50 protein-coding genes (2 of these 50 cut by a window edge) are annotated in these 57671 nt (G+C 72.5%); 16 read left to right on the top strand and 34 right to left on the bottom strand.

The features are described from left to right. The 5 genes in view from hisH to hisD are tightly spaced (each overlapping or abutting the next) and all read right to left on the bottom strand, a layout consistent with a single transcriptional unit that may run on beyond the window. A protein-coding gene (gene hisH, locus AB0J42_RS09395; protein WP_364290711.1) for an imidazole glycerol phosphate synthase subunit HisH crosses the window boundary here: on the bottom strand, positions 1-101 show its start. Its footprint begins 535 nt before the window's first position; only the first 101 of its 636 coding nucleotides appear in the window; its start codon is at positions 99-101; its stop codon lies beyond the left edge, outside the window. Beyond that, complete coding sequence (locus AB0J42_RS09390; RefSeq protein WP_364290709.1) at positions 98-253, bottom strand: hypothetical protein; 156 nt, start codon at positions 251-253, stop codon at positions 98-100. The genes hisH and AB0J42_RS09390 overlap by 4 nt, the downstream gene beginning before the upstream one ends. After that, complete coding sequence (hisB, locus tag AB0J42_RS09385) at positions 250-843, bottom strand: imidazoleglycerol-phosphate dehydratase HisB (protein ID WP_364290707.1); 594 nt, start codon at positions 841-843, stop codon at positions 250-252. The genes AB0J42_RS09390 and hisB overlap by 4 nt, the downstream gene beginning before the upstream one ends. Next, positions 840-1910, bottom strand: a complete 1071-nt coding sequence (locus AB0J42_RS09380; protein ID WP_364290705.1) for a histidinol-phosphate transaminase — start codon at positions 1908-1910, stop codon at positions 840-842. The genes hisB and AB0J42_RS09380 overlap by 4 nt, the downstream gene beginning before the upstream one ends. Continuing rightward, complete coding sequence (gene hisD, locus AB0J42_RS09375; RefSeq protein WP_364290703.1) at positions 1907-3214, bottom strand: histidinol dehydrogenase; 1308 nt, start codon at positions 3212-3214, stop codon at positions 1907-1909. Before hisD ends, AB0J42_RS09380 begins: the two co-directional genes overlap by 4 nt. Before the next feature lie 325 nt (positions 3215-3539). Between hisD and AB0J42_RS09370 the strand changes: the two genes are divergently transcribed. Continuing rightward, positions 3540-3731 carry a hypothetical protein gene (locus AB0J42_RS09370; RefSeq protein WP_364290701.1) on the top strand — a complete coding sequence of 64 codons (192 nt, stop codon included), beginning with the start codon at positions 3540-3542 and terminating at the stop codon, positions 3729-3731. 30 nt (positions 3732-3761) lie between these two features. Then, a complete protein-coding gene (ligD, locus tag AB0J42_RS09365; protein WP_364290699.1) occupies positions 3762-4766 on the top strand; it encodes a non-homologous end-joining DNA ligase in 1005 nt (334 codons plus the stop codon). Between the two features lie 2 nt (positions 4767-4768). Here ligD and AB0J42_RS09360 read toward each other — a convergent pair whose 3' ends face one another. After that, positions 4769-5908: an MFS transporter gene (locus AB0J42_RS09360; RefSeq protein WP_364290697.1), complete on the bottom strand. Its 1140-nt coding sequence runs from the start codon at positions 5906-5908 to the stop codon at positions 4769-4771. A 45-nt stretch (positions 5909-5953) separates the two neighbouring features. On the opposite strand from AB0J42_RS09360, the gene AB0J42_RS09355 reads away from it, so the two are divergent. Both AB0J42_RS09355 and ybaK read left to right on the top strand, forming a co-directional pair. Beyond that, positions 5954-6703, top strand: coding sequence for a helix-turn-helix transcriptional regulator (locus tag AB0J42_RS09355; RefSeq protein ID WP_364290695.1), 750 nt, complete (start codon positions 5954-5956; stop codon positions 6701-6703). A 19-nt stretch (positions 6704-6722) separates the two neighbouring features. Continuing rightward, entirely contained in the window at positions 6723-7217 is a 495-nt protein-coding gene (gene ybaK, locus AB0J42_RS09350; RefSeq protein WP_364290693.1) for a Cys-tRNA(Pro) deacylase, read from the top strand. Between the two features lie 4 nt (positions 7218-7221). Here ybaK and AB0J42_RS09345 read toward each other — a convergent pair whose 3' ends face one another. Further along, positions 7222-9429 carry a transglycosylase domain-containing protein gene (locus AB0J42_RS09345; RefSeq protein ID WP_364290691.1) on the bottom strand — a complete coding sequence of 736 codons (2208 nt, stop codon included), beginning with the start codon at positions 9427-9429 and terminating at the stop codon, positions 7222-7224. 52 nt (positions 9430-9481) lie between these two features. Beyond that, positions 9482-10792 carry a UDP-N-acetylglucosamine 1-carboxyvinyltransferase gene (murA, locus tag AB0J42_RS09340; RefSeq protein WP_364290689.1) on the bottom strand — a complete coding sequence of 437 codons (1311 nt, stop codon included), beginning with the start codon at positions 10790-10792 and terminating at the stop codon, positions 9482-9484. Between the two features lie 61 nt (positions 10793-10853). On the opposite strand from murA, the gene AB0J42_RS09335 reads away from it, so the two are divergent. Beyond that, a complete protein-coding gene (locus AB0J42_RS09335; protein WP_364290687.1) occupies positions 10854-11363 on the top strand; it encodes a hypothetical protein in 510 nt (169 codons plus the stop codon). 13 nt (positions 11364-11376) lie between these two features. Here AB0J42_RS09335 and AB0J42_RS09330 read toward each other — a convergent pair whose 3' ends face one another. The 3 genes from AB0J42_RS09330 to AB0J42_RS09320 form a co-directional block, all read right to left on the bottom strand. Continuing rightward, positions 11377-12747: an amidase gene (locus tag AB0J42_RS09330; RefSeq protein ID WP_364290685.1), complete on the bottom strand. Its 1371-nt coding sequence runs from the start codon at positions 12745-12747 to the stop codon at positions 11377-11379. Positions 12748-12818: 71 nt separating this feature from the next. Further along, complete coding sequence (gene dnaE / locus AB0J42_RS09325; protein WP_364290683.1) at positions 12819-16346, bottom strand: DNA polymerase III subunit alpha; 3528 nt, start codon at positions 16344-16346, stop codon at positions 12819-12821. Continuing rightward, positions 16271-17122 carry an aldo/keto reductase gene (locus tag AB0J42_RS09320; protein ID WP_364290681.1) on the bottom strand — a complete coding sequence of 284 codons (852 nt, stop codon included), beginning with the start codon at positions 17120-17122 and terminating at the stop codon, positions 16271-16273. The genes dnaE and AB0J42_RS09320 overlap by 76 nt, the downstream gene beginning before the upstream one ends. A 215-nt stretch (positions 17123-17337) precedes the next feature. Between AB0J42_RS09320 and AB0J42_RS09315 the strand changes: the two genes are divergently transcribed. After that, the gene (locus AB0J42_RS09315; RefSeq protein ID WP_364290679.1) at positions 17338-18372 is read left to right on the top strand and encodes an SGNH/GDSL hydrolase family protein; all 1035 of its coding nucleotides are present in this window, start codon (positions 17338-17340) and stop codon (positions 18370-18372) included. A 42-nt stretch (positions 18373-18414) separates the two neighbouring features. Here the strand turns inward: AB0J42_RS09315 and AB0J42_RS09310 are convergent, their stop codons facing one another. Beyond that, entirely contained in the window at positions 18415-18702 is a 288-nt protein-coding gene (locus AB0J42_RS09310; protein WP_364291112.1) for a chorismate mutase, read from the bottom strand. 820 nt (positions 18703-19522) lie between these two features. Here AB0J42_RS09310 and AB0J42_RS09305 point away from each other — a divergent pair. Genes AB0J42_RS09305 through AB0J42_RS09280 form a run of 6 tightly spaced genes read left to right on the top strand, consistent with a single transcriptional unit; the run spans position 19523 to position 26275 of the window. Next, positions 19523-21307 (top strand): protein kinase, encoded by a 1785-nt coding sequence (locus tag AB0J42_RS09305; protein ID WP_364290677.1) that lies wholly within the window; start codon positions 19523-19525, stop codon positions 21305-21307. A 10-nt stretch (positions 21308-21317) separates the two neighbouring features. After that, a complete protein-coding gene (locus tag AB0J42_RS09300) occupies positions 21318-23069 on the top strand; it encodes a serine/threonine-protein kinase (RefSeq protein ID WP_364290675.1) in 1752 nt (583 codons plus the stop codon). Next, positions 23066-23908 (top strand): AraC family transcriptional regulator, encoded by an 843-nt coding sequence (locus tag AB0J42_RS09295; protein WP_364290673.1) that lies wholly within the window; start codon positions 23066-23068, stop codon positions 23906-23908. The genes AB0J42_RS09300 and AB0J42_RS09295 overlap by 4 nt, the downstream gene beginning before the upstream one ends. 22 nt (positions 23909-23930) lie before the next feature. After that, positions 23931-24593: an AzlC family ABC transporter permease gene (locus tag AB0J42_RS09290; protein WP_364290671.1), complete on the top strand. Its 663-nt coding sequence runs from the start codon at positions 23931-23933 to the stop codon at positions 24591-24593. Then, positions 24590-24904, top strand: coding sequence for an AzlD domain-containing protein (locus AB0J42_RS09285; protein WP_364290669.1), 315 nt, complete (start codon positions 24590-24592; stop codon positions 24902-24904). Before AB0J42_RS09290 ends, AB0J42_RS09285 begins: the two co-directional genes overlap by 4 nt. Positions 24905-24913: 9 nt before the next feature. Then, positions 24914-26275: a protein kinase gene (locus AB0J42_RS09280; protein WP_364290667.1), complete on the top strand. Its 1362-nt coding sequence runs from the start codon at positions 24914-24916 to the stop codon at positions 26273-26275. A 3-nt stretch (positions 26276-26278) separates the two neighbouring features. Here the strand turns inward: AB0J42_RS09280 and AB0J42_RS09275 are convergent, their stop codons facing one another. From AB0J42_RS09275 to AB0J42_RS09265, 3 genes are read right to left on the bottom strand one after another with little or no spacing between them, the layout of a single operon-like run. Next, positions 26279-27208, bottom strand: coding sequence for an RluA family pseudouridine synthase (locus AB0J42_RS09275; RefSeq protein ID WP_364290665.1), 930 nt, complete (start codon positions 27206-27208; stop codon positions 26279-26281). Then, positions 27192-27776: a signal peptidase II gene (locus AB0J42_RS09270; RefSeq protein WP_364290663.1), complete on the bottom strand. Its 585-nt coding sequence runs from the start codon at positions 27774-27776 to the stop codon at positions 27192-27194. Before AB0J42_RS09270 ends, AB0J42_RS09275 begins: the two co-directional genes overlap by 17 nt. Beyond that, positions 27749-28138, bottom strand: coding sequence for a TraR/DksA C4-type zinc finger protein (locus AB0J42_RS09265; protein ID WP_364290661.1), 390 nt, complete (start codon positions 28136-28138; stop codon positions 27749-27751). Before AB0J42_RS09265 ends, AB0J42_RS09270 begins: the two co-directional genes overlap by 28 nt. Before the next feature lie 495 nt (positions 28139-28633). On the opposite strand from AB0J42_RS09265, the gene ileS reads away from it, so the two are divergent. Continuing rightward, positions 28634-31783 (top strand): isoleucine--tRNA ligase, encoded by a 3150-nt coding sequence (gene ileS / locus AB0J42_RS09260; RefSeq protein WP_364290659.1) that lies wholly within the window; start codon positions 28634-28636, stop codon positions 31781-31783. A gap of 117 nt (positions 31784-31900) precedes the next feature. Here ileS and AB0J42_RS09255 read toward each other — a convergent pair whose 3' ends face one another. The 19 genes from AB0J42_RS09255 to mraZ form a co-directional block, all read right to left on the bottom strand. After that, entirely contained in the window at positions 31901-32371 is a 471-nt protein-coding gene (locus AB0J42_RS09255) for an MBL fold metallo-hydrolase (RefSeq protein WP_364290657.1), read from the bottom strand. A gap of 169 nt (positions 32372-32540) precedes the next feature. Continuing rightward, positions 32541-34511, bottom strand: coding sequence for a hypothetical protein (locus tag AB0J42_RS09250; RefSeq protein WP_364290655.1), 1971 nt, complete (start codon positions 34509-34511; stop codon positions 32541-32543). Between the two features lie 76 nt (positions 34512-34587). Then, entirely contained in the window at positions 34588-35472 is an 885-nt protein-coding gene (locus tag AB0J42_RS09245; protein ID WP_364290653.1) for a DivIVA domain-containing protein, read from the bottom strand. Positions 35473-35577: 105 nt separating this feature from the next. Continuing rightward, positions 35578-35868: a YggT family protein gene (locus tag AB0J42_RS09240; RefSeq protein WP_364290651.1), complete on the bottom strand. Its 291-nt coding sequence runs from the start codon at positions 35866-35868 to the stop codon at positions 35578-35580. Positions 35869-35948: 80 nt separating this feature from the next. After that, positions 35949-36449: a cell division protein SepF gene (sepF, locus tag AB0J42_RS09235; RefSeq protein ID WP_364290649.1), complete on the bottom strand. Its 501-nt coding sequence runs from the start codon at positions 36447-36449 to the stop codon at positions 35949-35951. A gap of 138 nt (positions 36450-36587) precedes the next feature. Then, positions 36588-37280 (bottom strand): YggS family pyridoxal phosphate-dependent enzyme, encoded by a 693-nt coding sequence (locus AB0J42_RS09230; protein WP_364290647.1) that lies wholly within the window; start codon positions 37278-37280, stop codon positions 36588-36590. Between the two features lie 215 nt (positions 37281-37495). Further along, complete coding sequence (ftsZ, locus tag AB0J42_RS09225) at positions 37496-39028, bottom strand: cell division protein FtsZ (RefSeq protein WP_364290645.1); 1533 nt, start codon at positions 39026-39028, stop codon at positions 37496-37498. Positions 39029-39397: 369 nt separating this feature from the next. Further along, positions 39398-40060 (bottom strand): FtsQ-type POTRA domain-containing protein, encoded by a 663-nt coding sequence (locus tag AB0J42_RS09220; protein WP_364290644.1) that lies wholly within the window; start codon positions 40058-40060, stop codon positions 39398-39400. Positions 40061-40072: 12 nt separating this feature from the next. Continuing rightward, entirely contained in the window at positions 40073-41482 is a 1410-nt protein-coding gene (gene murC / locus AB0J42_RS09215) for a UDP-N-acetylmuramate--L-alanine ligase (protein ID WP_364290642.1), read from the bottom strand. Continuing rightward, positions 41479-42558 carry an undecaprenyldiphospho-muramoylpentapeptide beta-N-acetylglucosaminyltransferase gene (gene murG / locus AB0J42_RS09210; protein WP_364290640.1) on the bottom strand — a complete coding sequence of 360 codons (1080 nt, stop codon included), beginning with the start codon at positions 42556-42558 and terminating at the stop codon, positions 41479-41481. The genes murC and murG overlap by 4 nt, the downstream gene beginning before the upstream one ends. A gap of 12 nt (positions 42559-42570) precedes the next feature. Then, entirely contained in the window at positions 42571-43863 is a 1293-nt protein-coding gene (ftsW, locus tag AB0J42_RS09205; RefSeq protein ID WP_364290638.1) for a putative lipid II flippase FtsW, read from the bottom strand. Further along, complete coding sequence (murD, locus tag AB0J42_RS09200) at positions 43860-45224, bottom strand: UDP-N-acetylmuramoyl-L-alanine--D-glutamate ligase (protein ID WP_364290636.1); 1365 nt, start codon at positions 45222-45224, stop codon at positions 43860-43862. The genes ftsW and murD overlap by 4 nt, the downstream gene beginning before the upstream one ends. Then, entirely contained in the window at positions 45224-46279 is a 1056-nt protein-coding gene (gene mraY, locus AB0J42_RS09195) for a phospho-N-acetylmuramoyl-pentapeptide-transferase (protein ID WP_364290634.1), read from the bottom strand. The genes murD and mraY overlap by 1 nt, the downstream gene beginning before the upstream one ends. After that, positions 46276-47694: a UDP-N-acetylmuramoyl-tripeptide--D-alanyl-D-alanine ligase gene (gene murF, locus AB0J42_RS09190; protein ID WP_364290632.1), complete on the bottom strand. Its 1419-nt coding sequence runs from the start codon at positions 47692-47694 to the stop codon at positions 46276-46278. Before murF ends, mraY begins: the two co-directional genes overlap by 4 nt. Continuing rightward, positions 47691-49223 (bottom strand): UDP-N-acetylmuramoyl-L-alanyl-D-glutamate--2,6-diaminopimelate ligase, encoded by a 1533-nt coding sequence (locus tag AB0J42_RS09185; protein WP_364291110.1) that lies wholly within the window; start codon positions 49221-49223, stop codon positions 47691-47693. The genes murF and AB0J42_RS09185 overlap by 4 nt, the downstream gene beginning before the upstream one ends. 37 nt (positions 49224-49260) lie before the next feature. Then, the gene (locus AB0J42_RS09180; protein ID WP_364290630.1) at positions 49261-51003 is read right to left on the bottom strand and encodes a penicillin-binding protein 2; all 1743 of its coding nucleotides are present in this window, start codon (positions 51001-51003) and stop codon (positions 49261-49263) included. 953 nt (positions 51004-51956) lie between these two features. After that, positions 51957-53000, bottom strand: coding sequence for a hypothetical protein (locus tag AB0J42_RS09175; protein ID WP_364290628.1), 1044 nt, complete (start codon positions 52998-53000; stop codon positions 51957-51959). Further along, positions 52984-53967, bottom strand: a complete 984-nt coding sequence (gene rsmH, locus AB0J42_RS09170; RefSeq protein WP_364290626.1) for a 16S rRNA (cytosine(1402)-N(4))-methyltransferase RsmH — start codon at positions 53965-53967, stop codon at positions 52984-52986. The genes AB0J42_RS09175 and rsmH overlap by 17 nt, the downstream gene beginning before the upstream one ends. Positions 53968-54187: 220 nt before the next feature. Beyond that, positions 54188-54619, bottom strand: coding sequence for a division/cell wall cluster transcriptional repressor MraZ (gene mraZ / locus AB0J42_RS09165; protein ID WP_364291109.1), 432 nt, complete (start codon positions 54617-54619; stop codon positions 54188-54190). A gap of 459 nt (positions 54620-55078) precedes the next feature. On the opposite strand from mraZ, the gene AB0J42_RS09160 reads away from it, so the two are divergent. The 3 genes in view from AB0J42_RS09160 to AB0J42_RS09150 are tightly spaced (each overlapping or abutting the next) and all read left to right on the top strand, a layout consistent with a single transcriptional unit that may run on beyond the window. Then, positions 55079-56056, top strand: a complete 978-nt coding sequence (locus AB0J42_RS09160) for a MoxR family ATPase (protein WP_364290624.1) — start codon at positions 55079-55081, stop codon at positions 56054-56056. Beyond that, positions 56053-57309 (top strand): DUF58 domain-containing protein, encoded by a 1257-nt coding sequence (locus AB0J42_RS09155; RefSeq protein WP_364290622.1) that lies wholly within the window; start codon positions 56053-56055, stop codon positions 57307-57309. Before AB0J42_RS09160 ends, AB0J42_RS09155 begins: the two co-directional genes overlap by 4 nt. Further along, on the top strand, positions 57309-57671 hold the start of the coding sequence (locus AB0J42_RS09150; protein WP_364290620.1) for a DUF3488 and transglutaminase-like domain-containing protein. The gene runs 2055 nt beyond the window's last position; only the first 363 of its 2418 coding nucleotides appear in the window; its start codon is at positions 57309-57311; its stop codon lies off the right edge, out of view. The genes AB0J42_RS09155 and AB0J42_RS09150 overlap by 1 nt, the downstream gene beginning before the upstream one ends.

Here is a 57671-nt window from a genome sequence, read left to right as displayed (position 1 = left end):
TCGGACGTGACGGTCACGCGGGCGCCCGCCCTGGCGAGCGCCCGCTCCGCCGAGCGCAAGTTGCCGGAGCCGTAGTCGAGCACGACGACGTTCTTGCTCACCACCACATCACCCCGGCGAACAGCGCCATCGCCGCGCCCAGGCCGCACACCGCGGCCCCGGTCTTCATCCCCTGCCTGATCAGCGAGATCACGCCCCCGGCCAGGAACAGGGAGAGGAAGACCATGACGACGGCGATCACGTTATCGGTCATAGCACGCCCTTGGTGCTGGGCACCCCTGTCGTCCGCGGGTCGGGCTCGGCCGCCGCGCGCAGCGCCCGGGCCAGGGCCTTGAACTGCGCCTCCACGATGTGGTGGGCGTTGCGGCCGTACGGGACGCGCACGTGCAGGCAGATGGCCGCCTGGGCGACGAGCGACTCCAGGATGTGGCGCGTCATCGTCGTGTCGTAATCGGGGCCGATCATCGGGGCCATGCCCTCCGGCTCCGAGTGGACCAGGTAGGGGCGGCCGGACAGGTCGACGGTGACCTCGGCGAGCGCCTCGTCCAGCGGGCATGACGCGCTGCCGAACCGCCGGATGCCCGCCTTGTCGCCCAGCGCCTCGCGGAGCGCGGCGCCCAGCGCGAGCGAGGTGTCCTCGATCGTGTGGTGGGAGTCGATGTGCAGGTCGCCCTCGGTCTTGACGGTCAGGTCGATCAGCCCGTGCTTGCCGATCTGCGCCAGCATGTGGTCGAAGAAGCCGACCCCGGTGGACACGTCCACGGCGCCCGTGCCGTCGAGGTTGATCTCGACCAGGACGGACGTCTCCTTCGTCGAACGCTCGACGCGGCCTACGCGGCTCACAGAACCCCCTCCAAAGCGGCGCGGAACGCCGCCATCTCCTCGCTGGTGCCGATCGACACCCGCAACCATTCCGGCGGGCCCACCTCGCGGATGAGCACGCCCCTCGCCAGCAGCCCCTCCCACACCGCGCGCCGGTCGGGGAACCGCCCGAACAGCACGAAGTTGGCGTCGGAGTCGGCGACCCGCAGCCCCTTGGACCGCAGCCACTCGACCGTGGCGTCGCGCTCGCGCCGGAGCGCGTCGACGGTGCCCAGCAGCTCCTCGCGGTGCCGCAGCGCCACCAGCGCCGCCGTCTGGGTGAGCGTCGACAAATGGTACGGCAACCGCACCAGCAGCAGCGCCTCGACCACGGCCGGGTGGGCGGCCAGGTAGCCCAGGCGGGTGCCGGCCATCGCGAACGCCTTGGACATCGTGCGGCTGACGATCAGCCGCGGGTAGCGGGGCAGCAGCGTGAGCGCCGACGGCGTGCCCTCGCGGGCGAACTCGAAGTAGGCCTCGTCGACGACGACCATGCCGGGCGCCGCGTCCAGGATCGCCTCGATCGTCTCCAGCGGCAGGGCCGTGCCGGTCGGGTTGTTGGGCGAGGTCACGAACACCACGTCGGGCCGGTGCTCGCCGATGGCCGCCGTGACCTTGCCCGGGTCGAGCGAGAAGTCGTCCTCGCGGGAGGCGTGGATCCACTCGGTGCCGGTGCCGGTCGTGATGATCGGGTGCATCGAGTACGACGGCTCGAAGCCGAGCGCGCTGCGGCCGGGGCCGCCGAAGGCCTGGAGGATCTGCTGGATGACCTCGTTGGAGCCGTTGGCCGCCCACACCTGCTCGGTGGTCAGGCCGTGGCCCAGGTAGGCGGCCAGCTCGGTGCGGAGCTCGACGGCGTCCCTGTCGGGGTAGCGGTTGAGCTCGCCGGCGACCCCGCCGACAGCCTTCGCCAGGTCGGCGACCAGGGCGGGGGACGGCGGGTGCGGGTTCTCGTTGGTGTTGAGCCGGACCGGGACGTCGATCTGCGGCGCGCCGTAGGGGCTCTTGCCGCGCAGGTCGTCGCGGATGGGCAGGTCGGCGAGGTTCATGACGGCACCTGCCAGTCGAATCGGGCGCGGATCGCCGCGCCGTGGGCGGGCAGGTCTTCGGCGTCGGCCAGCACCGACACGTGCGCGGCGGCCTCGGCCAGCGCCTCGCGGGTGTAGTCGACGACGTGGATGCCGCGCAGGAAGGTCTGCACCGACAGGCCGCCGGAGTGGCAGGCGCAGCCCCCGGTCGGCAGCACGTGGTTGGAGCCGGCGAGGTAGTCGCCCAGTGAGACCGGAGCGTACGGGCCGATGAAGATCGCCCCGGCGTTCCGCACCCGGGCGGCGACCGCGGCGGCGTCGGCGGTCTGGATCTCCAGGTGCTCGGCGGCGTAGGCGTCGACCACCTTCAGCCCGGCCTCCAGGTCGTCGACCAGCACGATCGCGGACTGGCGGCCGCCGAGCGCCTCGGTGATGCGCTCGCTGTGCTTGGTCGCGGCCACCTGGGCGGGCAGCTCCTTCTCCACGCCCTCGGCCAGCTCCTCGCTGTCGGTGACCAGGACGGCGGCGGCGATGACGTCGTGCTCGGCCTGGCTGATCAGGTCGGCGGCGACGTGGACCGGGTCGGCGGTGGCGTCGGCCAGGATCGCGATCTCGGTCGGGCCGGCCTCGCTGTCGATGCCGATGCGGCCCTTGAGCAGCCGCTTGGCCGCGGCCACCCAGATGTTGCCGGGGCCGGTGACCATGGTGGCGGGCGGGCACTCCTCGGTGCCGTAGGCGAACATGGCCACGGCCTGGGCGCCGCCGACGGCGTAGACCTCGTCGACGCCGAGCAGCGCGCACGCGGCCAGGATCGAGGGGTGCGGCAGGCCGCCGAACTCCCGCTGGGCGGGGCTGGTAACGGCCAGCGAGGGCACCCCGGCCTCCTGGGCCGGGACGACGTTCATCACCACCGACGACGGGTAGACGGCGCGGCCGCCGGGCACGTAGAGGCCCACGCGGTCGACGGGCACCCACCGCTCGGTGACGGTGCCGCCGGGCACCACCTGGGTGGTGACGTCGGCGCGGCGCTGGTCGCGGTGGACCAGCCGGGCGCGGCGGATGGACTCCTCCAGCGCGGCCCGTACCTTCGGGTCCAGCTCGGCGAGGGCCGTGGCGATCGCCTCGGCGGGCACCCGCGCGGAGGAGATCTCGACACCGTCGAACTTCGCGGTCAGCTCCCGTACGGCCGCCGCCCCGCGATGGCGCACGTCCTCACAGATGGGCCGCACCTTCTCCAGGGCGGCCTCGACGTCGAGCTCGGCGCGGGGCAGCACGTCGCGCAGGTCGGGCGGCAGGGACCCGCGCATGTCGATCCGGGAAATCACGCTTCCAGTCTACGGAGTCCCACCCCTGGATCCGCTTCTGTCCACCATGCGGACATCCCGGGCGAGCCGCGGGTGTGAGCCGGGGGCCGTGAGGCTGAGGCGGGGAGCACAGCCTCACGGCCGCTCGCCCTGGCCCGGGCCGGGTGCCAGGGCGATGGTGCCGTGGCGGTGGGACCACGGCTCAGGAGAGCTCGGCGGCGATGCTTCCCCCGTCCGCGGGGAACTAACACACCTGTCCTTTGACGAGGCTTTTCACCGGCCCGATGGGCTTTATGCGTACTTTGTTATTACTTGTACTTTACGCGTTTCTTTGTACGATTCCGGCATGGCGATCTGGCGGGGCCCCGAAGGCATCGTCGTCGAGGTCATCGTGCTCGACGACCAGCCTGTCCTGCGCATCTCCCAGGACGTCGGCGGCCGACTCTACCTCCAGGGATACTGCGCCAGCGTCACCGAGCTGGCCCAGCACGGCATCGACCTCGCCCAGCTCGTCGAGGACGGCCGCGCACCCGCTTGACCGGACCGCCGCAGGGGTATGCCACAGATCATGGCGCCGCTGCCCACCTACGCGCCGATGCTGGCCCAGCCCGGCTCGCTGCCCTCCGCCGACCAGGACGAATGGGCCGTCGAGATGAAATGGGACGGCGTCCGCGCCCTCGCCTACCTCGCCGACGGCACCGTGCGGCTGATGTCGCGCAACGCCAAGGACATCACCGCCGCCTATCCCGAGCTCCAGCTCATGGCCGACGCCACCGGGCGCCGCCAGGCCGTCGTCGACGGCGAGATCGTCGCCTTCGACGAGGCCGGCCGCCCCAGCTTCGGGGCGCTCCAGCCGCGCATGCACCAGCGCGACCCGATCGGCGTCGCCGAGCTCGCCCGCGCCGTCCCGGTCACGTTCATGGCCTTCGACCTGCTCCACCTCGGCGACGACCCGCTCATCAAGCTCCCCTACACCGAGCGGCGCGACCTGCTGGAGGACGTCTTCACCCCCGGCTACCGCTGGCAGGTGCCCGTCCGCTTCCACGACCACGCCGAGGAGGCGTTCGCCTCCTCCCGCCGCCTCGGCCTCGAAGGCGTCGTCTGCAAGCGGCTCACCTCCCCCTACCGCCCCGGCCGGCGCACCGCCGAGTGGACCAAGGTCAAGAACGTCAGCGCCGCCGAGGTCGTCATCGGCGGGTGGAAGCCCGGCGCCGGGCGCCGCTCCGGCACCATCGGCTCGCTGCTGCTCGGCTCGTACGACGACGCCGGCCGCCTGCTGTTCATCGGGCACGTCGGCACCGGCTTCACCGAGGCCATGCTCCGCGACCTGCACCGGCGCCTGGCCCCGCTGGAGCGGCCCGACCCGCCCTTCGACGAGCCGGTGCCGCGCGAGCACGCCCGCGGCGCCCACTGGGTGGAGCCCGTCGTGGTCGGCGAGGTCCAGTACGCCGAGATCACCGGCGACCACCGGCTGCGCCACCCGTCCTGGCGGGGCCTGCGCCCCGACCGGCATCCCGGCGAGGTCCGTCACAGCGGCCCCGGCTCCCCCGGCGGCGCCTCCGCGGCCGGCTGAGCTCAGCCCTCGTGCGCCACGGCGGGCCTGGACGGCTCCGTCAGCGTGCGCGACAGCAGCCAGGCCGGCAGCGCGACCAGCGCCAGGCAGCCCAGCGCCACCCGGAGCGAGGCCGTCTGGGCCACCCAGCCGACCAGCGGGCTGGCCAGCCCGCCCGCGCTCACCGCCAGCCCCAGCGTCACCCCGCCCGCCGTGCCCACCCGCCGCGGCAGGTAGTCCTGGCCCAGCGTCACATGCAGCGAGAACGGGGCGTACAGGGTGATCGCCGCCGCCGCGACACACACGTACATCAGCGGCCCCGGCGCCAGCACCACCCCGGCCACCGCCGGGACGCTCGCCGCGTACGCCGCCCGCATCGCCCGCACCCGTCCAGACCGCGCCGCCAGCCTGCCGCCCAGCACGGTCCCTGCCGCCCCGCCCGCGAACAGCACGAACAGCGCCACCGCCCCCGCCGCCCCGCCCCCCGCGTACAGGGCCACGAAGGCGCTCAGCCCGACGTACACCACCGACCGCAGCACGATCACCAGCGTCAGCCGGGTGAACGACGGCCAGTCGTCCCGCCCCTCCCCCGCCACCGCCGTCCCGCGCGCCGCCCCGCCGCCCGACAGCGCCCTGATCACCGGCAGCGTCAGCAGGGCCCCCGCCACCCCCGGCACCACCAGCCACGGCGAAGCGCCCAGCCCGCCCGCGGCCAGCAGCGGCGTCACCAGCACCGGCGCCGACGCGAATCCCAGCGTCCCGCCCAGCGAGAACCAGCTCATCCGCACGTGGCTGCCCGCGGCGGCGATCCTCGCCAGCCGCGCCGACTCCGGGTGGTACGCCGCCACGCCCAGCCCCGACAGCGCCACCGCCAGCAAGGTCAGCGTGTACGAGTCCGTCACACCGCTCAGCGCCACCCCGAGCCCCGCCGTCACCATGCTGACCGGGATCAGCCACGGCATCCGCCACCGGTCCGCCAGCGCCCCGAACACCGGCTGCACCACCGACGACAGCAGCGTGGCGGCCAGCACCACCCCCGACACCGCCACGTACCCGTAACCGCGCTCGGCCACCAGGAACGGCACCATCGCGGGCACCGCCCCCTGGTAGACGTCCACCCCGGCATGACCGGCCGCCAGCATCCCCACCCTGTTCGCCCGCACGTCCCCGATCCTCACCGGCGGGCCCGGTGGCGCGCTTCCGATAGAGTGCCAATCGAGCCGGAAATCCGCCACCTGCCGCAGGCGCCCACCGGGCTGCGCCCCCTGGCGCCCGGCGGCGGCATCGACGCCCACCGCCACGACACCCACCAGATCGTCTACGCCCGCCACGGCGTGCTCTCCGTCACCACCGGCGCCGGCACCTGGGTCGCCCCCGCCAGCCGGGCCCTGTGGATCCCGGCCGGCACCGTCCACGAGCACCGCGCCCACGGCGCCACCGAGGTGCGGCTGATCGGCCTCACCGCCAACCCCCTCGGCCTCGGCCGGCCCGCCGTCCTCGCCGTCGCCCCGCTGCTCCGCGAGCTGATCATCGCGTACACGGACGAGCCGGAACCCGGCGACGACGCCGAGCGGGAGCGGCTGCTGACCGTACTCCTGGACCGGCTGCGGCGCGCGCCGGAGCAGGCGCTGCACCTGCCGACGCCGCGCGACCCGCGCCTGGCGGCCGTGTGCGCGGCGCTGCACGCCGACCCGGCCGACCCGCGGACGCTGGCCCGGCACGCCGCCGCCGCGGGCACCAGCGACCGGACGCTGGCCAGGCTCTGCCGGGCCGAGCTGGGCATGACGTTCCCGCAGTGGCGCACGCAGCTCCGGCTCCACCGCGCGCTGCTGCTCCTGGCCGAGGGCGGCAGCGTCACGCGGGTGGCGCACCGGTGCGGCTGGTCGTCGGCGAGCGCGTTCATCGACGCGTTCCGGCGGGTGTTCGGGTACACCCCCGGCCGCGCCTTTACAGTGTAGATTTCGCTAGAATCGGCTCGTGGGCAAGTCGAAGAGCAAGGGCGGCACCCCCGCCACCGTCGCCCTGGAGAAGGCCGGGGCGGCGTTCACGCTCCACCCGTACGAGCACGACCCGGCCGCGCAGGCCTACGGCGAGGAGGCCGCCGACGCGCTCGGCGTCCCCCACGAGCGGATCTTCAAGACGCTGGTGGCCGAGACCGAGGGCGGCCTGGCCGTCGCGGTGGTGCCGGTGGCCGGCAAACTCGACCTCAAGGCGCTGGCCGCGGCGCTCGGCGGCAAGCGCGCGGCGATGGCCGACACCGCCAAGGCGGAGCGGGTGACGGGCTACGTGGCAGGCGGCATCAGCCCGCTCGGGCAGCGCAAGCGGCTGCCGACCGTGGTCGACTCCTCGGCGCTGGACCACGAGACGGTCTTCTTCTCGGCCGGCAAGCGCGGGCTGCAGATCGAGGCCGCCCCGGCCGCCCTCATCGAGCTGACCGGGGCCGTGACGGCGCCCATCGGCAAGCCGGCCTGACGCCTCACCAGTCGCGCGGCGGGTGCCGCCGCTGGCCGAGCAGCCATTCGATCATCTGCCGCTGGCGCTTGGCGATCGGGCGGTGCCTGCCGTCACGGCCGTTCCGGCCGCGGGCCCGGCGCTCCCCCGACTCCTCCTCTTCCTCCTCCAGGCCCGGCGTGTGACCGCCGCCGAAGCGCGACATGTCGGGGCGGTGGAAGCCCTTGGCCTCCTCGTCCCGCAGCGCCCGCCGGATCGAGTCCACCCAGATCGGGCCGGGCAGCGAGGCGCCCTGCACCGAGCCGTAGTACCGCCCGCCGATCTGCACGTTCGTCAGCGGATGCCGGTAGGAGCCGCGGATGTCGCCGACGCTGACCGCGGCGGCGAGCTGCGGCGTGTACCCGGCGAACCAGGCCGAGGTGTAGCCGTCGGTGGTGCCGGTCTTGCCCGCGGCGGGCCTGCCCGGATGCTGGCCGCGCATCGTGCCCTTGTCGAAGACGCCGGTCAGCACGTGGCTGACCGCGTCGGCGACGGGCTGCTCGAGCGCCCGGCGGCAGTCCGGCTTCACGCGGGTGCGCTGGTCGTGCCGGTCGACGATCTCCACGATGGCGAGCGGCCGGCAGTACTTGCCGCGGGCCGCGAACGCGGCGAACGAGGCGGCCACCGTGAGCGGGTCCATCTCGTTGACGCCGAGGGTGAACGTCGGCACCTGGCGCAGCGGCTTGCCGTCGGCCCTGCGGACGCCGAGCTTCCTGGCGGTCTTGACCACGTCGCAGAGGCCGACCTTGCGCTCCAGCATCATGTAGAAGATGTTGACCGACTTCCAGGTGCCGGTCTCCAGGCTGTGCGGGCCGCCCTCGCCCTCGCCGCTGGCGTTGAGCACCCGCGCCGACGGGTCGTTGACCGGGTTGCCCGCGCAGTCGCGGTAACCCTGGGAGGGCACCAGCGACCCCGGGGTGTCGAACCCGTCGCCGAACCGCCAGCCCTCCTTGAGCGCCGTGGCCAGCGTGAACACCTTGAACGTGGAGCCCGCCTGGAGCCCCTGCCCGCCGCCGTGCCGGGCGTCGGCGACCAGGTTGTAGGTGGTGCTCGGGCCGCCCTTCTTGCCCGGGCCGACCTTCTTGCTGGCGGCCATCGCCCGGATCCAGCCGGTGCCCGGCTCCACCATCGCCTCGGCGGCCACCTCGGTGTCCTCGGGGTTCACCCGCTCCCGGATGGCCCGCTCGGCGGCCCGCTGCGCCCTGCGGTCCAGGCTGGTCCTGATCACCAGCCCGCCGCGCTGCATGCGTGCCCGCCGCACCGCCGCCGTGCTGCCGAAGGCCTCGTTCGTCAGCAGCTCGCGGTGGACGTACATGCAGAAGTACGGGTGCTCGCTCTGCGAGCAGCCGCCCGGCTCGGGCCGGAGCCGCAGCCCGAGCGGGCTCGCCTTGGCGGCCGACGCCCGCGCCTTGGTGATCAGCTTCAGCCCCGCCATCCGGTCGAGTACCAGGTCGCGGCGTTGTTTCAGCCGCTCGCGCTGGGCGTCGCCGATCGACGGGTCGGTCGCGTACGGGGTACGCACCGCCCCGGCCAGGGTGGCCGCCTGGGTCAGGGTCAGGTCGGCGGCCGTGGTGGAGAAGAACCGCCTGGCCGCCGCCTCGACGCCGTGCGCGCCGGCGCCGAAGTAGGCGATGTTCAGGTACTTCTCCAGGATCTGGTCCTTGCGGTACTTGCGTTCCAGGGCCAGCGCCAGCCGCAGCTCGTGGATCTTGCGGGACAGGTTGGGGGCGCGGGCCCGGTTCCGTTCCGCGTCGGTCTTGGCGTTCTCCACCAGGATGTTCTTCACCAGCTGCTGGGTGAGCGAGGAGCCGCCCTGGCGGATGGATCCCGCCCGGGTGTTGGCGATGAGCGCGCGCAGCGTGCCGATGACGTCCATGCCGCCGTGCTCGTAGAACCGGGCGTCCTCGATCGCCACGATCGCCTGCCGCATCACGGGGGCGACCTGCGCCAGCCGCACCGTGGTCCGGTTGGCCTGGTAGAACTGGGCGAACGTGCGCCCGCTGGTGTCCACCAGCCGCGTCACCTCGTTGAGCGGCTCCTCGCGGGGGGCCGGCGGCAGGTCGACGAACAGGTCGGCGGCGTCCTTCGCGGCCAGCCCCCCGCCGGCGACCACGGGCGCGGCCATCGCCGCGACCAGCACTCCGCTGAGGGCGCCCACCAGGCCGAGCGTGGCGATGGATGTGCGGACAGTCACGACGTTGATGTACGACCGTCCGATCCCCGGCAAACGCCCGGTTCCTGACTCTTTACTCTCCTCTGCTGATGTTCAGACCAAGCGACTGGAACTGCTCCAGCGGGTGGTGGTAGCCGCGTTCGATGTGGTGCACGCCGCGCAGTGTCGAGCGCCCGTCGGCCACCGCGGCGGCCAGCACCGCGGAGAACCCGGCCCGGATGTCGGGCAGCGTCACGTCGGCCCCCCTGAGCTTGGACACCCCGCGCACCACGGCCGAGTGGCGGGCGTTGGTGTCGTGGTAGCGGCAGGCGGGGCCGCCCAGGCACTGGTCGAACACCTCGATCTCGCAGCCCATGCTCTGCAGCGCGGGCACGTACACCAGGCGGTTCTCGAAGACCGTCTCGTGCAGCACCGACATGCCGTGGCTCTGCGTGAACAGCACCATCAGCGGCGTCTGCCAGTCCGTCATGAACCCGGGGTGGGTGTCGGTCTGCACGGCCGCCGCCCGCAGCCCCTCGGGCGGCGCGGTCGCGCACAGGTACTCGTCGTTGATGTCGAACCGGGCGCCCATCCGGGCCAGCGTGGTGATCGCGGTGACCAGCCGGTCCTGCGCGCAGCCGTGCACGCGCACCTCGCCGCCGGTGACCAGGCCCGCCGCGAGGTACGAGAACGCCTCGATGCGGTCGCCGGCCAGCCAGGTGGTGGCGCCGCGCAGCCGCTCCACGCCCTCGATGACGATGCGGCGGTCCGGCGACAGCTCGATCCTGGCGCCCATCCGCTGCAGGAACAGCGCCAGCTCCACCACCTCGGGCTCGGTGGCCGCGTTCTTCAGCACGGTCTTGCCCTCGGCCAGCACGGCGGACATCAGGATGGTCTCGGTGGCGCCCACGCTCGGGTACGGCAGTTCCAGGCGGGCCCCGTTGAGCCGTTCCGCCTTGGCCAGCACGCCGTCCTCGCGGACCTCCACCTCGGCGCCCATCGCGCGCAGCGCGTCCACGTGGAAGTCGATCGGCCGCCGCCCGATCGGGTCGCCGCCGACCAGCGGCACGAACGCCTCCCCCGCCAGGTGGAGCAGCGGGCCGAGCATGAGGATCGGAATGCGGTTCAGCCCGGTGAACGCGTCGGGCACCCGGGGCCTGATCTCCGCCCCGCGCTCGATCCGGATCTCCGTCTTGCTGATCTCGACGTGGATGCCGAGCGCCTCCAGCATGGCCGCGGTTATGCCGACCTCGCCCACATCAGGGGCGTTCTGGATGCTGCTCTCCCCGTCGCCCAGCATGGCGGCGACCATGTGCTTGGAAACCGCGTTCTTCGACCCCCGGACCACGACGTCGCCGCGAAGCGGGCCAGAGGGTTCTATCACCCAGACCTTCTCTTCAATCACGAAGTGAGCCTAACCGGGAGATACCATCGGTCTGGTCCAGCGACGATCGAAGGGGCGTGGCGTGACGAGGGAAGTACGCGCATTCGCGATCACTGTCCTCTCGCTCGCCGCCCTCGGAATCCCCGCCGGACTCCTGTGGTCCGCCCTGTCGCCGCGGCCCCCGTACCGGCTGGTCGAGGAGACGCCGGCGCTCGCGGACCCGTCCACGCAGGCGCTGATCGCGGCGGACGGCTGGTTCGCCACGATCACCGGCGCGCTCGGCCTGGTGTGCGGCACGCTGGCGTGGTTCCTCAGCCGCCGCGTGCAGCTCCCGGTCCTGGCGGGGCTGTTCCTGGGCGGGGTCGCGGGCGCCTTCGTCACCCTCTGGGCCGGGACCTCCTTCACCGTGGGGGTGGTGGCCGTCGAGGCCTCCGGCGTCCCGGGGATCACCTTCGTGGCCGGGCCGCTGGCCCTGACCGCCAAGGGCGTCCTGGTGTCGTGGCCGCTGCTGGCGGTCGGGGTGTTCGGCTTCCTGGAGGGCATGCACGGCTACCGGGAGTCGCCCCTGCGCAGGCCGCACCCGCCCGCCTAGGTGCTGATCAGGGTCACAGGGGCGGGCGCCGGGAGGCGTGTCCGGTGGCCTGCTCGAACGCCTTCGCCACCCGCAGGACGCGGGCGTCGGCGAAGGGCCGGCCGATGATCTGGACGCCGACCGGCAGCCCCGACGGGGTGAACCCGGCGGGCACCGACGCGGCCGGGGCGTGCAGCACGCTGACCCAGTACGCCGAGCGCATCCACGCCAGGTAGTCCGGCAGCTCCTCCCCGTTGATCGCGCGCACGTACGGCTCCTCCGCCGGGAACGGCGGCACCTGGCTGACCGGCGCGATGAGCACGTCGTAGGTGTCGAAGAAGTCCGCCATCCGGTGGTAGAGCCGGCTGCGGGCGCGCTCGGCGCGGGCCAGGTCGGCGCCGGTGACCTGCCGCCCCTGCTCGACGTTCCAGGCGGTGTTGGCGCCGAGCCCGTCGAGCTCGCCGAAGGACAGCGCGTAGTACCACGCCCGGTAGGTGCGGAAGGCCAGCTCGGCGTCCGTCAGGTCCAGCTCGACCTCCTCCACCCGGGCGCCGAGCCGCTCGAACACCGCGGGCGCCGTCGCGGTCACCGCCGCCGTCTCGGTGTCGACCGGCAGCCCGCCGAGGTCGGGGCTCCACGCCACGCGCAGCCCGGCCACCCCCTCCTCCGGCTCGGGCGCGTACTCCTGCGCGATCGCGTACGGGGAGCGCGGGTCGAACCCGGAGATGACCGAGAGCATCAGGCTCAGGTCGTCGACGTTCCGCGCCATCGGCCCCTGGACGGCCAGCGTGTACCAGGCCGCGGTCTCGGAGAGCGCGGGCACCCGCCCCGGCGTGGGCCGCAGCCCGACCACGTTGCAGAACGACGCCGGGTTGCGCAGCGACCCGCCCATGTCGGAGCCGTCGGCCAGCGGCACCATGCCGGTGGCCAGCGCCGCCGCCGCGCCGCCGCTGCTGCCTCCCGCCGACCTGCTCAGGTCGTACGGGTTGCGGGTGACGCCGAACACCTCGTTGACGGTGTGGGAGCCGGTGCCGAACTCGGGCGTGTTCGTCTTGCCCACGGTGATCGCGCCGGCGGCCTTGAGCCGCCGCACGACCAGGTCGTCGCGCTCCGGCACGTGGTCGGCGAAGAGCGGCGAACCGTACGTGGTCCGGATCCCCGCGGTGTCGGCCAGGTCCTTGTGCGCCACCGGCAGCCCGTGCAGCGGGCCTGCGGGCTCGGCCGCGTCGGCGGCCTTGGCGGCCTCCATGGCCTGCTCGGCGACGAGCGTGACGACGGCGTTCACCCGCGGGTTGACCTGCTCGATGCGGTCGAGGTGTGCCTGCAGCACCTCGACCGCGCTCACCTGGCGGGTACGGATCAGACGGCTGAGCTCTGTGGCGCTCAGGTAGTGCAGTTCGCTCACCCTGCGAGCATGCCCGAGTGGCCCGGGGCGGGACGACGGCGAGGTTTGCTCATTTCGGCCCGCCGAAATCGTCAGGCCCCCAGGCAGGCCGGGCCGAGCAGCTCCTTCAGGTCGCCCATGAGCGCCGGGGACGGCGTCACCCGCAGCCGGTCGTCCACCCGCATCACGGTCGTCCTGGGGCCGTTGTGGACCTGGAGGTGCACCTCGGACGTGCCGGGGTGGGTGGTCAGGATCTCCTTGAGCCGGCTCACCACGGGGGCGGTGCAGCGGTTGAGCGGCAGGCTCACCAGCAGTGGCCCGCCCGCCTCCTGGGTGAGGTCGGGCGCGGTCACCTCCATCGCGATGATCTTGGCGACGTCCTCGCGCTTGTCGATGCGGCCCTTGACGAACACGATCGCGTCCTCGGCCAGGATCGTCGAGCAGAGCTGGTAGGCCGACGGGAAGATCATCACCTCGATGGCGCCCTCCAGGTCCTCCAGCTGGGTGAGCACCCAGGTGTCGCCCTTCTTGGTGACCTTGCGCTGCACGCCCGACAGGATGCCGCCGACGGTGACCACCTGGCCGTCGGGGCGGCTCTCGTCCTGCAGCGCCGCGATCGAGCAGTCGGCGCCCGCGGCGAGGATGTGCTCGACGCCGAAGAGCGGGTGGTCGGACACGTACAGGCCGAGCATCTCCCGCTCGAACTGCAGCAGCGTGTTCTTGTCCCACTCGCCCGGCGGGACCTGCACGTCGAACGTCTGGTCCTCGCCGCCCTCGATCGCGCCGAACAGCGAGTCCTGGCCGATGGCCTCGTTCTTCTTGATGTCGATGATCGCGTCGACGGCCTGCTCGTGGACCATGACCAGGCCCTTGCGCTCGTGGCCGAGCGAGTCGAAGGCGCCCGCCTTGATCAGCGACTCGATGACGCGCTTGTTGCAGACCAGCGCGGGCACCTTGCGCAGGAAGTCCTTGAAGTCGGCGAAGCGGCCCTTCTCCTTGCGGGCGTTGATGATGCCGTCGACGACGTTGGCGCCCACGTTGCGGATGGCCGACAGGCCGAAGCGGATGTCGGTGCCGAGCGGGGTGAAGTCGAAGTCGGAGTCGTTGACGTCCGGCGGGTAGACCTTGATGCCCATCCGGCGGCACTCGTTGAGGTAGAGGGCCGACTTGTCCTTGTCGTCCTTGACCGACGACAGCAGCGCGGCCATGTAGGCGGCCGGGTAGTTGGCCTTGAGGTAGGCCGTCCAGTAGGACACCAGGCCGTAGCCGGCGGTGTGGGCCTTGTTGAAGGCGTAGTCGGAGAAGGGCAGCAGGATGTCCCACAGCGCCTTGACGGCCCCGTCGGAGAAGCCGTTGTCCTTCATGCCCTTCTCGAAGGTCACGAACTGCTTGTCCAGCTCGGACTTCTTCTTCTTGCCCATCGCCCGCCGCAGCAGGTCGGCGCCGCCCAGCGAGTAGTTGGCGACCTTCTGGGCGATGGCCATGACCTGCTCCTGATAGACGATCAGGCCGTAGGTCGTGGACAGGATCTCCTGGAGCGGCTCCTCCAGCTCCGGGTGGATCGGGGTGATCTCCTGCTGGCCGTTCTTGCGCAGGGCGTAGTTGGTGTGGGAGTTGGCGCCCATCGGGCCGGGGCGGTAGAGCGCGAGCGCGGCGGAAATGTCCTCGAAGTTGTCGGGGCGCATCAGCCGCAGCAGCGAGCGCATGCCGCCGCCGTCGAGCTGGAAGATGCCGAGCGTGTCGCCGCGGGCCAGCAGCTCGTAGGCCTTGCGGTTGTCGAGCGGCAGCTCGAGCAGGTCGATCTTCTCGCCGGTGGTGGCCTCGATCATCTTCAGGCAGTCGTCGATGATCGTGAGGTTGCGCAGGCCCAGGAAGTCCATCTTCAGCAGGCCGAGCGTCTCGCAGGTCGGATAGTCGAACTGCGTGATGATCGCGCCGTCGGAGTCGCGGCGCATGATCGGGATGTGGTCGGTCAGCACCTCGGAGGACATGATCACACCGGCGGCGTGCACGCCGGTCTGCCGGATCAGGCCCTCCAGGCCCTTGCCGAGGTCGATCGTCGCCTTGACGTCGACGTCCTCCTCGTAGAGCTTGCGCAGCTCGCCCGCCTCGGCGTAGCGGGGATGGTCGGGGTCGAAGATGCCCGACAGCGGGATGTCCTTGCCCATCACGGCGGGCGGGAAGGCCTTGGAGACCTTGTCGCCCAGCGCGTACGGGTAGCCCAGGACGCGGCCGGCGTCCTTGATCGCGGCCTTGGCCTTAATCGTCCCGAAGGTGGCGATCATGGCGACCTTGTCGGCGCCCCACTTCTCGGTGACGTAGCGGATCACGTCGCCGCGCCTGCGCTCGTCGAAGTCGATGTCGACGTCGGGCATGGAGACGCGCTCGGGGTTGAGGAACCGCTCGAAGATCAGGCCGTGCGGGATCGGGTCGAGGTCGGTGATGCCGAGCGCGTACGCCACCAGCGAGCCGGCCGCCGAGCCACGGCCGGGGCCGACGCGGATGCCGTTGTTCTTCGCCCACATGATGAAGTCGGCGACCACGAGGAAGTAGCTCGGGAAGCCCATCTGGATGATGACCCGCAGCTCGTTCTCCACCCAGGCGCGGTGCTCCTCGTCGACGCCCTCGGGGAAGCGGCGCTCCAGGCCCTTCCAGACCTCCTGGCGGAAGTATTCCTCCTCGGTCATCCCGTCGGGGATCGGGAAGGTCGGCATCAGGTTCTTGTATTCGAAGAACCCGGTCGTATCGACCCTCTCGGCCACCAGCAGGGTGTTACGGCAGCCCTCGGCCCACAGGTCGGAGGAGTCGACGGCGCGCATCTCGTCGGCGGACTTGATGTAGTAGCCGCTGCCGTCGAACCGGAACCGGTCGGGGTCGGACAGCTGCTTGCCGGTCTGGATGCAGAGCAGGGCGTCGTGGGAGGCGGCGTCGGACTCGTAGGTGTAGTGGGAGTCGTTGGTGACCAGGGGCGGGATGCCCAGCTCCTTGCTGATGCGGGTCAGCCCGTCGCGGACGCGGCGCTCGATGTCGAGGCCGTGGTCCATGATCTCCAGGAAGAAGTTCTCCTTGCCGAAGATGTCCTGGTATTTGGCGGCGGCCTTGAGCGCCTCGTCGTACTGGCCGAGCCGGAGCCGGGTCTGCACCTCGCCGGAAGGGCAGCCGGTGGTGGCGATGAGGCCGTCGGCGTGCTCGGCGAGGATCTCGGCGTCCATCCGCGCCCACTTGCGGACGAACCCCTCGGTGTAGGCGCGCGAGGACAGCCGCATCAGGTTGTGCAGGCCGGTCTTGTTGCGCGCCCAGATCGTCATGTGGGTGTAGTAGCCGCCGGCGGAGACGTCGTCCTTCCGCTGGTGCGGCTCGCCCCACAGCACCGGCTTCTTGTTGAAGCGCGACGCGGGCGCGACGTACGCCTCGATGCCGATGATCGGCTTGACGCCCGCGTTCGTCGCCTGCTTGTAGAAGTCGTAGGCGCCGTGCATGTTGCCGTGGTCGGTGATCGCGATCGCCGGCATGCCCAGCTCTCCGACCTGCTTGAACACCTGCTTCAGCCGCGCGGCACCGTCGAGCATCGAGTACTCGGTGTGGACGTGCAGATGGACGAACGAGTCGCTGGACGACATGGAGCGGCGCCTCCCGGTCTGAGACGTGTGATGTTCGCTCCGACTCTAGTGGTCCCCGCCGACACTCCGGGCGCGGCACGGAACGGCGTGCCGGTCAGTCCGGCGGGGTGAGGCGGGCCATGTCCGCGGCGGAGAGCCGCAGCGCGCCCGCCGCCATGTTCTCGGCCAGGTGGTCCGGGTTCCCGGTGCCGGGGATGGCCGGCACGTGCGGCCCATGCCCTGCTCGCCGCAGGCCCGCAGAACTCCCGCTGGGCGGCCGGCGCCCCGGCGCCGAAGGCGTTCTGCACGCGGACCACCGGCGCCTCGGCGAGCTGCGCGGGAGTGACGTTGGACAGGCCGAGGTGGCGGACGAGACCGGCGTCGCGCAGGGCGGCCAGGGCGGCGAAGTGCCCGGCGATCGAGCCGGTCCGGTGGCTGGGCGGGACGCGGAGGTTGACCACGTCCAGGTGGTCGCGGCCCAGCCGGCGCAGGTTCTCCTCGACCTGGCCGCGGAGCTGCCCGGGGGCGGCCCAGGTCCACTCGCCGGACGGGGTGCGGCCCGGCCAGACCTTGGTGGCGATGACCAGATCGTCCGGGTAGGGGGCGAGCGCCCGGCTGATCAGCTCGTCGGCGGAGGAGTGCCGCGAGAAGCAGAAGGCGGCGGTGCCGATGTGATTCACGCCGAGCTCGACCGCGCGGCGCAGCACGGCGATCGAGCGGCCGCGGTCGCGCGGCGTTCCCAGGTCGAAGGCGGCGCTGCCGGTCAGGCGCATCGCGCCGAAGCCGATCCGGCCCACGGTCAGGTCGCCGTGGGTGCGTGGTCATGGGCGCCTCACGTCCTCATGGGGTCCGGGCATGAGAAAGGCCTCCCCGGCGGACGTGCGTCCGCGCCGGAGAGGCTCAGGCGATCACCGGCATTCTCCCGGGGTCCGGTCAAATCGCTGTGACCGTACGAAGACCTCTGATCTACCCTCGGAGACGGAATCCGCGAGTCTCGGGGGAGGTCACGCTGGTGGTGGCGAGGAAGGCCGCCGGTGTCGTCACGGCGGTGCTGCTGGGTGTGGCGGTGGCGGTGGCGGGGCTGCCGGCGGGCGTCTACACCTGGCTCGCCTGCGCGCTGCTGGACGCCGGCTGCCCGGCGACCGGCGAGCCCGCGGGGCGGCTCCCCCAGGTGACCCGGCTGAGCGCCGCCGAGGTCGCGCTCGGCGGCGCGTACGTGGCGCTGGGCGACTCCTTCTCGTCCGGCGAGGGCGTCTACCGGCACGGGGACGCGCCGATCAACGACGGCGCCGACCGGTGCCACCGCGCCGAGGGCTCGTACGTGCCGCTCGTGGCGGGCGCTCACCCGTTCGGCGGCGGCACGGGCTTCTGGGCGTGCAGCGGCGCGACCACCCGGCAGCTGCTGCGCGGCCAGCACGGCCACCGGCCGCAGATCGAGCGGATCGGCGCCGACACGAGCCTGGTGACGCTGAGCATCGGCGGCAACGACGCCGGGTTCGCCCCGGTGCTCACCGAGTGCATCGTCAAGCTCCCGTGGTCGTCTGCCTGCGTCGACCAGGACGCCGAGGTGCGGCGGCGGATCGGGGAGCTGCGCGGCAGCATCCGGACCGTGCTGTCGGAGATCAGGACGCGCGCCCCGGAGGCCAGGGTGCTGCTGCTCGGCTACCCGCGCCCGTTCCCCGCCTCGCCGTCGGAGCGGGTGAACAACCTCGGCGCCGACGACCAGCGCTGGCTGAACAGGATGACCGAACGGATCAACGAGGTGGTGCGCGAGGTGGCGGGCGAGTACGACCGGGCCATCGCCGCCTTCGGCGGGCCGGGAAGCGTCGAGTACGTGGACGCGTACGACGCCTTCGACGGCCACGAGGTCGGCCGGCCGCGCCCGTACCTCAACGGGCTGATCCTGAACGTGAAGGAGCTGACGGCGGACCCGCGCAGCTTCCACCCGACCGCCGAGGGCTACCGCCGCCTGGCGGAGCTGATCAACGAGCAGATCAAGGCGGGCCCCGGCCGCCCGATGAACAACTTCCTCGTCAACATGCCCTGACCGCTCGTGTCCCCGCCGGGCCCGCCTCGACGACCTCGGGCCTCACCCGGTCATGTCCTCCTCCGCCAGGTGCAGGCCCGCCTCGATGACCGCGTTCATGACGGGAGCCAGCCGGGCCTCGCCCAGCGCGGGCGCCCGCTCGGCCATCCGGGCCACCAGGGCGCGCTCGCGGGCCAGGTCGCGGCCCGCGAAGCCGCCGACGGGCTTGAGGCGCTGCACGCGGCCCGCGAGGGCGGCGCGGCGCTCCAGGAGGGTGGCCAGGGCGGCGTCCACCCGGTCGATCGCCTGGCGGCACTCGGCCAGCGTGGCCGGGGCCTCCGGGCGCAGCAGCGCGCCGACGAGGGTGACCGCCTCCTCCGCCTCGGGCCGGCCATCGGGGGACACGATCAGCCCGTCGGCGCCCGCGGCGACGGCCGCCGCCGACAGGCCCGGGTGGGCGGTGACGTCCGCCAGCACGGGCCGTCCCGACACGGTGCGGGCCCGGCTCAGCAGCCCCAGGTCGGCGTGCTCGCAGAGGATCACCTGGGCGCCGGCCTCGGCGGCGCAGTAGTCGGCCACGCCCAGCCACTCCTCCAGGGTGGCCGCGGGGTGGCGCTCCACCACCACCGGCAGTCCCAGCCCCGCCGCCGCGCGTACCAGCGGGATGTCCCTGGTCCACGCGCCGCCGACGATCACCCCCTGGGCCCGGGCGGCGATGGCGGGCAGGTCGGCGGCGCTCGCGGGCTCGGCGAGCGTGACGGCGGCGGGCAGGGCCGCGCCGGGGTCGCGCAGGCTCACCCGGTCGCTGATCACCACGGCGGGCCCGTCGCCCACGGGATGACCGCCCAGCGTGACCACGTGGCGTTCCAAGGTCGATGACATCTCGGCTCCCCAGTCGGCCGGCTCACCGGGAGCCGGCAAGAAACGAGAAAAGGCAGAGACCAGGTGTCTCTGCCTTCAGTGCCGGCTCCGGGTGGTCGCTAGCGGACGACCGGCTCTTCCGGAGCCGGCTCGGTAAACACGTAGCGACACGTCATGTTCGTACTTTACACCCCTCACTCCACCTAGTGGGACGGGCTTCTCGTATGTCGGACTGTCTCTGCGGCGAGTCGCCGTTGATCCCTCGCTATGGGAGTATTTCTTGGCCTAGAGGGAGGGTTTGAGGCCGTTGATGTCGGATCACAAGCGGGGCGGGCGCCGCATCGCCGGTCGGTACCAGCTACAGGAACCCATCGGCAAGGGCGGCATGGGCATCGTCTGGCGAGCCCACGACGAGCTTCTCGACCGCGCCGTCGCCGTCAAGGAAGTCAGGTACGCGGCCGCTCTGGGCGACGAGGTCCAACTCCTCAACCGCAGGACGATGCGCGAGGCCAGGGCCGCCGCACGGTTCGAGCACCCCAACGTGATCGTCGTGCACGACGTGATCGAGGAGGACGGCCGCCCCTGGATCGTCATGCAGCTCGTCCAGTCACGCTCCCTGGGCGCCGTGATCAAGCAGGACGGGCCGCTGCCGCCCAGACGGGTGGCCGAGATCGGCCTGGCCGTGCTCGACGCGCTGCACCGCGCCCACGAGGCGGGGGTGCTCCACCGCGACGTCAAACCCGAGAACGTGCTGCTGGCCGACGACGGCCGGGTGGTGCTGACCGACTTCGGCATCGCCACGCTGGAGACCGAGACGCAGCTGACGGTGACCGGCCTGGCCGGCACGCCCGCGTTCATCGCGCCCGAGCGGCTCAAAGGACTGCCCGCGCGGCGCGAGTCCGACCTGTGGTCGCTGGGCGCCACGCTCTACACCGCGGTGGAGGGCCGCTCGCCGCACGAACGCGGCAACGCGCTGGCCACCATGCACGCCGTCCTCACCGACGAGCCCGACCCCGCCACCAAAGCCGGTCCGCTGGCACCCGTGATCGCCGGGCTGCTGGCCAAGGAGCCGGTGCAGCGGCTCACGTACGAGGAGACGGAGCGGCTGCTGCGGCAGACGATCGCGGCCCCCGCCGAGCCGCCCGCGCCGCGCACGGCGAAGATGCCCCGGGTCCAGCCGGTCGAGGACGACATGCCGACCGACCCCAACCTGATGCCGGTGCCGCCGCCGCGTCCCGCCCCCGCACCCGTGCGGCAGCCCCTGCAGTCGCCCGCGCCGCTCCCCGAGACCGGCGCGCGCATCAAACCCGCCGCCGAGCCGACCACGCCGTCCCCCGCCGACGAGTCCACGATGGACGCCGACTCGGCCGGCAGGCGCCAGGCGCTGCCGGTGATCTCCGCCCTGACCGCGGTGATCCTGGTCGCCGTCGTCGGCGGATATCTCGGCCTGCGCTCGATCCCGGAGGAGACCTCCGCGAGCGGGCCCCGCACGGCGGCCGCGAGCACCAACGAGCCGACCGGTCAGCCGACGGCCGAGCCGACCGCCGAGGCGACCACGGGGGGCAAGACCGAGGCGCCGCCGAGCACCACCCCTGCGGAGTCCCCGTCCCCCAGCCCCACTCCCACGCCCAGCAAGACCACCGTCACCCTGCCCCCGGGCTGGAAGTGGTACAAGGACAAGCAGCTCGACTTCACCATGGCGCTCCCGAAGGGCTGGGACGTCTACAAGCGCGAGGGCTCCCAGGTCTTCTTCCGCGGCCCCGGCGCCGGCTCGAACGCGTTCGTCTCGGTCGACCGGGCCAAGAAGCCCGGCAAGGACCCGGTGAAGGACTGGCGGCGGCAGGAGAAGACCGCCAAGTACGGGTTCGGCGGCTACCAGCTCATCGACATCAAGGCGGTCGACTACCAGAAGGCCGCCGCCGACTGGGACTTCACCTGGAACACCAACACCGGCAAGACGAGGGTCCGCAACCGGGGGTTCATCACGGAGAACGGCCGCGGCTACGCGATCTACTGGCACAACCTGGCGAGCCGCTGGAAGAAGGACTACCACTACTTCGAGACGTTCTGCGCGACCTTCAGACCCGAACGTTAGGCTTCCTGAAGTGGACAGGCAGGTCGGCAGCCGTTACCGCCTCGTCGAGCCGCTCGGTGAGGGCGGCATGGGCGTGGTCTGGCGTGCCTACGACGAGCTGCTCGACCGTACGGTGGCGATCAAGGAGGTCCGCTACAGCGGCGTCGGCGACGAGCAGCGGGCCGAGCTCAACCGCCGGACGATCCGGGAGGCCAGGGCCGCCGGCCGGCTGGACCACCCGTCGGTGGTGGTCATCCACGACGTCGTCGAGGAGGACGGGCGGCCGTGGATCGTCATGCAGCTCGTCCGGTCCCGCTCGCTGGCCGAGGCGATCCGCGCGGACGGGCCGCTGCCGGTGCCTTGGGCGGCGGAGATCGGCGCGCGGGTGCTCGACGCGCTCCGCGCCGCGCACGCCACCGGGGTGCTGCACCGCGACGTCAAACCCGAGAACGTGCTGCTGGCCGACGACGGCCGGGTGGTGCTGACCGACTTCGGCATCGCCACGCTGGAGTCGGAGGCGGGGCTGACGGCGACGGGCAGCCTCGTGGGCACGCCCTCGTACATGCCTCCCGAGCGGCTGAACGGCGAGCAGGCCCGGCCGGAGTCCGACCTGTGGTCGCTGGGGGCGACGCTGTACGCGGCGGTGGAGGGCAGGCCGCCGTTCCGGCGCGACTCCTGGGCGATGACGGTGGCGGCGGTGCTGCGCGACCCGCTCGAACCGCCCCGCCGGGCCGGGGCGCTCACGCCGGTCATCATGGGCTGGCTGCAACGTGACCCGGCCGCCCGCATGCCCGCCGGCCAGGCCGCCCACCTCCTCCAGACCGCCGCCCGCGACGGCTCGGGGCCTCATGCCTCGCCGCCGCACGGTGCCATGCCCCACGGGACCTCCTCCCCGTACGGACGATCCGGCCCTTCTTACCCGCCGCCGCCCAACCCCGGCACCATGCCCCAGGCACCGCACGGGGCGGGCGGCTGGGGGCCCGGACCGTACGGGACGGCGCCGCAGGGGCCGGGCCGGAAGCTGTGGGCTCCGCTGGCGGCGGCGGTGGCCGCGGTCGTCCTGCTGGGAGCCGGTGGCGTGTGGCTCCTGACCCGGGCGGCGGACGAGGCGGGCGTGGCGGCCCGGGGGCGGACGCCCGCGTCCTCGGACGGCCCCGGGTCACGCGGGGACTCCACCCCGGACGCGAGGGGAGACCAGACCCGCGGCCCGGACGGGGACGACAGAGCGACCACTCCGGCGGACGGCGGGAAAGCGAGCACCCCGGCCGGGAACGACAGGACGACGCCTGCCGACGACGGCAAGAAGACGGCCGGCGCCCGCCAGGTTCCGGACGGATGGCGGACGCACCGGGTCAAGGCCGGCGGGTTCTCGGTCGCCAGGCCGACCGGCTGGCGCGTGGTCAAGAACCCGCGGCGCGACAGCGTCACCATCTCAGGCCCCGGCACCCCCGGCAGCATGATCATCGAGTGGACGGTCCCGGAACGCGACCACGCGACCCCGGCCGACCACTGGAAGGCGCTGGAGCGGGAGATCCTGAGCAAGGGCGAGTTCCCCGGCTACCGGCGGATCGCCATCCGCGCGCTCGAGTACCAGGGCCGCCCGGCCGCCGACTGGGAGTTCACCCGCACCCGCGACGGCACCAGGATCCGCGTGATCAACCGCGGGTTCACCACCGCCGGCGGCCGCCCGTACGCGCTCTACTGGGAGACCACCGCCGACCGCTGGGCGCGTGACAAGCGCTACTTCGAGACGTTCGCGGCCACGTTCCGGCCAGAGCCGTGAGCGGGCAGCCTCAGGAACGGGCCCGCTTCTGGCGGCATCCGGCGGTGCCGGAGGTGGACCTGCTCAAGGCGCACTACGTCACCCACCGGTTCTCGCGCCACGTGCACGAGGGGTACGCGATCGGGGTCATCCTCGACGGGGTGGAGGAGTTCGAGTACCAGGGCAGCCTGTGGCGGGCGGCGGCGGGCGAGGTGGTGCTGGTCAACCCGGAGTCGGTGCACACGGGCCAGGCCGGTGTCGAGGACGGGTGGGCGTACCGGATGCTGTACCCGTCGGTGGCGGCGGTCGGCGAGGTGGCGGCCGAGCTGGGCCTGTCGTACGGCACCCCGTACTTCTCCGAGCAGGTGGTGCGCGACCCGGAGGTGGCGGCGCTGCTGGAGCGGGCGCACCAGGCGACCGAGCGCGGCGACGACCTGGCGGCGTCGACGCTGACGCGCACGCTGTTCGGGCGGCTGCTGACCCGGCACGCGGCGCGGCGCCCGTCGGTGCGGCTGTCCCCGGAGGGGCGGCGGGCGGTGCGGCAGGCGGTGGAGGTGCTGCACGAGCGGCTGATCGCTCCGCCGACGCTGGACGAGCTGGCGCGGACGGTGGACGCCCGGCCGTTCCCGCTGCTGCGGGCGTTCAAGGCGGCGACGGGGCTGCCGCCGCACGCGTACCTGAACTCGCTGCGGGTCCGGCAGGCGCGGCGGCTGCTGCGCTCGGGTGTGCCGCCCGCGGAGGTGGCCGCCGAGGTGGGCTTCACCGACCAGGCCCATCTGAGCCGCCACTTCAAGCGCGCCGTCGGGGTTCCCCCGGCCGCCTATCAGCGGGCCGCAGGATCGTACAAGAAACGTCCATAACCTGCGCATATCCTCGTATCCCATGGAACAGACGACACTCCGTTCCGCCGCCATCCGGGACGGTCTGGGTGTGGGTCTGGCCGTCGGGCTGTCCGGCGTCGCCTTCGGCGCCGCGGCGGTCACGGCCGGGCTCACCGTGCCTCAGGCGTGCGTGCTGAGCCTGCTGGCGTTCACGGGGGCCTCGCAGTTCGCGTTCGCGGGCGCGGTGGGGGCGGGCGGGGACCTGCTCTCGGCCGCGTCCGGAGCGCTGCTGCTCGGCGCCAGGAACACGCTGTACGGGCTGCGCATGGCAGACGTGCTGCGGGTGCGCGGAGCGCGGAAGCTGGCCACGGCGCAGGGGGTCATCGACGAGACGACCGCGGTCGCCCTCGCCCAGCCGACCCACGCGGCGGCCAGGGCGGGCTTCTTCACCACGTTCGCCGCCATCTACGTGGGCTGGAACGTGACGACGCTGCTGGGCGCGATCGGCACCAGCTCGCTCGGCGACCCGGGGATGCTGGGGCTGGACGTGGTGGGTCCCGCCACGTTCCTGGCGATCCTGTGGCCGCGGCTGAGGGACAGCGCCGAGCTGCGCTGGCTGGCGGCGGGCGGGCTGGCGATCGCGCTGGCGGCCACCCCGTTCTTCCCGCCGGGCGTGCCGGTGCTGCTGGCGGCCGTGGCGGTGCTGGTAGTGATGCTGCGATGACGGCGCTGTGGTGGGCCATCGCCGTGGTGGGCCTGGGGTGTTACGCGCTCAAGCTGCTGGGGCTCGCCGCGCCGCGGCAGGTGCTCGACCATCCGGTGGTGAGCCGGTTCGCCGAGCTGGTGCCGGTGGCGCTGCTGGCCGCGCTCATCGGGGTGCAGATGTTCACGCATGACGGCGCGCTGGCGTTCGACCTGGCCCGCACGGCCGGTCTCGGCGCCGCGATCGTGGCGTTGCTGCTGCGCGCTCCGTTCCTGGTGGTGCTGGCCGCGGCGGCGGCCGTGACGGCGGTTGCCCGGGTGTTTCTGGGGTAGTCGCCCCGCATGTCCGATTCTGCGGGGATTGTTGGTGGCCGCTACCGGCTGGTGAGGACGATCGGGCGTGGCGGCATGGGCACCGTCTGGCAGGCCCATGACGAGGTGCTCGGCCGGGACGTGGCCGTCAAGGAGGTTCTCCCGCCCCCGGATCTGACCGGACCCGAACGTGACGTGTTCACCGTGCGGACCTTCCGCGAGGCGCGGGCGGCCGGCCGGGTCGCCCACCCGTGCGTGGCCGCCGTCTACGACGTGCTGGAGGAGCACGGGCACCCGTGGATCGTCATGCAGCTCGTCCGGTCGCGGACGCTGGGCGAGCTGGTGCGCGAGGACGGGCCGATGCCGCCCGCCAAGGCCGCCACCATCGGACTGCAGCTGCTGGAGGCGCTGCGCGCCGCGCACGCGGCCGGGGTGCTGCACCGGGACGTCAAGCCGGACAACGTGCTGCTGACGGAGGACGGCCGGGCGGTGCTGACCGACTTCGGGATCGCCACCACCGAGGACGAGGCGCCGGTCACCAGGACCGGCATCCTGATCGGCACCCCGGCCTTCATGGCTCCGGAGCGGGCGGCGGGCGGCGCCGCCGAGGCCGCCTCGGACCTGTGGTCGCTGGGCGTGACCCTGTACGTCGCGGTGGAGGGCCACTCGCCCTTTCACCGGTCGAACGCGCTGGCCACGCTCAGCGCGGTCATGCACGCCGAGCCCGCGCCGCTGGCCCGGGCGGGCGTGCTGGCCCCGGTGCTGCTGGGGCTGCTGCGGAAGAACCCGGCCGAGCGGATGACGGTGGAGGAGGCCGAGCAGCGGCTCACGGCGATCATCCGGGGCATCGGGCCGGAGCCGACCGGGCCGGTGCCCCTCGCGGAGGTGGACGGCTCCGGTGCTATCCCGGCGCAGGCGGTGCCGGGCAGGCGCAGGCAGCCGCTGCTCGCGCTGGGGGTGGGCGCGCTCGTCACGGCCCTGGTCACGGGCGGCGCGGCCTGGTGGTCGCACCGGCCGGCCGAGACGTCGGGCCCGCAGGTCCGCCCGCCGGCGGTGGTGCACACACCCGAGCAGTCCGCGCCCGCCTCCGCCCCTCCTGCCAGCACCGGTCCCGAACACGGCACCGGCCGCGAAGCCGGAGCCGAACACGAGGGCACGACCGGACGCGAGAGCGGAACCAGGCGCGAGGCCCGCGACCCACGGCGCGGCGGCTCGCCTCCCACCCGTGAATCCGCACGCCAGGACACCAGGGCCCCCACCCAGGAGAAGAAGCCGGAGAAACCGGCCAAGTCCCCCGGACCCTCCCCGCCGGAGCCGGACGAGGACGCGCCGGGCCAGGTCGAACCGTCAGGCGGCGGCGCGCGGGCTCAGCACTTCCACGCTTGGGACTGACGCTCAGGACTCCGCGCGTACGATGTCGAGCGCCTTCTGCAGGTCGTCCGGGTAGTCGGTGCTGAACGACACCCTTTCGCCCGTCGACGGGTGCTCGAAGGAGAGGGCGACCGCGTGCAGCCACTGCCGGGTGACGCCCAGCCGGGCGGCGAGCGTCGGGTCGGCGCCGTACAGCAGGTCCCCCACGCACGGGTGGCGCAGCGCGGCCATGTGGACCCGGATCTGGTGGGTGCGCCCGGTCTCCAGGTCGATGTCGAGCAGCGACGCCGCCCGGAACGCCTCGATGGTGTCGTAGTGGGTGATGGACGGCTTGCCCCCGGCGACCACCGCGAACCTGCCGTCGCCCGACGGGTGACGGTCGATGGGGGCGTCGATCGTACCCCTGAAGGGGTCGGGATGGCCCTGCACCAGCGCGTGGTAGCGCTTGTCGACGGTGCGTTCGCGGAAGGCGCGCTTGAGGTGGGAGTAGGCGTGCTCGCTCTTGGCGACGACCATCGCGCCGGTGGTGTTGGCGTCGAGCCGGTGCACGATGCCCTGACGCTCGGCGGCGCCGCTGGTGGCGATCGTGTGACCCGCGCCGAGCAGCCCGCCGAGCACGGTGGGGCCGGTCCAGCCGACGGTGGGGTGGGCGGCCACCCCGATCGGCTTGTTGACCACGACGATGTCGTCGTCCTCGTAGACCACCCGCATGCCGGGCACCGGCTCGGCGACCGGCATCGGGGTGGTGACCGGGGGCGGGAGCGTGACGTCCAGCCAGGCTCCGGCGCGCACCCGGTCGGACTTGGCCGGCTGCTCGCCGTCGACCAGCACGTCGCCGGCGGCGATCAGCTCGGCCGCGCGGGTGCGGGAGAAGCCGAACATCCGCGACAGCGCGGCGTCGAGCCGCTCCCCCTCCAGCCCGTCAGGCACGGGCAGGCTACGCCGCTCGGTCACTCTTGCCCTCCCTCGTCCCGTCGATCTGGTAGCCGCGCCAGGCCAGGATCACGGCCAGGACTCCGCCGCACACGATGGCCGAGTCGGCCACGTTGAACAGCGGGAAGTGGCCGATGACCGGGAAGTTGCCCGGCAGCACCTCGACGAAGTCGACGACGTGGCCCTGGAACTGCGTCGGCCGTCCGAACCCGGAAGGGTAGCGCAGCAGCCGGTCGGTGAGGTTGCCGAGCGCGCCGCCGAGCAGCAGGCCCAGCGTGATCGCCCACGGCATGCTCGCCAGCTTGCGCGCGGTGCGGATGATGGCGGCCACCACTCCCGCGGCGATCAGGGTGAAGACGAACGTCATCCCGGTGCCGATGCTGAAAGCGGCACCGGGATTGAAGATCACCCTGAACTGGAGGACGCCGGGGATCACCACCAGCGGCGGCTCCCCCTCCAGCGTCTCCAGCACCACGGCCTTGGTGACGACGTCGGCCACGTAGATGATGGCCGCGAGGGAGGCGAGGACGGTGACGACGCGGCGGCGCCGCCCGCCCTCCGCTACCGGCGTTCCTCCCTCTGCTTGCACGTCACGCACAGCGTCGCCCGTGGGAACGCCTGAAGGCGTTCCTTGCCGATCGGCTTGTGGCACGATTCGCACACTCCATAGGTCCCTGCGTCGATCCTGGCGATCGCACGTTCGTTCTGCGCGACCAGGTCGCGTGCATTCAGGGTAAGGGCGATCTCGCGTTCCCGCTCGTACGTCTTGGCGCCGGCGTCCGCCGGATCGTCGCCCGCGCCCTGAGTGACGTCGCCGGAGGCGATCTCGTCCTCGTGGCGGGCGATGGCGGCGTTGAGCTCGTCGACCTCGGCCTTCAGCCTGCCGCGTACCTCTGCCAGCTCTTCTTCCGACCACATCGACGGGGTCGGGGTCTGCGTGACTGCCGCCATGGTTGCCTCCAGGTTGGGCAGGGCTGATCTTTAGCTGATCAAGGCCGTTGATAGTGCGGGCAGCCTAGGTTCCTTGATAACGGAACGGCAAACGACCCGCCGGATGGATTACCCCTCCCGTACTATCCCGCCTCGCTCTTCTAACTCCTGCGCAGGCGACTCCATTCCCACAAATTTGTCGCTTGCAGGACATCTCCCCCTTGCCGGTGGCGGCGCGGTGAAACGTGGAAGCTTCAGTCCCCGCTCTGCGTTAAGGTGTGAAGCTGCAAGGCGTTGATGGGGCCCTCCCCCGTCCTGCTGAGGACGCGCGGAGGGGCATCGCCCCGGAGCCGCCGGAAGAACGGCTCGATCGAGCTCATTAGACCCGGCAGCAGCCAAATGAAGAGGGTCTCACTCGCTGAGGCCAAGGAGGGTGGTACCGCGGGGCCGGTCTCGGCTTCGTCCCTTCGCGCACTGTCTGCCGGTTCTGGACAACGCGTGGAGGTCACGCCCGACATGTCTTCGCCATCGTTCCGCTCCCTTCCCGCGCAGGTCGACCTGCCCGCGCTTGAGCGTGAGGTCCTGGACCGCTGGCGCGACGGGAAGATCTTCGAGCGTTCCGTCCAGCAGAACGAGGGCAACCCGACCTGGGTGTTCTACGAGGGCCCGCCCACCGCCAACGGCGTGCCCGGCGTCCACCACGTCGAGGCCCGCGTCTTCAAGGACATCTTCCCCCGCTACAAGTCGATGCGCGGCTACAGCGTGCCGCGCAAGGCCGGCTGGGACTGCCACGGCCTGCCCGTCGAGGTCGCCGTGGAGAAGGAGCTCGGTCTCTCCGGCAAGAAGGACATCGAGTCCTACGGGATCGCCGAGTTCAACGCCCGCTGCCGTGAGTCGGTGCTGCGCCACGTCGACGCGTTCGAGCAGCTCACCGAGCGGATGGGCTACTGGATCGACCTGTCGACCGCCTACCGGACGATGGACCCGGCCTACATCGAGGCCGTCTGGTGGTCGCTGAAGGTCATCTTCGACAAGGGCCTGCTGTTCCGCGACTTCCGGATCACTCCTTACTGCCCGCGCTGCAGCACCGGGCTGTCCGACCACGAGCTGGGCCAGCCGGGCGGCTACGAGACCGTCTCCAGCCCGTCGGTGTACGTGCGGATGCCGGCGACCTCGGGGCCGCTGGCCGAGCTGGGCGCCAAGTTGCTCATCTGGACGACCACGCCGTGGACGCTGGTGTCCAACACCGCCGTGGCCGTCCACCCGGACGTGACCTACGTGGCCGCCCGCACCGGCGACGGCGAGGTGCTGGTGGTGGCCGAGCCGCTGCTGGCCCAGGTGCTCGGCGAGGACGCCACGGAGGTGGCCCGCTTCACCGGCCGCGAGCTGGAGCACACCACCTACGAGCGCCCGTTCGAGCTGGTCGACATCCCCGACGCCCACTACGTGGTGCTCGGCGACTACGTGACCGTCGAGGACGGCACCGGCCTGGTCCACCAGGCCCCCGCGTTCGGCGCCGACGACCTCACGGTGATCAAGAAGTACGGGATGCCGGTGGTCAACCCGGTCGGCCCCGACGGGTGCTTCCTGGACGACGTGCCCCTGGTGGGCGGGGTGTTCTTCAAGGACGCCGACGAGCGGCTCACCGACGACCTGCGCGAGCGCGGCCTGCTCTTCCGCGGCGGCCACTTCGAGCACAGCTACCCGCACTGCTGGCGCTGCCACACGCCGCTGCTCTACTACGCGCTGCCGTCCTGGTACATCCGCACCACCGCGGTCAAGGACCAGCTGCTGGAGGAGAACGCCAAGACCAACTGGTTCCCCGACACGATCAAGTGGGGCCGCTACGGCGAGTGGCTGCGCAACAACGTCGACTGGTCGCTGTCGCGCTCCCGCTACTGGGGCACGCCGCTGCCGCTCTGGGTCTGCTCGGCCGACGAGTCCCACGTGACCTGCGTCGGCTCGCTGGCGGAGCTGGGCGAGCTGGCCGGCCGCGACCTGTCGGCGCTCGACCCGCACCGGCCGTTCGTGGACGACGTGACCTTCCCCTGCCCGACCTGCTCCGCCGAGGCCCGCCGGGTGCCCGACGTGATCGACGCCTGGTACGACTCGGGCTCGATGCCGTTCGCCCAGTGGGGCAAGCCCGGCAAGCCGGAGGGCGTCTACCCCGCACAGTTCATCTGCGAGGCGACCGACCAGACGCGCGGCTGGTTCTACTCGCTGATGGCCGTGGGGACGCTCGTGTTCGGGCAGTCCTCGTACGAGAACGTGCTCTGCCTCGGGCTGATCCTGGCCGAGGACGGGCGCAAGATGAGCAAGCACCTCGGCAACGTGCTGGAGCCGCTGCCGCTGATGGAGCAGCACGGCGCCGACGCGCTGCGCTGGTTCATGGCCTGCGCGGGCTCGCCCTGGTCGGCCCGCCGGGTCGGCCACGGCGCGCTGGAGGAGATCGTCCGCAAGGTCCTGCTGACCTACTGGAACACCGCCTCCTTCTTCACCCTCTACGCCAATGCCGAGGAGTGGTCCCCGGCCGACCTGGCGTCGGCGCCGCCCGCGGCCGACCGGCCGCTGCTCGACCGGTGGGCGCTGGCCGAGCTGCACCGCACGGTCGCCGAGGTGACGGCCGCGCTGGACGTCTACGACACCCAGCGGGCCGGGCGCAGGCTGTCGGAGTTCCTCGACGACCTGTCCAACTGGTACGTGCGCCGCTCGCGCCGCCGGTTCTGGCAGGGGTCGCGGGAGGCGTTCGCCACCCTGTACGAGTGCCTGGAGACGGTGACCCGGCTGCTGGCGCCGCTCACGCCGTTCGTCACCGACTACCTGTGGGACGTGCTGCGCGCCGGCGACCAGCCGTCCTCGGTCCACCTGACCGCCTGGCCGGAGGTCCGCCAGGACCTGCTGAACCCGGAGCTGTCGGAGCAGATGGCGCTGGTGCGGCGGCTGGTGGAGCTGGGCCGCTCGGCCCGTGCCTCCTCCGGCGTGAAGACCCGCCAGCCGCTCCGCCGCGCCCTGGTGGGGGCGCAGGGCTGGCCGGCGCTGCCGGGCGAGCTGCGTGACCTGATCGCGGACGAGCTGAACGTCCAGGCCCTGGAGGACATGTCGGGCTTCAGCGCCGACCTGGTCTCCTACACGGTCAAGCCGAACTTCCGGGCGCTGGGCAAGCGGTTCGGGCCGCAGACCAAGCTGGTGGCCGCCGCGGTGGGCGCGGCCGACCCGGCGTCGGTGGCGCGGACGCTCCGCTCGGGCGAGAGCGTGACGCTGGAGGCCGGGGAGCTGGGCGAGGTGACGCTCGGCCCCGACGAGGTGATCGTCACCGAGCAGCCGCGCTCCGGCTGGGCGGTCGAGACGGGCGCCTTCGACACCGGCACCGGCGAGACGGTGGCGCTCGACCTGGAGCTGGACGACGCGCTGCGCCGGGCCGGGCTGCTGCGCGAGGTGATCCGCCTGGTGCAGGAGGCCCGCAAGGCGACGGGCCTGTCCATCACCGACCGGATCTCCCTGTGGTGGCGCGCCGACGGCGACGACCTGGCCACGGCGCTGCGCGAGGGCGGCCAGACGGTCGCGGACGAGGTCCTGGCGACGTCGGTCACGGAAGGCGAGGAGCCCGGCCTTCCGGCGCACACCGACGCCGACCTCGGCCTCACCTTCCAGCTCCGCCGCGCCTGACCGCCCGGGACGTCCCCGCCTCTGGGACCCGACTGGTCACTTGGGACATCCCGGGCCGGCCAGTCATCCGGGGTTTCCCCCGTCTGCCCGTCCGGCGGGGGCACCCCCACGGGCCGGTCAGATCTCCACGGAGCCGCCGACGGGCAGGCGCCGGAACTCGGCGTCTGCCCCCTGCACCAGCAGCGTCGGCACCTCCACCACGGTCAGCGCGTCACCGGGGTGGAACACCTCCCCGTCGACCAGGAACCCCACGTTGTCGACCGGCGGCACGTCGGGATGGCTGACGTGGTGCTTCTCCCCCACGACCGTCATCCGGAACCCGGCGACGTCCAGCACGTCCCCGTCCTCCACCACCCGTACCCGGTCCCCGAACTCCGTCAGGTGGCGTGCCACCCCCGGACAGGTGTAGACGGGCAGGCCGGGATGCTCACGCAGGCGGCCGGCGTCGAAGTGCTCGTGCGTGATCAGCACCGCCTCGGCGCCCTCCAGCGCCTCCGGTTCGGGCGTCATCGCCCCAGGATCGACGACCAGGGCTCTGGAGTGCTTTTCCAGACGTACGCAGGCGTGACCGTACTTGGTCATCCTCATCGCCTCATTCTGCCGTCCGCCCGGTCCGGCCGCGCGATCGTGCGATCATGCGAAGGCGACGCCCGCACCCGCCCGATCAGTGAGTAACCGGCGCCCAGGGGCGACGCAAGACGTCCGGCATGCCCACCGCGCAGTCCGGGGGCAACCCTGTCGAGGTGAAGAGGTGAGGTCAGCCGACGGTCTGGCGGTCGAGCTGGCAGACGGAGCAGGCGGTCAGACCGGCGTCCTCCGCCTGGCTGAGGGTCATGGTCTCCACGTCCACGCCGACCGCCCCCTTGATCAACGGGCAGTCGACGGTGTGGTGGCGACGGGTGCCGACGATGACCTTGACCGTCCTGGCCCGCTTCGCCTCGGCGGCGTCGCCCTTCTCAGCGGGCTCGCGGTCCTTCTTGCCTCCGGAGTCCGGCTTACCACCGGGCGCGGTCCTGCCGTTCTCCGCCTTCGGGCCGCTGTCACGAGGAGTGGCACCCTTGGACTGCCCGGCCGAGGGCTCCGGCCGCTTTCCGCCCTTGGCGGGTGAGGCGGGCTCGAACAGGGAGCGTGTCCTGACAGTCTCCCCAGCGCCGGACGAGGACTCCCCCTCCGAAGACCCGGGCTTGCCCTGGGCGGAACCCTGGGTAGACGGGCCGGAAGACCCCTTCGCGCCACCCTCAGGCTTGTCGTCACGGGACGCAGGCCGCTCACGACCGGAAGAGCCTGCCCCGGAAGCGGCGCCTCCGGGCTTGGCACCACCCTGTCCAGGGCGGTCCTGCCCGGAGGAGGCCGCCTTGGGGGAGGATCCGGCCTTGGCGTCGCCCTGTCCCGGACGGTCCTGCCCGGAGGAGGCCGCCTTGGGCGAGGATCCGGCCTTGGCATCACCTTGTCCCGGACGGTCCTGCGCCTTGGCATCGCCCTGTCCCGGACGGTCCTGCCGGGAAGAGGCCGCCTTGGCCGGGGTGCCGGGCTTGCCGGGTTCGGGCTGGCCGCCCTTGGCAGAGGGCCGCGCACCGGGCCGGTCTTCGCGGGGGCCGGCCCCGGGCTTGGAAGGCGTGGAGTCGCGCTCCGCAGGGCCGGGACGCTGCGGCACGGGGGTGCCGTCGGCGGTCACGCGGGGCTGCGGGCGGGTGTCGGAGTCGGAGTCCGAGTCGGCATCGTCGTCCGGCGGGGGCGGCGCGTACGGACGCTTGCCCTGCTCCTGGGACGGCCGGCCGGGACGCTGGGCACTACGGCCGGGCCCTTGCGTCGAGCGGCCGGAAGGCTGCGCCGGACGGGCTCCCTCGGCGGGCTTGCCGGGCTCCTGCTCCGAAGGAGTACGGGCACCGGGCGCCTGAACCGGGCGCGTCTGCTCGGCGGAGGCGGCGGTGCGGGAAGTCGTGGGGTCCGGCGCGTCGGCGGCGGGCGACGGCGCCTCTGGCGCGGCACGGCCGGAGGGCTTCGGATCCTCGGCCCGGGGGTCACGGCCGGACGGCTTCGGATCCTCGGCCTGGGGGTCACGGGCGGATCTGCCCGCTCCCACAGGGGAGGCGGCGGGCTCCGAAGCGGGGGTGGAAGCCTTCGCGGCGGGCTTCGGCTGGACGACCGGCGGCCGGAGGTCGCGGGTCGGCTCGGAGGGTCCGGCCAGGCTCTCGGCCGGCTCTGAGTCGTCGACGGGAGGCAGTTGCCGCCCGCCGAGCGCGGCGTCGGGCAGGCATGCGGTGCAGGGCGTGAAGCCCTCTTCGCGTGCCTCCTCGTAGGTCAGTTCCTCGTGATCCCGCCCGGCCAGTTGCCGGCAGCCATGGACGTGGTACCGCTTGCGCCCGGGGATCACCAGCACGATCGCGTCGGGGGAGATCCCCCCGGTCGCGGGCCGGTGCGGCGTGGGGACGCCGGGCGCGGGTGACGGCACGGTCGCCGTCCGCGGGTAGGGCTGCGGACGGTCCGACGGCTGCGGCCCCAGGGGGCCGGTCTGGGGGTACGGCGTGATGCCCGGAGGCACGAGCCCCGCCGGAGGAGGGGGGTCGGCCGGCACTGCGGCCTGCCCACCACCGGGAAACAGCTCGTGACGCCGTAGCAGCGCTCCGATCACGAGGAACAGCGCGGACAGCACGCTGACCACGATGGACCACATGATCAGGAACGGTTTTGCCAGTACGAAGCCCGCGATCAGCAGAATCACTGCCACGAGCACCAAACCAGCACTGATAAGGATCACTAGGGGCTCTTTCGGGTGACGGGTCCTGGGTGTGACCCGCTACACCTTACCGGCGCTCGTTGTGGGGGCCGTCACCGCCGGGGAAGGCGCCCTGCGGGGCGTCGCCGGCGAACGGGTTGGCACCGCCGGGCAGAGGCTGCTGACCACCCTGCTGCGCGGCGTGCGACATGGCCGGCTGGCCACCGGGGCCGCCCGACATGACGGGGAAGCCGCCGCTGCCCTCGGCCGCGACGTTGAGCTCGGCGAGCTGGTTCTCCAGGTAGAGCTTCAGGCGGCTGCGGTACTCGCGTTCGAAGCTGCGCAGCTCCTCGACCTTGCGCTCCAGCTCGTCGCGGGTCTGGACGAGGGAGCCCATGGCCTGGCGGTGACGCTCCTGGGCGTCGCGCTCCAGCGTCTCGGCGCGGGCGCGGGCGTCGCCGATGACCTGCTCGGCCTGGCGGCGCGCTTTGGTCAGGATCTCGTCGGCCTCGCGGCGGGCCCGGGTCACCGTCTCGTCCGCCTCCCGGCGGGCGTCGGCGATCGCCTGGTCGGCCGTCTGCTGGGCGAGGGCGAGCACGCGGGCGGCGGTGTCCATGTTGTCCTCGGCGGGCGGCATGTTCATGCCCACCGGGACCGGCTGCGGCTGCTGCTGCTGCGGGTGCTGCTGCGGCTCGGGCGCGCGCACGGGCTCGGGCTGCGGCGGCGCCATCATCTCGGGCTTGGGCTGCTCCTGCACCGGCGCGGAGGCCATGGGCATGTTCATACCACCGGGCACCTTGCCGCGCATGCACTCGGAGAGCTTGGCGCGCAGCTCCTCGTTCTCTTGGATCAGGCGGTCAAGCTCGGCCTCGACCTCGTCGAGAAAAGCGTCGACCTCTTCCTCGTCGTAGCCCGGTCGCAGCCGGGTGGTGCTGAACTGCTTGTTCCGCACATCAGCGGGCGTAAGCGGCATTTTTGGTCTCCTTGGCGCGCTTGGAGTCTGTCCGGAGGGACGATAACCCGAATCACTTCAGCGCGGACACGAGTTGGATCATGACCAGGTGCCCTGCAGACCTCGTCACGGACCGAACGATCCTACGACCTGGATCAAGATCAGAACGACGATGAAGAGGACTGTGAAGCTTAGGTCAAAGGCCACCGTACCCAACCGGAGTGGGGGAATGAAACGGCGGAGGAACTTGAGAGGAGGGTCGGTCGCGGTGTACGTGACCTCCGCCAGCACGAGCACGGCCCCGGTGGGCCGCCAGGAGCGAGCGAACGCCTGCACCGTCTCGAAGATCATCCTGCCGATGAGAAGCACCAGGTAAAGAGACAGGACTACGACCAAGAGCTGGCTCACTATCCCCACGGTCTGGCCGCGCCTCCACTTCTGCTGTGCTCCCCCGGTCTCGGCGAGACCGGGAAGGGTCCGATTGACATACAGAGACTCTAACTCTGGTTGAAGAACCCGCGTTCCGCGATTCGAGCCTTGTCCTCGGCGGTCACCTCGACATTGGCAGGGGACAACAGGAACACCTTGTTGGTAACACGTTCAATGCTTCCATGTAGGCCAAAGACAAGACCTGCCGCGAAATCAACAAGCCGCTTTGCGTCGCTGTCGACCATCTCGGTCAGGTTCATGATGACGGGCGTGCCGTCACGGAAGTGCTCGCCGATGGTCCGCGCCTCATTGTACGTGCGGGGATGGAGGGTCGTGATCCGGGCCAGGTCGGTGGTGCGACGCTCCAGGACGGTGGTGGCGGGCCGGGGGGCGGGCACGGCCGGGTCGGCCTCCTCGTCCCGCTCCTGGACCGTTACAGCCCGGTCCTCTCCGGTACGCTGCACCTCGTCGTCGTACGGGTAGTCGTCAGGGTAGGTCTCGTACCTCTCGTAGCGGTCGTCCTCCACGAGACCGAGGTAGACCGCCATCTTGCGCATCGCGCCGGCCATCGCTACGTCGTCCTCCTGCTCATGGTCGCACTCGCTCGGGCCTGTCGCCGGGTCCGAGGCGGTAGCCGTACCCCCTTGGAGCTCACCGCTGATCGACCTCTACCGGATCATGGGCCTGAAGACCCACTTGAGGGGACATTACCTGACGAAGAGCTTCCGACGACCGAGCAACGCCGTACCGACCCGTACGTGTGTCGATCCGTGGGCGACGGCCTCGGTCAGGTCGCCGCTCATCCCCGAGGAAATCATCGTGGCACGCGGGTGCCTGTCCTGTACGGCCAGCGCGACATCGCGCAGTCTCGCGAAGGCCGCGGCCGCGTCCCCGCCCAGCGGCGCCACCGCCATGACCCCGCCGAGCACCAGGCCGGGCGTATCGGCGATCAGGTCGGCCAGCTCCGGCACGCCCGCCGGGGCCACGCCGCCGCGCCCCGGCTCGTCGTCGAGCGCCACCTGCACCAGGCAGCGGACCTCCTTGCCCTGCTTGACGGCCTCCTTGCCGATCGCCGTGGCGAGCCGGGCCCGGTCGACCGAGTGGACGACGTCGGCGTAGCGCACCACCGAGCGGACCTTGTTCGTCTGCAGCTGGCCCACGAAGTGCCAGGTCAGCGGCAGGCCCGCGCACTCGGCGGCCTTCGGCGCGGCCTCCTGGTCGCGGTTCTCCCCCACGTCGCGCACGCCCAGCTCGGCCAGGATCCGCACGTCGTCCGCCGGGTACGTCTTGGTCACCGCGATCAGGGTCACCTCGCCGCGGTCGCGCCCGGCCGCCCGGCAGGCCTCGGCGATCCGCTCGTCCACCTCGGCCAGGCGCGAGGCGATCTCTTCCTTTCGCACGCCTCTCCGTTCGCTGCGTTCCAAGATGATCAGTGATCCGCTCCCCGCGGCCGTGCGCTCCACCGGCGGTCGTGGCCGGGCGAGGCTTTCGTCACGGTCCAAGACTAGACGGCGGCCTCGCGCGTACCCGTCCCGGCCCGGAGCGGGGCCCGACACGGCGACGCCGCTCCTGTACCGCCTCACGGGAAGCGGAGGGAGCGGCGGCCGGTCGGGATCTACTTGAGGAAGTCGGGGACGTCCAGTTCCTCCTCCTGCTCCTCGAAGACCACCGGGCGACGTTTGCCGGGCTCCGACATGCGGGAGGTGATGGGCGTGGGCGGGTTGGCGGGCTCCGGGGCGGGGCGCGGGATCGACACCGGGCCGGAGGGCCCGTCAGCGGGCGTCTCGTCGGCCGCGGAGGCCGGGGCGGGCTCCGGGGCGGGCTCGACCGGCCGCACCGGCTCGGGCCGGGGCTCAGGGCGCGGCGCCTCGGCGCGCGGCTCCGTACGCGGCTCGGGCCGGAAGTCGGTGCGGGGCTCCGAGCGGAAGTCCGTACGCGGCTCGGGACGGAAGTCGGTGCGCGGCTCCGGACGGGCGGGCTCCGGCTTCGGCGTCTCGGCGCGCGGCTCCGGGCGGAAGTCCGTACGGGGCTCGGGACGGAAGTCCGTGCGCGGCTCCGCGCGGGCGGGCTCCGGCTTGGGCGGCGCGGGCGTGCTGGAGCGCAGCCCGGACGGCGGCACGCTCGCTGGGCCGCCCGAGCCGCTCGCACCGGATCCGGCGGCGGGACGGCTCTGCGGGCGCGGCAGCTGCTTGTCGGGCGGCGGCAGCTCGTCGAACCCGGCGGCGATCACGGTGACCCGCACCTCGTCGCCGAGCGCGTCGTCGATGACCGTGCCGAAGATGATGTTGGCGTCGGGCGCGGCCGCCATCGACACCAGCTGCGCCGCCTCGTTGATCTCGAACAGGCCGAGGTCGGAGCCGCCCGCGATCGACAGCAGCACGCCGTGGGCGCCGTCGATGCTGGCCTCCAGCAGCGGGCTGGAGACCGCCATCTCGGCGGCGGCCACCGAGCGGTCGTCGCCGCGCGCGTGCCCGATGCCCATCAGCGCCGAACCGGCGCCGGACATGACGGACTTCACGTCGGCGAAGTCGAGGTTGATCAGGCCGGGCGTGGTTATCAGGTCGGTGATGCCCTGCACACCGGAGAGCAGGACCTGGTCGGCGGCCTTGAACGCGTCCAGGACGCTGACCTGCCGGTCGGAGATCGACAGCAGCCGGTCGTTGGGGATCACGATGAGGGTGTCGACCTCGTCGCGCAGGGTCTCGATCCCGGCCTCGGCCTGCATGGCCCGGCGGCGTCCCTCGAAGCTGAACGGCCGGGTGACCACGCCTATGGTCAGAGCGCCCAGGGAGCGGGCGATGTTGGCCACGACGGGCGCGCCGCCCGTGCCGGTGCCGCCGCCCTCGCCCGCCGTGACGAAGACCATGTCGGCCCCCTTGAGGACCTCCTCGATCTCCTCACGGTGGTCCTCGGCCGCCTTGCGGCCCACATCGGGGTTGGCGCCGGCGCCCAGGCCGCGCGTGAGCTCACGGCCCACGTCCAGTTTGACGTCGGCGTCACTCATGAGCAGCGCCTGGGCGTCGGTGTTTATCGCGATGAACTCGACGCCCTTGAGTCCCTCCTCGATCATCCGGTTGACGGCGTTGACTCCGCCGCCGCCGATGCCGACGACCTTGATGACCGCGAGGTAGTTCTGCGGTGCTGCCACGACGAGGGGCCTTTCCGCTCGTTGACTTGCCATTTCGGTGCGGATCGTCTCCGCGTATTCTCAGTTCGGGTAACTCTCAACCTCAAGTTGAGATTTAGATTTATGTCAACCTGAGGAGTGATACGGACAGTAGGAGTTACGCTCCGGGCGGGTCAACTAACCGCGCCGCAAGCACGTCCGGCGTGTCGCGGGCTGTCCGTTTCGCTCCGGCGTCCTGCCTGGTCGGGGAAACTCCCTGCCGTTCTTCACGATCTACAGGCTCTCATGTCGCGCGCGCTGCCCGGCACAGGCTCGGCGACGCGCCGGACGGGAAGTCGCCGCGTTTCCCGGGTACGGGCGACGCTTCGCGGCGTCTTATCCGGAATTGGATCACTTGAGGGTCACCACGTCCGGAGAGCTCACGTCGTACACCTCGGCCTTGCGCTTCAACAGACCGCGCAGGATGCGCGCCTTGGCCTCGGGCCGGTCGGTGCCGCCCCAGACGACCGTCCGGCCGTCGGACAGGCTCAGCGTGACGTCCTCCCCCGTCGTGGCGCTCACCTGGCGGACCCGCCCGGCCAGGCTCGCCGGCAGGCCGCGGACCACGTCCAGCGCCGCCATCGTGGCCGGGTCGCCGGCGGCCGGCCGGGCAACCTTCAGCACCGGCAGCATCGGGGGCGCCACGTCGCGCAGCTCGATCACCACACCGGTCTTGTCGATGACGGCGATCTTGTCTCCGGCGGGGATCTGCGCGACCGGCTCCCGCTCGGCCACCTCGATGCGGAGCGTGACGGGCCAGACGCGGTCGACCTTGGCGGAGGCGACCTGGCGGATCTCGCGGACCCGGCCCTCGACCTCGGCGAGATCGACCGTCGCCAGCGGGTGCAGTTCCGGCACCGCCGCTGCCTCACGGATCACATCAGGCGATAGTGTGACATTTCCCACGATCTCGACGTTCCTGACTCCGAGCACCGGAGAGAAGAACACCAGCCACGCCGCAGTCCCCACCACACCGGCGGTCAGCAGCACCAGGAAGATCTTGCGAGCGGTCACCGCGCCCCCGGCTCAGCGCGACAGCGCGGCGACGATCCGCGGCCCCAGCTCGGTGACATCGCCGGCGCCCATGGTGAGCACGACGTCGCCCGGCCGGGCCCGCTCGGCGACGAAGCCGGGCACCTCCGCCCGGTCCGGCACGTAGGCCACCCGCTCGGCGGGCAGCGGGACCTGCCCGGCCACCAGGGCACCGGAGACGCCCGGCTCGGGATCCTCGCGGGCGCCGTACACGTCCAGCACGATCGCCTCGTCGGCCAGCCCCAGGGCCGCGCCGAACTCGCTGGCGAAGAACCGGGTGCGCGAGTAGAGGTGCGGCTGGAAGATCGCGATGACCCGGCCGTGGCCGGAGTAGGAGGCGACCACGTCGCGCGCCGCCTTCAGGTCGGCGGCCAGCTCGGTCGGGTGGTGGGCGTAGCTGTCGATCACCACGACCCCGCCGGCCTCGCCCTTGGCCTCGAAGCGCCGCTTGGCGCCGGTGAAGGCCGCCAGCCCGTCTCTGATGTCCTCGAACGGCAGCCCCAGCTCGTCGGCCACGGCGATCACCGCGGTGGCGTTGAGCGCGTTGTGGGCGCCCGGGACGGCCAGCCGCACCTCGCCCTTGCTCGCGCCCGGCCCCTCGACGGTGAAGAGGGTGCCGAACCCGTCGGGCCGGACCTCGGTGATCCGGTAGTCGGCGTCGGTCCCGTACGTCACCACGCGCTTGCCGCGGCGGCGCGCCACCTCGGCCACCTCGGCCGCGCCGGGATCGTCGGCGCAGGCCACGAGAAGCGTGCCGACCCGGTCGACGAACCGGGCGAAGCTGTCGTGCACGGCGTGCGGGTCGCCGTAGTTGTCGAGGTGGTCGGCCTCCACGTTGGTGACCACGGCGATCTCCGGTGCCAGCATGAGGAAGGAGCCGTCGCTCTCGTCGGCCTCGGCCACGAACACCCGGCCCGAGCCCTCGTCGGCGCCCAGCCCGGTGGTGACGAGCTGGCCGCCCACGCAGTAGGACGGGTCGGCGCCGCACTTCTGCAGGGCGACGGTGAGCATCGAGGTGGTGGTGGTCTTGCCGTGGGTGCCGGCGATCGCCACACCGGTCCGGCCGGCCATCACCGAGGCGAGCGCGGCGGCCCGCGGGATGACCCGGAGCCGCTGCTTGAGCGCCTCGCCCAGCTCGGGGTTGGAGTCGCGGATGGCGGTGGACACGACCACGGTGTCGATGTCCTTGATGTGGGAGGCGGCGTGCCCGATGTGCACGGTGGCGCCCAGCTCGCGCAGCTCGGTGACCAGGTCGCTGCTGCGGGCGTCGCTGCCGGACACGCGGACCCCGCGCTTGAGCAGAATGCGCGCGATGCCGGACATTCCCGACCCGCCGATGCCGATGAAGTGGACCCGGCCCAGATCTTCGGCGGCGACGGGATCGACCAGCTTGACGAGACTCATCGGGCTATCTCCAACACTTTCCTGGCGAGAATGGTGTCCGCGTCCTTCGTGCCCAGCGCCGAGGCGGCCTCCGACATGGCGGCGACGCGTTCGGGGTCGTGCAGGAGGGGCAGCAGATGATCGGTGATCCATCCGGCTGACAGCTCGGCGTCGTCCACCAGCACCCCGCCCCCGGCCGCGGTGACGCGCTCGGCGTTGATCCGCTGCTCGCCGTTCCCGTGCGGGAGCGGCACGTACGCGGCGGGCAGGCCGACGGCGGTCAGCTCGGCACAGGTGAGCGCGCCGCTGCGGCACAGCACCAGGTCGGCGGCGGCGTAGGCGAGGTCCATCCGGGTGACGTACGGCAGCAGGACGTACTGGGGGTCGCCGGGCGGCGGCTCGTGGTCGACGGTGTTCTTGGCCCCGACCACGTGCAGCACCTGGACGCCCGCGGCGCGCAGGGCGGGCGCGGCGGCCAGCGCGGCCTCGTTGATCGACCGGGCGCCCTGGGAGCCGCCGAAGACCAGCAGCGTGGGCCGGTGGGTCTGCAGGCCGAACCAGGAGCGGGCCTTGTCGCCCATGGACAGCCGGTCCAGCTCGACGATCTCGCGGCGCAGCGGGGTGCCGATGTACTCGGCCCTGGGGAGCGCGCCCCCGTCGGGGAAGCCGGTGAAGACGTGGTCGGTGAGCTTGGCGCCGAGCCGGTTGGCCAGGCCCGGCCGGGGGTTGGCCTCGTGCACCACGATCGGCAGGCCGCGCCGCTTGGCCGCGAGGTAGGCGGGGGTGGCGACGTAGCCGCCGAAACCGACCAGGATGTCGGCCTGGACCCGGTCGAGCACGGCGGCGACCGCGTTGACCGCCCCGGCGAGGCGGCCGGGGACGGTGAGCAGCTGCGGCGTGAGCGTCCGGGGCAGCGGCACGGCGGGCACCAGCTCCAGGTCGTAGCCCCGGGCCGGGACGAGCCGGGTCTCCAGCCCGCGCTCGGTGCCCACGCAGGTGACGCCGATGCTCGCGTCGAGGCGGCGCAGCGCGTCGGCAAGGGCGAGCGCCGGCTCGATGTGCCCGGCCGTGCCACCACCGGCGAGGACCACCCTCATGTCGGTCACTCCCTAACGTCTTCCTCGGCCTCTGGTCATACCCCCCAGGCCAAGCCAGCTTAGGGCCCGGACGGCCGGTCCGGGGCCACGCGCCGCCAGAGCCTCGCGCGCCCCCGGCTCCCGCTTGGCGAACGACAGCAGCATGCCCAGCGCGGCGAGCGTCGGCAGCAGCGCCGACCCCCCGTAGGAGACCAGCGGCAGCGGGATGCCGGTGATCGGCAGGACCCCGAGCACGGCCCCCATGTTGACGATGGCCTGGCCGACGATCCAGGCCACGATGGCCACGGAGACCAGCCGGACGAACGCGTCGTCGACCCGGGCGGCCACCCGCAGCCCCGCGTACCCGAGCAGGCCGAAGAGCGCGACCACCAGCAGCGTGCCCATCAGCCCGAGCTCCTCGCCGAGGATGGCGAAGATGAAGTCGCTCTCGCCGTGGGGCAGCCAGTCCCACTTCTGCCTGCTGTTGCCGAGCCCCAGCCCGAACCAGCCGCCGGAGCCCATCGCGATCTGCCCCTGCACGGCCTGGTAGCCCGCGCCCTGCGCGTCGGCCCACGGATCGAGGAAGGCGCCCATGCGGGCCACCCGGTACGGCTCCACGGTGATCATGATCACCGCGGCCAGCACGGCGAGCGACAGGATGCCGCCGAACAGCTTGACCGGCGCCCCCACCGTCCACAGCAGCGCCAGGAAGATCAGGAACAGCACGAGCGTGGTGCCGAGGTCGCTGCCGAGCATCACCAGAATGGCCAGGATGGCCACGCCGGGCAGCAGCGGGATGAGCAGCTGCCGCCACTCAATGCGGCCCTTGCGGGCCCGCCGCGCCAGCAGGTCGGCCCCCCACAGCGCCAGCCCGAGCTTGGCCGGCTCGGACGGCTGGACAGTGAAGGGGCCGATGTAGATCCAGCGCTGCGCGCCCAGCTCGGACGCGCCGACGAACAGCACCAGGACCAGCGCGATGATCGACAGCGCCATCAGCGGGTAGCCCATCCAGCGGAAGAACCGGTACGGCAGCCGCGTGCAGAGCCACATGAGGGGCAGCGCCACGGCCGCCGACATCGACTGCTTGACGAACCAGTAGAACGGGTCGCCGACCTCCTGCAGCGCCTCGATGCTGGAGGCGGAGAGCACCATCATCAGCCCGAGCGCCAGCAGCAGCATGCTGCACCCGAGGATCAGGTAGTAGGTGGCCAGCGGCTTCTCCAGCAGCTCCTTGAGCGTGCCGAGCCGCTCGCGGGCCCAGGTCGCCGGGTGCTGCGTCGCGGCGGGCGGGACCTGCTCGCCGCGCTCGCCGGTCGCCGTGCTCACGAGCCCGCCTCCAGGGCGCGTACGGCTCGCGCGAAGGCCTCCCCTCGGGCCGGGTAGCCGGGGAACATGTCCAGTGAGGCCCCCGCCGGGGAGAGCAGCACGGTGTCCCCGGGGGAGGCCAGGCGCGAGGCTTCGGTCACGACACGGTCCATCACCCCAGTGTCCTGACCATCGATGTCCACGACGGGGACATTCGGCGCGTGTCGCGCGAGAGCTTCGGCGACCCTGGCCCGGTCGGCGCCGAGCAGCACGGCCCCGCGCAGCCGCGGCGCGGCCTGCCGGACCAGGTCGTCCACGTCGGCGCCCTTGAGCTGGCCGCCGGCCACCCAGACGATCGACGGGTAGGACGCCAGCGCGGCCGCGGCGGCGTGTGGGTTGGTGGCCTTGGAGTCGTCCACGTAGTCGACCGCGCCGACCCGGGCCACGTGTGCCAGCCGGTGCGGGTCGGGCGTGAAGTCACGCAGCCCTCGCCGTACCGCCTCCGCGGGCACGCCGAACGCGCGGGCCAGCGCGGCGGCGGCGAGGGCGTTGGCGACGTTGTGCGGCGCGAGCGGGCGCACGTCGGCGAGCGTGGCGAGCTCCTCCGCCGCCTCCACCGGGTCGGCGACGAAGGCCCGGTCGACGAGCAGGTCCTCGACCAGCCCGATCTGCCCGGGGCCGGGGACGCGCAGGGTGAACCCGACCGCGCCCGGGTACGGCCCGGCCAGCCGGGCGCAGGTGGGGTCGTCGGCGTTGTAGATCACGGTGCCGGCCCGCTCGAACAGGCGCCCCTTGTCGGCCGTGTACGCCTCCATCGAGCCGTGCCAGTCGAGGTGGTCGGGCGCCACGTTGAGCACCGCCGCGGCGTGCGGGGCGAGCGTGCCCGACCAGTGGAGCTGGAAACTGGACAGCTCGACCGCGAGGACGTCGTACGGCTCGCGCACGGCCTCCACGACGGGCACGCCCACGTTGCCGACGGCGGCGGCCTTGTGGCCGGCGGCGCTCAGCATGGCCGTGAGCATGCGCACGGCGGTGGTCTTGCCGTTGGTGCCGGTGAGCGCCAGCCAGGGCGCGGGCTCGGCGGGCCGCAGCCGCCAGGCCAGCTCCACCTCGCCGACCACCTCGACGCCCGCCGCCAGCGCCGCGGCGATCAGCGGGTGGTGCGGCGCCCAGCCGGTGGTGACCAGCCGGGCGGCGCCCTCGGGCAGCGCCAGGGGGCCGAACCGGACCTCGACCCCCCGGCCGGACAGCTCGGCGGCGGCGGCCCGCTGCCGCTCTCCGTCGCCGGACTCCACGACCACGACGCGCTCGCCCCGCCCGGCCAGCGCCCGGGCCGCGGCGATGCCGGAGACGCCCAGCCCGGCGACGCAGGTGACACTCATCAGCGGGGCATCCATTCGACGTAGAACAGGCCGAGCCCGAGCGCCGCGCAGAGACCGGCGATCAGCCAGAAGCGGACCACGATCGTGGTCTCTGCCCAGCCCTTGAGCTCGAAGTGGTGCTGCAGCGGCGCCATCCGGAACACCCGTTTGCCGGTCATCTTGAAGAAGCCCACCTGGATGATCACCGACAGCGTGATGATCACGCACAGCCCGGCGAGGAGGATGAGCAGCAGCTGGGTGCGGGTGGCGATGGCCAGACCGGCCAGCACGCCGCCGAGCGCCAGCGAGCCGGTGTCGCCCATGAAGATCTTCGCGGGCGGGGCGTTCCACCACAGGAAGCCGACGAGCGCGCCGAGCACCGCGGCGGCCACCACTGCCAGGTCGAGCGGGTCGCGCACCCAGTAGCAGTTGGGGCCGAGCTGGTCGATGCAGTTGTTGCGGAGCTGCCAGTTGCCGATCAGCACGTACGCGCCGAGCACCACGCCGGTGGCGCCACTGGCCAGGCCGTCGAGGCCGTCGGTGAGGTTCACCGCGTTGGAGAACCCGACGATCATGATGAGCACCCAGATGGTGAACCCGACGATGCCGATGGACGGGCCGAAGTCGCGCAGGAACGACAGCCGGGGCTCGGCGGGGGTGATCTGGTAGATGTTCGGCTGCTGGGTGACCAGCACGGCGAAGATCGCGCCCACGATGAGCTGGCCGAAGGCCTTGGCGCCGCTGCGCAGGCCGAGGCTGCGCTGCTTGTAGATCTTGATGAAGTCGTCGAGGAAGCCGACGGCGCCGAGCCCGGTCATCAGGAACAGCACGAGCAGGCCGGAGACGGTGACCGGCTCCAGCGTGGCCAGGTGGGAGGCGCCGTAGGCGAGCAGCGAGGCGAGCACGATGACGGTGCCGCCCATGGTGGGGGTGCCGCGCTTGCCCTGGTGGCCGGACGGGCCCTCCTCGCGGATCTCCTGGCCGTAACCGCGCCTGGAGAACACCCGGATGGCCAGGGGGGTGCCGAGCATCGACAGGACGAGGCCCACGGCGCCGGCGATGATGATGTTCGTCACCGGCCCGCACCTTCCAGCAGCAGCTCGGCGGTGCGCTCCAGCTCCATGGCCCGCGGCCCCTTGACGAGCACCACGTCACCGGGCCGCAGCCACGGGCCGAGCTCGGCGGCGGCCGCCGCGGCGTCGGGCACGTGGACGATGTGCGGCGGGGGCGCGCCCGGGGGGCCGCTCCGCTGGGCTTCCTCGGCCCCGGCGCGGGCGCCTTCGAGGACCGGGCCGGCGTCGGGCCCCGCCACGACGATCCCGGCCAGGCCGCCGGCGCCGGCCAGGCGGCCGGTCTCGAAGTTCAGTGCGGCGCTCTCCTCGCCCAGCTCGCGCAGGGAGGCGATGACGGCGAAGCGGCGCCGGCCGCGCCCGAGCACGGCGAGCGCCTCGAAGGCGGCCCGCATCGAGTCGGGGTTGGCGTTGTAGGCGTCGTTGACGATCGTCACGCCGTCGGGGCGGTCGGTGACCTCCATCCGCCACCGGCTGCGCGGCTCGGCCGCCGACAGCTCCTCGGCGATGGCGGCGACGGGCAGGCCCACCTCATAGGCCGCGGCGGCGGCGGCCAGCGCGTTGCTCACCGCGTGTCCCCCGTACAGCCGGAGCTTGACCGGCGCGGAGCCGGAGGGGGTGCGGAGCGTGAACGCGGCGCGCCCGCGCTCGTCGGCGGTGACGTCCTCGGCGCGGATGGCGGCGTGCTCGCTCCGCCCGAACGTGAGGGTCCGCGCGTCGGTGCGCGCGGCCATCGCGCGCACCAGCGGGTCGTCGGCGTTCAGCACGGCGACGCCGGTGCGCGGCAGCGCCTCGACCAGCTCGCCCTTGGCCTTGGCGATGGCCTCCTGGCCGCCGAACTCGCCGAGGTGGGCGGTGCCGACGTTGAGCACCACGCCGATCGATGGCGGGGCGATGCGGGCCAGGTCGGCGATGTGGCCGATGTGGCGGGCGCTCAGCTCCAGCACCAGATAGCGGGTGGCGGCGTCGGCCTTGAGCACGGTGAGCGGGTGGCCGATCTCGTTGTTGTGGTTGCCCGCCGGGGCGATGGTCGGGCCGACCCTGGCGGTCAGCCGCGCCAGCAGGTCCTTGGTCGTGGTCTTGCCCGCGGAGCCGGTCACGCCGATCACGGTCGCCTTCGGCAGCGACGCGGCCTGCGCGGTCGCCAGCGCGGCCAGCGCCGCCGTCGTGTCGGGCACGATCACGGCGGGCGCCTCGACGGGGCGGCCGGCCAGCACCGCCACGGCGCCGTCCCGCACGGCCTGCGCCGCGTAGTCGTGCCCGTCGGCCCGGGCGCCTCTGAACGCGACGAAGAGGGATCCCGGCTCCACGGCCCGCGAGTCGATCACGACGGGGCCGCGCACCACGGCGCGGGGGTCGGCCATGCCTGACAGCGCGCCCGAGGTTATCTCGGCGATCCTGGCCAGAGGCAACGGGATCATTCGTGCTTCCTGCTTTCCTTGCGTGCGTCGATCGCTGCGGCGACCACCTCCCTGTCGTCGAAGGGGATCACCTCACCTGAAACGTACTGGCCCTGCTCGTGGCCCTTGCCTGCCACGACTATGACGTCACCGCGCGCGGCGCGGTTCACCGCGAGGTCGATGGCGGCCGCGCGGTCGGGCTCAATGATCACATGAGCGCGCTCCTCACGGGGAACCCGCAGGACTCCTTCCATCATCGCGGCGAGGATGGCCAGCGGATCCTCCGAGCGGGGGTTGTCACTGGTGAGAACCGCCACATCGGCCAGCCGGGCGGCGGCCTCGCCCATGAGCGGGCGTTTGCCCCGGTCGCGGTCGCCGCCGCAGCCGAGCACGACGGTGAGCCGGCCCGCGGTCACCTCGCGCAGCGAGTGCAGCACCGACTCCACCGCGCCGGGTTTGTGCGAGTAGTCGACGATCGCGGTGAACGCGTCGCCGGGGCCGGTCACCCGTTCCATCCGGCCCGGCACGCCGGTGAGTGCGCCCACGCCGTGCACCGCGGTCTGCAGCGGCACCCCGGCCTCGACCAGAGTGACGACGGCGCCGAGCGCGTTGGCGACGTTGAACGGGCCGGGCAGCGCGATCTGCGCGTCGGCCTCGACGCCGCCGGGGCCGACGATCCGGAAGGCGCTGCCGTCGGCACCGAGCCGGACGTCGAGCGCCCGCCACTCCGCGTCCGGGTCGCCCTGGGCGGAGAACGTGGTCATCGGGACCTTGGCCAGGCGCAGCAGCTCCCGCCCGTGAGGGTCGTCGACATTGGTCACGCCGATCCGGCTCAGCTCGGGCTGAAAGAGCCTGGCCTTGGTGGCGAAGTAGTCGTCGAAGTCCTTGTGGAAGTCGAGGTGGTCCTGCGACAGGTTGGTGAACAGCGCCACGTCGTAGAAGATCCCGTCGATGCGGTTGAGCGCCAGCGCGTGACTGGAGACCTCCATCGCGGCGGCGGTGACGCCCTGCTCGCGCATGAGCCCGAACAGGCCGTGCAGCTCCGACGCCTCCGGCGTGGTGAGCCGGGGCTCGAAACACAGGTCGCCGGCGTGGATCTCGACGCCGCCCACCAGGCCGGTCCGCAGGCCCGCCGCGCGCAGCCCCGCCTCCAGCAGGAACGTGGTGGTGGACTTGCCGCTGGTGCCGGTGACGCCGAGCACCGCGATGTCCTGGGCCGGGTGGCCGTAGACCCAGGCGGCGACCTGGCCCAGCAGGGACCGCGGGTCGGTCACGACGAGCACCGGCAGGCCGGTGGCGACGGCGGCCTCGCGGCCCGCCGGATCGGTCAGGACGGCCACGGCGCCGCGGGCCATGGCATCGGCGGCGAAGTCGGCGCCGTGCGCGCGCTCACCGCGGAGCGCGACGTAGAGATCTCCGCGCCGGACCTGGCGGGAGTCGTGGGTGACGCCGGTGATCGCGGCATGCGGCGACCGCGCGGTGCCGGTCTCGGCATCGAGCATGGTCGCCAGCGCGGTCAGCGGGCGCGGCGGGCTTTCGGTCGGACGCATGGACGGGGGTCGCACGGCGGCAGCGTATCCTTCTCCGTCACTGCCCCGCGCGTGCGCGCGCCGCCGGCTGCCCGGACGCGGCCGAGCCTGTAGGCGGGATCTTCCTGCTCTTGAGGGCGAACGTCATCACATCCTTGAACACCGGGGCCGCGAGCTGCCCGCCGTAGTGGCCCTTCTTCGGGTCCTGCAGCACCGACAGCACCACCAGACGGGGCGCGTCGGCGGGCGTGAACCCGACGAACGAGGCGGTGTAGCCGTCGTAGCGGCCGAGTTCGGCATCGTAGCGGTTGGCGGTGCCCGTCTTGCCCGCCACCCGATAACCGGGGATGGCGGCCAGCTCTCCGGTGCCCTCCTCGCCGACCGCCCTCTCCAGCATGGCGGTGATCTCCTTGGCCGTGGTGGTGCTGATGACCCGGGTCTTCTTCCCCGGCCCGGCCGGCGTGAACGTGCCGTCGGGGGCGGTGACCCCCGCGACGATGCGCGGCTCGATCCGGACGCCGCCGTTGGCGATCGTCTGGTAGACGCTGGCCAGCTGGAGCGCGGTCACGGACACGCCCTGACCATATGCGATGGTGCAGGCCTGACTGCCCGACCACTTGTCGTGGGACGGCAGCAGGCCCGCCCCGGCGCCCGGCATGCCGCCGCCCGGCTTGGCGCCGAACCCGAACGCCTTGAGCATCTCGTACAGGTTCTTGCTGCCCACCCGGCGCGCCGCCATGACCGTGGCGACGTTGCTGGACTGGGCCATCGCCTCGGAGAACGTCATGTCCTCCGGCGGGTGCGGGTGGGCGTCGTGCAGCACCCGGTCGTAGCACTGGATGCGGTCCTTCACGTGGAAGACCGTGTCGGGCTCGACCACGCCGGCCTCCAGCGCCGCCGCCGCCGTGATCACCTTGTTGGTGCTGCCGGGCTCGAACACGTCGGAGGCGGCCCGGTTCAGATAGCGGTGCTGGGGGGCCTCGCGCCAGTTCCTCAGGTCGAGCTCGGGGGCGTTGGCGATGGCGACGACGTCGGCGGTGCGCACGTCCATGACGATGACGGTGCCGCTGCTCGCGCCCGACGCCTCGACCTGCTCGGTGATCACCTTCTGGGCGGCCCACTGGATGTCGCGGTCGATCGTCAGGCGCACGTCGCTGCCGTCGACCGGGGGCGTGCGCTGGCTGCCCGTCATCGGGATGCGCTGCCGGTCGCGGCCGGTCTCTATGCGCAGCTCGCCGTCGCGCCCGGCCAGCACGGAGTTCTTCACCTGCTCGATGCCGGTCAGGCCGTCCTTGTCGTCGCCGACGAACCCGATCAGGCTGCCCGCCAGGTCGCCGCCCGGATAGACCCGGCGGAAGGTGCTCTTCGCATGGAGCGACGGGATCGGCTCCTTGAGCAGCCGGTCCGCCACGGGCGGGGCGACGCCCCTGGCCAGCAGCTGGTAGCGGGAGTCGGACTTGGCCAGCTTGGCGGCCATCTCCTCCACCGGCTTGCCCAGATGGCGGGCGAGCAGCGAGGCCACGGGCTGCCTGACCTCCGCCGGGATCTTGCTGGGGTCGATGGAGATGTCGCGCGCCTCGACGGTGTGGGCCAGGTTGTGGCCGTTGACGTCGGTGATGGCGCCGCGCTTGGCCGGGATCTCCTCGACGTGCAGCCGCTGCTTGGTGGCCGCCGCCTCGTACACCTTGGAGTCCAGGCCCTGCATCTGGATCAGGCGGCCCGCGAAGATCGACAGGATGAAGGTCATGCCGATCAGGCCGATGCTGATGCGCCTCCTGGGGTTGCCGAGGCGGAGCACCATCGGCGGCCTCGGCGGAGGCGGCTTGCGTCCCCCGCCGCCCGCGCGGGGCCGCGGCCCGTCCTGCGGGCCGCGCCGCGCGCCCTCGCCGGCGCGGGTGCCCCCACGGCCACCCGCGCCCGGCCCCTCGCCCCTGGTCCGCCGTACGGGACCATCGGCCTGACTGCGCCTGGCCCGGTCGTCACGGCCCCGGGCGTCACCCCGTACCCGATCCTGCGACGGCCGCCGGGCGGCGTCGGACGGGCGTCGCCGGAACGCGTCCTCCTGCCGCCCCTCGTCCCGTCCACGGGACGGACCGGCGTCACCCTCCGCGCGGGCCCTGTTCCCCTGCGGCGCACGCCCCCGGGGCGAACCGGCATCGGCCTCCGCACGAGACCTTTGAGAAGCGCCACCCCGGGACGGGCCGGCGTCGCCCTCGCTACGGGACCTGCTCCCCTGAGAAGCGCGGGCGTCACCCTCGGCACGAGGCCTGCTGCCCTGCGCGGTACGGCCCCGAGACGGGGCGGCGTCACCCGCCGCGCGGGACCTGCTCCGGGACGGGCCGGCGTCGCTCTCCGTACGGGATCTGCTCCGGGACGGGGCGGCGTCGCTTTCCGTGCGGCGGGGGCTCTCGTCCTGGCGCGTACGGGGGCGTGACGGTTTGCGGGCTTTCCCCGGGTCTTTCTCCTCGCCGCGGGATCTTCCGGTCGCGGGACGGTCCCCCTCGGGAGATCGCGCGCCTGAACGGTCGCTCTGGTCGCGTGAGCGCTTTCCTTGCCGGGAGCCGCGTTCGCCCGAGTCGTCCTGGGAGCGGCCGTCCTCGCCGAAGGGGAGGTGGAAGGGGTCGTCGGAGGACGAGGAACGGCCCGTACGCCCGGACCGTCCCGAACCGCCGGGCGTACGACGAACGGCGCCGGGCCCTCCCTGAGGGCCGGCGCCGCCGCGACCGGGGCCCTGTCCCCTGCCGCCGGAGTCTCTCACCGTGCCGGGCCTGCCTGACTGGAGCTCTCGAGGGTGTTGATCTCGTTCCAGTCGCGGCGCAGACCGAGGTCCTCGGCCCGCTCGGCGACCCTGCCGGGCAGCTTCTCCTCCTCGATCTTGCGCTGGAGGTCCTCGTTCTGCTGGCGGGCGGTGGAGATCTCGTCCACCAGGTTGGAAGCGGTCATCGAGTCCTGCGCCAGGACCGTGTTGAGGAGCAGCAGCGTGACCAGGCCGCCGCAGAGCAGCCCGACGACGAGCAGCACGAAGGGGGCGCGCTGGCGGCGCACCGGCCGCCCGATGGCCGCACGCCGCGGCTCCGGGCTCGCGTGGGGACGCTTGCGCGCGCCGGTCCGGGGCCGCTCGGTGACGGTACGCGACGCGCCGGCGCCGCCCGCCACGCGCTCACGGGTCCCGGCCTTACCGCGCTCCTCCCGTACATCGGACCCGGCACCCGCACGACCACGCACCCCGGCCTTCGCACCCGCCGCCCGCTCACGGACACCGGCACCACGGCCGCCGGCCTCCGCACCGGCCGCCCGCTCACGGACACCGGCCGCGCCACGGGCACCCCGCGCACGAGCGTCCGCACCCGCCTCGGCAGCGCCACTCGCGCCGCGCGTACGAGCATCCGTCGCCGCCGCACGACTACGGACACCGGCCGCGCCGCGGGTACCCCGCGCGCGAGCATCCGCATCCGCTCCGGCGGTGGCACTCGTGCCGCGTGTACGAGCATCCGTGCCCGCCGCACGACCACGGGCATCGGTCGCGGCACGACCGCCGCGGCCACGGGCAGGGGCCGGGCGGGCGTCGCGGGAGGTGGAGTCCGTGCCGCGGGTGCTGCCCGGGCGCGGGGACGACGGGCGCGCGAGAGGGTCGTCGGCGCGGGAGCGGCGCCTGGCCGTGTCGGTGCGCGGCTGCGGGACGGGCTTGGCCGGGTGCGGCGGCTCGGGCCTGCGCTGCCCGGCCCGGGCCCCGGTCGCGGGCGCGGCGCCGCGGACGGGCGCGCCCCGCCTGGTCTCCTGCTCAGTCCTGGTCGTCAACACGGATCCTCTCTGCGGCCCTGAGCCGGGCCGAAGCCGCCCGCGGGTTGCGGGCCAGCTCTTCGTCGCTGGGGAGCTCGGCTCCCCTCGTCAGGGTGCGGAACCGCGGCTGGTGGGCCGGCAACGGGACGGGCAGCCCGGGCGGGCTGGTGTCCTTGGTCCGCGCGGTGAGGATCCGCTTGGTGAGCCGATCCTCCAGCGAGTGGTAGGAGAGCACGACCGCTCTCCCGCCCAGCGCCAGTGCGTCGAGCGCGGCGGGCAGCGCCACCTCCAGGGCGGCGAGTTCGCCGTTCACCTCGATGCGCAGCGCCTGGAAAGTCCTCTTGGCGGGGTTTCCCCCGGTGCGCCGGGTGGCGGCCGGGATCGCGTCCCTGACGAGATCCGCGAGCCGCTTGGTCGACGTGATGGGCGCTCTGGCCCGTTCCTTGACGATGAGGCCGGCGACGCGCCCCGCGAAGCGCTCCTCGCCGTAGTCGCGCAGGATCCTGGTGAGCTCGGCGGCGGAGTAGGTGTTGACCACCGTCTCGGCGGTGAGCTCCTGGCTGGTGTCCATCCGCATGTCGAGCGGGGCGTCATAGGAGTAGGCGAACCCGCGCGCCGCCTCGTCGAGCTGCGGCGAGGACACACCGAGGTCGAACAGCGCCCCGTCGATGGTGGTGCGCCCGGCGTCGGCCAGCACGGCGCTCAGTTCGTCGGACGAGGCGTGGACCAGCGTGGTGCGCCCGGCGTACGGGGCGAGCCTGCGCGTGGCGTGCTCGATGGCGAAAGGGTCGCGGTCGATCCCGATCACGTGAAGTGTGGGGTGGGCGGCGAGCAGGGCCTCGGTGTGGCCGCCGAGCCCGAGGTTGGCGTCGACGACGACGGGGTCGGGGCCCGAGGCGGACGTGGCGATGGCCGGCTCCAGCAGCTCCAGAACGCGGTCGAGCATGACCGGAACGTGACCGTCCGTGCCGACGTCGTCGTGCATCTCCAACCCCCCCTTTCTCGCGTCCTGGCTCGCGGATGACGCGGCCGGCCGATGTGTCGGTGATCCTGGGTCCCCACCCCGGCGCCGCCCGGCCAGGTCCCCATCCGCACCCTCTTCGTGGACGCCTGCCATCTGACACCGGGGAAGGTGCATCAGCTGGCGGGCAGTGGTTGCGGGTGGAGACCTCGCCGAACGACATCTCCGACGGCTCGACCGTTCTTTACAAGATCCCTGGCAACACCTCCTCGGAGAGGTCGGCGAACGCCTGTTCCTGCTCGTTCAGATAGGTGTCCCAGGCCTTGGCGTCCCAGATCTCCAGCCGGGTGTTGGCCCCGATGACGACGCACTCACGCTCCAGGCCCGCGTACTGGCGCAGGCCCTGTGGGATGGTGACACGCCCTTGTTTGTCTGGCTTCTCGTCGGACGCACTGGCGAAGAAGACGCGGCTGTAGTCACGCACCGCCTTGGCGGTGACCGGGGCGGTCCTGAGAGCCTCGGTAATGCGCTGGAACTCCTCTACAGGAAAGACGTAGAGGCATCGCTCCTGGCCTTTGGTGATCACAAGACCCTCCGCCAGCTCCTCACGGTACTTAGCCGGCAGGAACAGCCGTCCCTTGTCGTCCAGACGCGGGTGATGGCTGCCGAGGAACATCGGCGCCACCTCCCGTGCCTCGTGAAGCGCCCGGCGCTGGTGCACCGTGCTCTCCACTGCGCACCACCATACTCCACTTCTCCCCACCGTCAACTGATTCGAACCTGGTTCGCGGCTCAGTTCTCGCGCGTTGTCGCAGGTCATGGCGGTGGAGCGGAGTGGAGGGCGGTGAAGCGGCCACCGGGCGGGGGCGGGCGTGTCGGTTGCCCCGAAAGCCGGGCGAATAAGGGGTGGCGGGCCATCCGGGGCGGGGGTGGGGGAATGTGGCGCGCTCTGTAACGGCTTTCGTATCGGTATGCGACAAGAACACGAACATCACCGGGTTTCTCTGGGATATCCACAAAAGTCGCCCAAGAACCCACAGAGTCGTAGGGTCGTACAGATAATGGAAAATAAAGGTATGCCTCCCGCAAAGGCACCCTTGCGCGAGGTGATCGCCGTACTTCGCCTGGAGGCCTGGTGGCAGTAACCCATGACGTCCCTCACCAGCTCGGGGAGCTGGTCACCACCGCTCACCGGATCCGCGAGGCCATCGAATCGGTGATCGAGGGCAAGGGCGACGCCGTCCGCCTCACGCTGACCGTGCTGCTCTCCGAGGGCCATCTGCTGATCGAGGACGTGCCCGGGGTGGGCAAGACGATGCTGGCCAAGGCGCTGGCGCGGTCCATCGACTGCCCGGTGCGCCGGGTGCAGTTCACTCCCGACCTGCTGCCCAGCGACATCACCGGGGTGAGCGCGTACAACCAGCAGACGCGCGAGTTCGAGTTCAAACCCGGGCCGGTGTTCGCCAACATCGTGGTGGGCGACGAGATCAACCGCGCCTCCCCCAAGACCCAGTCGGCGTTGCTGGAATGCATGGAGGAGCGTCAGGTCACCGTCGACGGTCACACCTATCAGCTGGACGCGCCGTTCATGGTGATCGCGACGCAGAACCCGATCGAGATGGAAGGCACCTACCCGCTGCCCGAGGCGCAGCGCGACCGGTTCACCGCCCGGGTGGCGATGGGGTACCCGGAGCCGAGCGCCGAGCTGGAGATGCTGGACGTGCACGGCGGCACCTCGCCGCTGGACAAGCTGAAGCCGGTGGCCACCACGTCCGAGGTGCGCGCGCTGATCGAGGCGGTGCGCGGGGTGTACGTGTCGCAGGCGGTCAAGAAGTACGCCATCGACCTGGTGGTCGCCACCCGGCACTCCCCCGACCTGCGCCTGGGCGCCTCGCCCCGCTCCACGCTGCAGCTGGTGCGGGCGGCGCGGGCGCACGCGGCGCTGGCGGGCCGCGACTACGTCATCCCCGACGACCTGCAGGACCTGGCCGTCCCGGTGCTGGCGCACCGGCTGCTGCCCAGCGTGGAGGCGCAGGGGCAGCGGCGGCTGCCCGAGCAGGTGGTGATGGAGCTCGTCAGGCGCGTCCCGGTGCCGGAGACCCGGGCGTCGTGAGGGCGGGACTGCGGGCGCTCACCGCCAGGGGGCGGTCGTTCCTGGCCTCGGGCACCGCGGCGCTGCTGATGGCGTACCTGCTGGGCGAGAACGACCTGTTCAGGATCGGGGTGCTGGTGGTGGCGCTGCCGCTGCTGGCCGCGATGGTGGTGGCGCGCACCCGCTACCGGCTGAGCTGCGCCCGGCGGCTGGACCCGGCCAGGGCCGAGGCCGGCGGCGAGGCGAGGGTGACGCTGCGCCTGGAGAACGTGACCAAGCTGCCCACCGGCCTGCTGCTGATCGAGGACACGGTCCCGTACGCGCTGGGCGTGCGCCCGCGGTTCGTGCTGGACCGGGTGGAGGGCCGGGGCATCCGGGAGATCGACTACAAGGTGCGCTCGGACCTGCGCGGCCGGTTCCCCATCGGCCCGCTGTCGATCCGCATCGCCGACCCGTTCGGCCTGGTGGAGCTGACCCGCTCGTTCACGATCACCGACACGCTCGTCGTGACGCCGCAGGTGGTGCCGCTGCCGCACGTGCGGCTGTCGGGCGAGTGGACGGGCGGCGGCGACAGCCGCACCCGGAGCGTGGCGGCGGCCGGCGACGACGACGTGGCGCCGCGCGAGTACCGGCAGGGCGACGACCTGCGCCGGGTGCACTGGCGCTCCAGCGCCAGGCACGGCGAGCTGATGGTACGGCGCGAGGAGCAGCAGTGGCAGAGCCGCGGCGCCCTCCTGCTCGACACCCGCAAGTACGCGCACCGCGGCGAGGGCCCGCGCTCCTCGCTGGAGGTCGCCGTCTCGGCGGCGGCGTCGATCGGCGTGCACCTCGCCCGCGAGGGCCTGGGCCTGCGGCTGGTGACCGACCAGGGGCCGGAGCACCTGACGGACAGCGGGCTGAGCTGGTCGCTGCTGGACACGCTGGCGACGGTGCGCGGCTCGTCGGCCCGCTCGCTGGAACTGGGCGTGTCGGCGCTGCGCTCGGGCGGCGGGGAGGGCCTGATCGTGGCCGTGCTCGGCGCGCTCGACCCGGAGGAGGCGAGGGATCTGGCCCGGCTGAGGCAGAGCGGCGTCACCGGCGTGGCGGTGCTGCTGGACGTGGACACCTGGGACGGCCAGAAGGCGGAGGCCAGTGAGGACTACCAGGCGGTGCGGACCGTGCTGACCGGTTACGGATGGCGGATCGTCGCTCTGCCCGCGGGCGTGCCGCTCGCGTCGGTGTGGCCGGACGCGGCCAGCCGCGGACGCTACGCGATGAGCGGGGGTGCGTCCTGATGAGGCTCTCCATCGCCGCCGCGCTGGCGACGTTCTCCGCGACGATCCTGCTCTACCAGCTGTTCGAGGGCGGGGCCTGGTTCTGGGGCTCGCTCGGCGCGGTCGTCTCGGTCCTGCTGGCCAGCCTGATCAGCGGGCGGCTGTCGCTCGCGGCCTGGGCGGCGCCGCTGCTCAGCGTGGGCGCGCTCTGGATCTATCTGACGGTGGCGTTCGCGGCCGAGGAGGCCTGGGCGCTGTTCGTGCCGACCACGGACTCGGTGCTGGAGGTGGCGCGGCTGCTGGCCACCGGCTGGGCCGACATCCAGCGGTACGCGGCGCCGGTCCCGGCGAACGAGGCCATCTCGCTGCTCACCACGGGCGGC

The organism is Nonomuraea sp. NPDC049649 (assembly GCF_040675175.1).
Taxonomy (GTDB): domain Bacteria; phylum Actinomycetota; class Actinomycetes; order Streptosporangiales; family Streptosporangiaceae; genus Nonomuraea.
The sequence above is the reverse complement of the archived record's forward strand: the minus strand, read 5'-3'. Positions and strand labels throughout refer to the sequence as shown.

What these genes read in the sequence shown, in the direction of transcription:
- AB0J42_RS09255 (WP_364290657.1), bottom strand. Translation starts at nt 32,371, where the DNA reads ATGAGGATGACCAAGTACGGTCACGCCTGCGTACGTCTGGAAAAGCAC.
- AB0J42_RS09180 (WP_364290630.1), bottom strand. Translation starts at nt 51,003, where the DNA reads ATGGTGCTCCGCCTCGGCAACCCCAGGAGGCGCATCAGCATCGGCCTG.
- AB0J42_RS09305 (WP_364290677.1), top strand. Translation starts at nt 19,523, where the DNA reads ATGTCGGATCACAAGCGGGGCGGGCGCCGCATCGCCGGTCGGTACCAG.
- AB0J42_RS09370 (WP_364290701.1), top strand. Translation starts at nt 3,540, where the DNA reads ATGGCGATCTGGCGGGGCCCCGAAGGCATCGTCGTCGAGGTCATCGTG.
- murF (WP_364290632.1), bottom strand. Translation starts at nt 47,694, where the DNA reads ATGATCCCGTTGCCTCTGGCCAGGATCGCCGAGATAACCTCGGGCGCG.
- AB0J42_RS09185 (WP_364291110.1), bottom strand. Translation starts at nt 49,223, where the DNA reads ATGCGTCCGACCGAAAGCCCGCCGCGCCCGCTGACCGCGCTGGCGACC.
- ligD (WP_364290699.1), top strand. Translation starts at nt 3,762, where the DNA reads ATGGCGCCGCTGCCCACCTACGCGCCGATGCTGGCCCAGCCCGGCTCG.
- ileS (WP_364290659.1), top strand. Translation starts at nt 28,634, where the DNA reads ATGTCTTCGCCATCGTTCCGCTCCCTTCCCGCGCAGGTCGACCTGCCC.
- AB0J42_RS09285 (WP_364290669.1), top strand. Translation starts at nt 24,590, where the DNA reads ATGACGGCGCTGTGGTGGGCCATCGCCGTGGTGGGCCTGGGGTGTTAC.
- dnaE (WP_364290683.1), bottom strand. Translation starts at nt 16,346, where the DNA reads ATGTCGTCCAGCGACTCGTTCGTCCATCTGCACGTCCACACCGAGTAC.
- AB0J42_RS09265 (WP_364290661.1), bottom strand. Translation starts at nt 28,138, where the DNA reads ATGGCGGCAGTCACGCAGACCCCGACCCCGTCGATGTGGTCGGAAGAA.
- murD (WP_364290636.1), bottom strand. Translation starts at nt 45,224, where the DNA reads ATGAGTGTCACCTGCGTCGCCGGGCTGGGCGTCTCCGGCATCGCCGCG.
- mraZ (WP_364291109.1), bottom strand. Translation starts at nt 54,619, where the DNA reads ATGTTCCTCGGCAGCCATCACCCGCGTCTGGACGACAAGGGACGGCTG.
- murG (WP_364290640.1), bottom strand. Translation starts at nt 42,558, where the DNA reads ATGAGGGTGGTCCTCGCCGGTGGTGGCACGGCCGGGCACATCGAGCCG.
- murC (WP_364290642.1), bottom strand. Translation starts at nt 41,482, where the DNA reads ATGAGTCTCGTCAAGCTGGTCGATCCCGTCGCCGCCGAAGATCTGGGC.
- AB0J42_RS09245 (WP_364290653.1), bottom strand. Translation starts at nt 35,472, where the DNA reads ATGCCGCTTACGCCCGCTGATGTGCGGAACAAGCAGTTCAGCACCACC.
- AB0J42_RS09290 (WP_364290671.1), top strand. Translation starts at nt 23,931, where the DNA reads ATGGAACAGACGACACTCCGTTCCGCCGCCATCCGGGACGGTCTGGGT.
- rsmH (WP_364290626.1), bottom strand. Translation starts at nt 53,967, where the DNA reads ATGCACGACGACGTCGGCACGGACGGTCACGTTCCGGTCATGCTCGAC.
- AB0J42_RS09390 (WP_364290709.1), bottom strand. Translation starts at nt 253, where the DNA reads ATGACCGATAACGTGATCGCCGTCGTCATGGTCTTCCTCTCCCTGTTC.
- AB0J42_RS09380 (WP_364290705.1), bottom strand. Translation starts at nt 1,910, where the DNA reads ATGAACCTCGCCGACCTGCCCATCCGCGACGACCTGCGCGGCAAGAGC.
- AB0J42_RS09280 (WP_364290667.1), top strand. Translation starts at nt 24,914, where the DNA reads ATGTCCGATTCTGCGGGGATTGTTGGTGGCCGCTACCGGCTGGTGAGG.
- sepF (WP_364290649.1), bottom strand. Translation starts at nt 36,449, where the DNA reads ATGGCCGGCGCGATGCGCAAGATGGCGGTCTACCTCGGTCTCGTGGAG.